The organism is Diaphorobacter sp. B2A2W2 (assembly GCF_056730635.1).
Genome location: NZ_JBWZOR010000015.1, coordinates 1 through 55490 on the forward strand (window position 1 = coordinate 1; position 55490 = coordinate 55490).

Consider the following 55490-nt stretch of genomic DNA (forward strand, 5'->3'; position numbering starts at 1 on the left):
TTGGCATATCCAGTCGGCCAAGAGGCCGGTCGTAGAATCCGCTCGTGGCTATTCATGCATAGGTCACTCTGACATTCAAAGCAGGAACAACCAGTAATGCTGACAAAGACAGCCGTCTCCAACACTGCTCCCGTACCGCCGCTCCCCGTCGACGGCCAGCAGCTCTACCAACTGCTGCTTGACCGCGCAGTAGACCCCGCAAAGCAGCGCGTGGTGCTATATCGGCACAAAGACCAGAAATACCCGCTAGTCAAGCACATCGGAACACCTGCGCTTGCGCTTTACCAGGCTAACCAGAAGAACCCGGAGAAGGTCGGCACGCTGGTGATAAGCTTCTTTGGGCATCGCGACCACTACGGCCTGCTGCTCGGTGCCTGGCAGGTCACTGGCGTGATGCCAACGAGCAAGGCTCTCAGCATGGGCCTTCTAAATGGCACCTTCGAGAAGCTAGGGTATGAGCCGAGCTACTTCCACACACTGCAGGAAGTCGATCTTCTACAGGACGAAAGACTCAAGCTCGAGGTCTACATCGGTCCTCCCGCAATCGTTTGGCGCCGCGTCCTCAAGCTGAGCGACTCTTATCCGGTGCGACTTCTGCCGGATTGCCCTGTTCCATTTCCAGGGCTGGACAACGTCAGTGTGGTGATGAGCGAGTTGCGCATTGCGCTGCCCGATCCAGTATGGCAGCGCGAGCTATCGGCAATCTCCGCAATTTACCTTATCACCGACGAGCAGAGTGGCCGGCAGTACGTTGGCTCCGCATACGGCGGCCTCGGTCTGTGGCAGCGATGGGGTGACTACGTGCGTACCGGCCACGGGAACAACGTTGAGTTGATCCAGGTTTTGATGGAGACACCTGGCCGGGAAAATGAGTTCCGCTTCACTCTATTGGAGACCCTGCCTGCCTCAACAGAGCCAGCTGCGGTGATCGCTCGCGAAAGCCACTGGAAGGTCGCATTGGGTTCCCGGACGCACGGTCTGAACAGGAACTGACAGAGTCAACAAAGAAGGCGACGCTTCACATGAGCCCGTGGCCTGCTACGTCGCCGTGCGAAGCCTCATTTGCACTGTAACGACTGCTTCCAGCCTAAAGGAGTCCATAGAGGCGTGCGACGCGCACCGAAGTGCGCCGATCAGGCGCCCCCAACTTGGCATTGAGCCGCTGGAAGCGGCAGTCGATGGTTTTGGCTTCCAGATTCATGGCCGCGCCTATGACCTTGCTGCTATGACCGGCGGCCTCGTGGTGCAGGAGTTGCAGGTCGGCGTCTGTGAGGCGCACCCCTTGAAGCAGTTCTTCGCGCATAGATTTCGCGATCCAATGATGCAATTCCATGGCGAGCGCGCTTGCCAGCACGCGCATCATGGAGAAATTTTCGCCGTCAAACCTACTGGGGTCCGCTGATCCCAGGCACAGGACGCCCACCCGGGAGAGGCCAACGGGGCTGGGAGCAGGTGCAATCAGGGCTGAGGTGAAGCCATGCTGTGCCGCTGCGTGGGCGAAATTGACTTCCTCATTCGATGAGCAGGCCAATTCGCTGGAACGGATGGGTTCCGCATTGCTCGATGCATACCGTAACCAGGGGTCGTGTTCGAACCAACGGTTCGACGCGTATTCCGCCGCCCATGCCGGGTCGCACGCCCACATAGACCGAAAGGAGGTTCGGGTTGCATCATCCCGGAGGCAGCTCAAGAAGACGCCCTCGTCGGCACCCAGGCCGGCAACAACCTCGTGAAAGAGCAATAGCACTTCGCCAGAAGAGCTGACGTCTGCGATCAGAGGTAGCAGCTGTAAAACGCGCACATCGTCCATGCTGTCGCACCTTTGCGAAGCGTGCCTGTTGGATTCAGCACCTGGCAGTAAATGCTTCATGGCCTTCGCGCACCAGCTTGCTGAACAGCAGCCCTCATCATCGGGGCTGCGCTTGCCTCACGGGACCAGGGCATCGTCGAGACCATGGTGTCGGTCAACATCATTTACCTGGCCAGCGTCGGCGTCTGCTTCATTGCCCTGCTGTCAGGCATCAGTCTGACCCCTCAACGTGCCAGGGCCACCATGGTCACGGGGCTTGTCGTGTCTGGATGCGTTTATGTGGCCAGTTGGTTTGGCCTTTTTGCACCGCAGGCTGACGCCTCCTCGCTGGTTGCCGGCCTTGCTGCATCACTGAGTGTTGCAGTCGGCTTTGGCATTGTGGGCGGTCACCACAGGGTTGACGTGACGAAGTCTTGATGCTGAGTCGCCCGGCCCAGCTTTCACCACTGGCGTCTCGACTTCGCTTGTAACCAGTTCTCGGTGAGCCACCTTGACGATCAACGCAGTGACGTCGTGGGCCAATGGCGGTTCGAGCTCCCAGTGGTGCCAGTACAGATCGACCATGACGCTGTGGTTGGGACACAGATCTAGGAGCCGTCCGCTTTCGACCAGAGGTTGGGCCTGAGTGCTTGGGATCAGTCCATAACCTGCCCCAATCGCCACACCCTCCAGCAAGGCCACAGGGGAAGGCAAAAAGTGTTTTGCGTACCGGTCAATCGAAAAACCGAACCGGCTTTTCAGGAAGTCGTCATGCAGGGAGTCTTTTCGATTGAAGAGGACTGCGGGTGCGGCGAGAACCGCAGGCACGGTCAATCCGTCTGGGAAGGCTCGTGCCGCGAATTCAGGCGTCGCGTAGCAGCGGTACTCCATGGCACCCAGACATTCGGCAGCGAAACCGTCTGCCGCTTTCGCACTTGTGGAGATGCACCCGATGACTTCGCCACGGGATAGCAGCTGTGATGTGTGATCCTGGTCATCAGCAACCACCTCCAACGCAACCAACTGGCTCAACAGCAGTTCTTTTAAAACCTCCGGAAACCAAGTGGCCAAGGAGTCTGCATTCACTGCAATGGACAGCGGAACAGGGGCGTGGAGTTTTGGCTGAGGCGCCAGAGCCTGCAGGGCAGACCCTTCCATGACTCTTAGTGCCTTCACGTGCCGCAGCAGAACTTCACCCGCAGGAGTCGGTGATACGGGCCGTTCACGAAGCACGAGTACCGTGGACAACGATTCTTCCAACGCCTTGATGCGCTGAGATACGGCACCCCGCGTGATGCTCAATGCAGTTGCTGCCTTTTCAAAGCTCTGCTGCTCAATCACCACCGCAAAAGTTTCCAACTGATCACGATCCAGCATGGGTATCTCCCGATGTCTGGCTGACGCGGTTGCCAACCTGCGCTATTTAATTGGTCAAGCGAAAAATGTGTCGATAGTTTTCGGGTGTCAATCGCTTCCGAGGAGTTACAGGCGGTATCGATAATTTGCAATTCAAGGAGGTGAGACAGATTTCTGCAAGACAGAAATTACACATGGTTGCCGTGCGGACTGAATCGCTTGGAGGAATGTGGCACCCTCGAAATGGCAAAAAACGGAGATGACCTATGTGGCTGCTGGTTGCTCACGAACCTAGACAAGATGCCCCCCAATGGTCGGGCAGGAGGAGTCTTGCTGCTTTGGACGCTCTGGCCTGGCCCGTGGCCGCCGTTCTCCTGATTTCCCTTTCGAACCTGCAACTTGGGATCGTCGGCCCAGTGTTGATAGCGGCAGTTCTTTTGCTGTCAGTTTTCCGGCTTCGTCGAGCCATCTGGCTGAACCACCGTTACCGCTTCAGCACCTGGCGATGGGGTGGGGTAGTTCTCGGACTGATGATGTTGGGGGCGGTATTGAAAATGCTCGCTTGAAGACATAGCCAGACGTGGAACGATGATCCCAAAACGCGCAGGATCGTGAAGCCACTCCAATGTGTTGCGCCAGATCTTCCGGCGCCAAGGTCTGGGCTGTGCCCAAGGGAATGCGTATCGGGTGCGAAAGATGCCAGTGGCATCGCGCTCCAGAATGATCATGAGCATGTCGGCGCGCTTGGCGTCGGAATCGTGGATGACCAGATCACCTGGCCTCCACTGTGTAGTGTTCGGCTCGTGAATCAGGCCCATGTCTTGATCCCATTTCGAATTGGTCAATGGGGCACGGTGGGCCGAGTCTGACTCCAAGAATCAATATCAGTGCTTCGCCACGCAATGGCGCGCGCAGCAAGCCGCACCGGACTGGGAAACTCATGGCTCGCCATCAAGCGATAGATCGTTGAGCGACCAAGACCCGTGATCTTCATCACCGTGCGCATGCGCAGGAGCACGGCTGCTGGTGTGTCGATATGATCTGCAGAGTGATGGAAGTGGCGGAGCTGCACGACGTGTCTCCCGGTTGAAGTAACGCCTTCACTGTGAGACCAATAGGCTTCAGTCGCCTTGCTGGATTCAGTCCTAAATCGTGCATCGGTATCCACCTGTCAGTGCGAGCCGAGCGAGTCCGGGGCAAGGAAGGTTGTGATACCGTCAATCCACTCTGGGGTACCGTCTTCTCCTTTCGCAAAGAGCACCTGATACCGTCATCGCGCTACAGAAAATGCCACTTTCGTATTCAAATCGCTGCGGCGCACCGTCAATGACTGAGATCGACAGCAATGAGCTTTGTGAAGGACTCTCGAAGACGACGGTAGATTTGTCGGTATCGAGCGTTTTCTCGGCCATCACGCAACGCGCTTTTCCTCTGAGGCGCGACCGGCTATTGACAATAGAGTGGGAGTGACGCTTACCGGCGTCTAGGAGGCAGTAGGTGCTACTCCTGTAACCCCGTCAACTTTCGCACAACGCCCGGTCTGAACACCGGGCTTTTTTTGCTCTAAAAATAGGAGCTGCTGGCGCTTTCTAGGTAGGGGTTGCAGCCTTTTTATGTGAATATTGATTGCATTGGGGAAGAGGGCGTGGATTGCGCCGAACGGGGCGCACACGGGGCTGCCTATGAACGTGTGGCTTAGTGCTGGTGCCTGCCAGGCTGCCTGAACAAGCAGAGCGAGCCGCTGGTTCTTGCGCGGGCAGCGCAGTTGTCGGTGCAGGGCGATGCACCGGGGGCGCGGCGATGGGGATGCGGCAGCGTCCGCACATCAGGCCGACGGCAAGAAGCTTCCGCACATAGTCCGACGCCCCAGGATGATCGGAGATTCCACCACGATAGAAGCAACCGCTGTCCTACATCTGCGTCCCTGCGCCATGGTAGCGTTTGCACATGCGATCTAAGCAACCGACCGCGAGCGACGCTCTGCCATCTAACGCGAAGCAGGGGCAGGGCAAGGCCCCCACCTCGACACGCACCCTCTGGAAGGGGGCGATCAGCTTTGGCCTCGTCCATATTCCCGTGGGCTTGTACTCGGCGACCGTCAGCTCGGGCATCGACTTTGACTGGCTGGACCGCCGGTCGATGGAGCCGGTGGGGTACAAGCGTGTGAACAAAATCACGGGCAAGGAAATCGCCACGGCCGATATCGTCAAGGGTGTGGAGTATGAAGAAGGCCGCTACGTCATTCTGACGCCCGAGGAAATCGCGGCCGCCTTTCCCAAGGTCACGCAGACGATCGAGATCGAGGCGTTTCTTGACGCCGACGAGATCCCCTTTGTCTACCTGGAGCGCCCCTATTACACGGCGCCCCTCAAGCGTGGCGAAAAGGTGTACGCACTGCTGCGCGAGGCCCTGCGCCAGAGCAACCGCGTGGGCGTGGCCAAAGTGGTGATCCAGTCCAAGCAGCACCTGGCCGTGCTCATTCCGTGCGGCCGAGCGCTGATCCTCAACCTGCTGCGCTGGGGAGGGGAGATCCGCTCGTTCGAGCAACTGGCCCTGCCGCCGCTGGATGCGAAAGCTGCGGGTATCAAGGACGCGGAGCTGGCCATGGCCATGCAGCTCATCGAGGACATGACGCAGGAGTGGAACGCGGACCGCTTCCGCAATTCTTTCTCTGAGGAGATCCACAGGCTGGTCGAGGCCAAGGCCTCTGCGGGAGAGATTGCCCATGTCGCTCAGCCGGATGAAGGACCGGCGGTGGCTGCGGGGGCGGAGGTGCTGGACCTCACCGCCTTGCTCAAGCGCAGCCTGGAGGGCGCCTCGGCCACCCCGCCGCGCAAGGACAAACCTGCCTCCGTGACCCGCCTTGCACCGGCGGGCAAGGCAGCGGTCAAATCGACCGCCGCCAAAAAGTCACCGGCCCGCAAGACGGCGGCCAAGGCGGCGCCTGCCAAGCCCACTGCGGCCAAGAAACCTCGCCGCGCACACGGATAGCGGTGCCGGACAAGGCGACGGACCATGCCCCGCAAAGACCCGCTGGCGGCGTACAAGCAAAAGCGCAACTTTGCCGTGACGCCAGAGCCCGCGGACGGCGGAGCGCAGTCGCAGGCGCTGCAGTACGTGATCCAGAAGCACTGGGCCAGCCGCCTGCACTATGACCTGCGCCTGGAGCTGGACGGCACCATGAAGAGCTGGGCCGTACCCAAGGGCCCCAGTTACGACCCGGCGGACAAACGCATGGCCGTGCAGGTGGAAGACCACCCAATTTCCTACAACCAATTCGAAGGGCAGATCCCGCCGGGCCAATACGGTGCGGGGCGGGTCATCATCTGGGACCGCGGCTATTGGGTGCCGCAGGGCAATCCGCGCGAAGACTACCGCAAGGGGAAGCTCAAGTTCGAGATCCACGGCCACAAATTGCACGGCCACTGGACCCTGGTGCGTATGCATGGCCGGGACGACGATAAGCAGCCCCCCTGGCTGCTGATCAAGGAGCGCGACGGGCTGGAGCGTGCGGCCGAGGAATTCAACGTGGTGGACGAAATGCCCGACAGCGTGGCAGACCAGCCGCCGGTTGCGCCACCAGCGCGCGCATTCGCTCAGAGGGCCGGGCCCGCGCAGATTCAGCCTCCCACGGCAGCGGCGGTGCCGTGGACATCCGCGCCCACGGCACCGCTGCCTGACCAGCTATCCCCGCAACTCGCCACGCTGGTGGACGGACCGCCGGCCGACCTTTCGCAGTGGCTGTGGGAGCTCAAGTTCGACGGCTATCGCATGCTGGCGCGGGTTCAGCGCGGCAAGGCACGGCTGTACACCCGTAACGGCAACGACTGGACCTCGAGGATGCCCGCCCTGGCGCAAGCGCTGGCCGCCTTGCCGCTGTCCTCTGCATGGATCGACGGCGAGGTGCTGGTGCTGGACGCCCAGGGTGTCCCCGACTTCCAGGCGCTGCAGAACGCGTTTGACGGGCGATCGACCGACGCGCTGGTCTTTTACGCCTTCGACTTGCCTTTTGCGCACGGGCGCGATCTGAGGCAACTGCCCCTCGCTGAACGGCGTGCGCTGCTGCGCAGCGTGCTGCAGCCAGCCTCCTCAGACCGGGTGCGGTTCAGCGAAGATTTCGAAGCACGGCCGGCGGACCTGGTGGCCTCGGCCTGCCGGCTGGGATTTGAAGGGGTGATCGGTAAGCGCAAGGACAGCGTGTATGCCTCCCGCCGCAGCACGGATTGGATCAAGCTCAAGTGCAGCCATCGACAAGAGTTCGTCATCGGCGGATACACCGACCCGCAGGGCTCACGCACAGGGATCGGTTCACTGCTGCTGGGCGTGCATGACGAGGGCGGCGCCCTGCGCTATGCCGGCAATGTGGGCACGGGTTTCAGCGAGCGCGTCCTCTCGGACCTGGCCCGGCGGCTGGGCGCTTTGCGCACCCAGGACAGCCCGTTTGCCCAGCCGCGCTCCATCCCCCGCAAGGTGCATTGGGTGAGGCCCACGCTGGTGGCGGAGGTTTCCTTCGCCGAATGGACGAAGGAGGGCAAGGTGCGCCACGCCGTATTCCGCGGGTTGCGCGACGACAAGCCCGCCGCCGCCATCGTCCACGAGGAGCCTGCGCACCTGCAGGGGGCTGCGCCCAGCCGCACCGCGCGCGTGGGGGGGCTGCAGGTGACAAGTCCGGCGCGCGTGGTGGATCCCTCCACCGGGTTCACCAAGCTTGATCTGGTGCGGTACTACGCCACGGTAGCGCCCCTCATGGTGCCCCACCTGCAGGGGCGGCCGGTATCCCTGCTGCGGGCGCCGCAAGGTCTGGAGGGCGAGCTCTTCTTTCAAAAGCACCTGGACACGGGGGCATTGGACGGGGTGAGTGCGCTGTCACCCGACCTGGATCCTGGCCACCCGCCGCTGCTGGAAGTGGCCACGGCGCAGGGCCTGCTGTCGGCCGCGCAAATGAACACCGTGGAGTTTCACACATGGAATGCTCGCAAGGACCGGATCGAGCGGCCCAACCGCATCACCTTCGACTTGGATCCGGGCGAGGGCGTGCCGTGGGCGCACGTGCAAGAGGGCGCAGCGCTCGTGCGCTTGATGCTCACCGAGCTGGGCCTGCCATCGTTCCTTAAGACCAGCGGCGGCAAGGGGCTGCATGTGGTGGTGCCCATCAAGCGACTGCACGGCTGGGATGCCGTGAAAGACTTCAGCCAAGCCGTGGTGCAGCATCTGGCGCGCACCCTGCCGCAGCGCTTCGTGGCCAAGAGCGGGCCCCGCAACCGCGTGGGAAAGATCTTTGTGGACTACCTGCGCAATGGCTTTGGCGCCACTACGGCCTGTGCGTGGACGGCGCGCGCGCGGCCGGGCATGGGCGTGTCCGTGCCCGTCGCCTGGCAGGAACTGGACGCGCTCACGGGTGGCGCCCACTGGACGGTGCAGACCGTGGACCGGCGCTTGAAGACGGGCAATGGCCCCTGGTCGGGCTATGACGAGGCTGCCGTGTCCATCGGGCCGGCGATCAAGGCGCTTGGGGAAAAACGTCACCCATAGCCCTGGTGGCCTTGCATGCAATCATGGTGGGGCGAAGGCATACAAGCGGTCTAGGCAGCCGCTGATTGAACCTGGTTGCTTACTGTATCCTTTGAATCGCCCCGGTCATCGGCCGGGGCCATTTCTTTTCGCTGCGCGTGTGTCCGGCCACCGGTGGCCGCGGGCCTGCGTGTCTGGTGGCAATCCTTCGTTCAAAGACTTCAACATGTTCCTTGATTTCCACGGCCGTGTGGCCATCGTGACGGGTGCGGGTGGCGGCCTGGGCCGTCAGCATGCTTTGGCGCTGGCAGCGCGTGGCGCCAAGGTGCTGGTCAATGATCTGGGCGGTGCCGTGGACGGCAGCGGCGGCTCGGTGTCCGCCGCGCAGGCCGTGGTGGACGAGATCCGCGCCGCAGGCGGCGAGGCGCTGGCCAACGGTGCGTCGGTGACCGATTTCGCGGCCGTGCAGGCCATGGTGCAGCAGGCCATGGACGCGTGGGGTCGCGTGGACATCCTGGTGAACAACGCCGGCATCCTGCGCGACAAGTCGTTTGCCAAGATGGACATGGCGGACTTTGCCCTCGTGGTCCAGGTCCACCTCATGGGCGCGGCCCATTGCTGCAAGGCGGTGTGGCCGCACATGCAGGCGCAGAACTATGGGCGCATCGTGATGACGACGTCCTCCACGGGCCTGTACGGCAACTTCGGCCAGGCCAACTACGGCGCGGCCAAGCTGGCGCAGGTGGGGTTGATGCAGACGCTGGCGATCGAAGGGGCCAAGTACGGTATCCATGTGAACGCCTTGGCACCCACGGCCGCCACCCGCATGACCGAGGGCCTGATGCCCGAGGACGTGCTGGCTGCCCTCCAGCCCGATGCGGTGGTGCCCGCCATGCTGGTGTTGGCGCATGAGAGCGCGCCCACGCGCACCATCCTGTGTGCAGGCGCGGGCACATTCGAGGCCGCGCACATCACGCTCACCCAGGGCATCCACCTGGGGCAAGGTGCCGATGTGCCGGAGCAATTGGCCGCGCGCCTGGCCGAGGTGACGGCCCGCGGAGCGGGTGAGCAGGTACCGCAAAGCGGCGCCGCGCAGGGGACGAACGAGGTGGCGCAGGCCCTGGCTGCGCACCGCTGACACGGCCTGTCCGGGGCGGTGCTGCCCCGCTGCTACCGTACCAAAAGCGACCGTGCTGAGGGCGGTGGCAGTTCCCCGGTGTCAGGCCGGCGCTTGACGTGGGCGCGGGCAGGCCGCAGCGCGGCGTGCTAAGTTCCGGCCCCACCTCAAAAAAGATGGAACAACCACCACCATGAGCACACTCCCACAGCGAATCGCAGCCCTGTCCGCCGACCGGCTGGCAGGCATGCGCCGCGGCATCGAGAAGGAGGGGCTGCGCGTGCTGCCCACGGGTGCCCTGGCGCTCACACCCCATCCGGTGGCGCTGGGCTCGGCCCTCACGCACCCCTGCATCACCACGGACTACAGCGAATCGCAGATCGAGCTCATCACCGGTGCCCACCGCACGGTGCAGGAATGCCAGGATGAACTGACCGAGATCCACCAGTTCGTGCACCGCGTGCTGCAGCAGCAGCCGGGCGGCGAGATGCTCTGGGTGTCCAGCATGCCCTGCATGTTGCCTACGGACGAGACCATTCCGTTGGCGCGCTACGGCTCGTCCAACCCGGGGCGTGCCAAGAGCGTGTACCGCATGGGCCTGGGCCACCGCTACGGCCGGCGCATGCAGACCATCTCGGGCATTCATTACAACTGGTCGCTGCCCGGCGTAGGCAGCGACGAGTACTTTGCGCTGATCCGCAACTTCCGTCGGCACGCGTTCGTGCTCCTGTACCTGTTTGGTGCATCGCCTGCGCTGTGCCCGTGCTTCGTCGAAGGGCGGCAACACAGCCTGCAGCCGCTGGGCGACGGCAAGCGCGCGCTGTACCTGCCGCATGCCACTTCGCTGCGCATGGGGCGCCTGGGCTACCAGAGCGACGCCCAGGCCACGCTGGCCGTCAGCTACAACGGCCTGCAGGGCTATGCCGATTCGCTGCACGAGGCGCTCACGCGGCCTTATCCGGCCTACGAGGCGATTGGCGTGCGCAACCCCGGCGGCGACTACAACCAGATGGGCACCAGCCTGCTGCAGATCGAGAACGAGTTCTACGGCACCATCCGGCCCAAGCGCACCGTCCACAGCGGCGAGCGCCCGCTGCACGCGCTGCGCGAGCGCGGCGTGGAGTATGTCGAGGTGCGCCTGATGGACCTGGACCCGTTCGTGCCCGTGGGCATCACCGCCGACACCATGCGCCTGCTGGACGTATTCCTGCTGCACTGCCTGCTGTCGGACAGCCCGCCCGACACGCCGGCCGAGATCGCCGAACTCAAGAACAACCAGCACCTGGCGGCCGAGCGCGGGCGCGAGGCCGGCCTGCAGCTCATGCGCCGCGGCCAGCGTGTGCTGCTGACCGATTGGGCCGCCGAGGTGCTGGCCGAATGCACGCCCATCGCCGCCACGCTGGATGCCGCCCACGGCGGCGAGGCTTATGCGCACGCGCTCACGGCGGCCCAGGCGACACTGGCGGCCCCGCACTCCACACCGTCCGCGCGCGTGCTGGCCGAGCTGCAACAGCAGCATGACAACGACTTCACCGCCTTCGCACTTGCGCATTCCCAGTCGGCGCGGGACATCCTGCTGGGGCAGCCCTGGAGCGAGTCGCAGCAGGCGCGCTACCAGGCGCTGGCCGAGCGGTCGCTGGAGGAGCAGCGGGCCATTGAAGTGGCAGATGACCTGCCGTTCGAGGCGTGGCGCGAGCGGTTCATGGCGGTCGAGCAGTTGGGGTAGTTTTTTGAGGGCGGCGCTTATGGTGTAAGCGCCGCCAGCTATTCTTTTTGATGTTGCTGCGCGGGGGCGCATAACCCGGTCGGCACCCAAGCATTCGGCAGCAAAAACTCAAAAACGATAGCTGTCCGCGCTTGCCCCACAAGCGCAGAGCCCCATTTAGCCCTTCAGATCACCCCTTGCGCGCCATTGCCGCCGACCGGATGCCATCCAGCGTTCCCGTGGGTGTGATCGCCTGCGGATCGATCAGGCAGTGCAGCACGCTCGGCAGCCCGCTCGCCCGTGCGCGTGCCAGTGCCGGGGCGAAGTCTTCGGTGCGCTCCACGCGCTCGCCGTGCCCGCCGAAGGCCTGGGCATAGGCCTTGAAATCGGGGTTCTTGAGCTGTGTGGCGCTGATGCGCCCGGGGTACTCGCGCTCCTGGTGCATGCGGATGGTGCCGTACATGGCGTTGTCCAACAGCACCACTATCAGCGGCAGGCCGTACTGCACGGCGGTGGCGAACTCCTGGCCATGCATCAGAAAGTCGCCGTCGCCCGCAAACACCACCACCTCGCGCTCGCGCCACAGGCGCTTGGCGCCCACGCCGGCCGGCAGGCCGTAGCCCATCGAGCCGCTGGTGGGGGCCAGTTGGCTCGCATAGGTGGTGAACGGCCAGAAGCGGTGCACCCAGGTGGCGAAGTTGCCCGCACCGTTGCAGAAGATGGTGTCGGCGGGCAGCACTTCGCGCAGGTGCTGCATCACCTCGCCCATCTGCAGCTTGCCGGGGATGCGGATGGGCGCCGGGTCGCTCCAGGCCAGGTACTCGGCGCGCGCAGCCTCGGTGTGCGCGGTCCAGCGCGGCTCGGCCGCGGGGCGCAGGCTGGCCAGGGCGGCGGCCATGGCCTGCGGCGTGGCGTGGATGGCCTGCACCGGGCGGTAGAGCCGGCCGAGCTCGTCGGCGTCGGCATGCACATGCACCAGCGGCTGCGCCGGCACGGGAATGTCGAACAGCTCGTAGCCCTGCGAGGGGATCTCCGACAGCCGCCCGCCCAGCACCAGCACCAGGTCGCTCGCGCGGATGCGCGCCAGCAGCTGGGGATTGACGCCCAGGCCCAGGTCGCCCGCGTAGCTGGCGTGGCTGGCCGGGAATAGCATCTGCCGGCGGAACGAGCAATACACCGGCAGCCGCCAGGCGCTGGCAAAGGCCTGCATGTCGCGCACCGCCTGGTCGGACCAGCGGCTGCCGCCCACGATGACCACCGGCCGCTCGGCCGCCTGCAGCCGCGCCGCCAGTGCCTGCAGTGCGGGCGCGCCGGGGTAGGTCTCGGGCACGGAGTAGGGCAGGGCATCGGCCACCTGCACGGCATCGGTCAGCATGTCCTCGGGCAGGGCCACCACCACGGGGCCGGGGCGGCCCGAGGTGGCGACGTGGAATGCGCGCGAGACCAGCTCCGGCACGCGCCGCGCATCGTCGATCTGCACCACCCACTTGGCCATGGTGCCGAACACGGCGCCGTAGTCCAGCTCCTGGAACGCCTCGCGCCCCAGCGCACCGCGCGCCACCTGGCCTACGAAGACGATCAACGGCGTCGAATCCTGGTGCGCGATGTGGATGCCCGCCGATGCGTTGGTAACCCCCGGCCCGCGCGTCACGAAGCAGATGCCCGGGCGGCCGGTCAGCTTGCCCTGCGCCTCGGCCATCATGGCCGCGCCGCCCTCCTGGCGGCACACGGTGACGGCGATGTTGGCGTCGTGCAGGGCGTCCAGCACGGCCAGGTAGCTCTCGCCCGGCACGCAAAAGAGCTGCTGCACGCCGTGCACGATGAGCTGCTGGACGAGGATCTGCCCGCCCGTGCGGGATGCGGCGGTGGAGGTAGCGGTGTGCGGCATGGAGGTCCAAGAGAAGGCGAAGTTGCAAATATCGCCCAGCCATGCGCGCTTGCATAGCAAAAAAGCGGAACGACTTGTTGCTTAAACCGCATCAAGTGGCAATATCCCGTCTCAGCCCTGCCTGCCGCCAGCGCTTATGGATCAAGCGCTGGCGCCTTATGCGTTACCACAAGCCTTGGTAGGGTTCATTCTCTGATTGCATGAATTAACGCCATGTTTCGCAAACTCTTCCTGCCGCCCGTGGCCGACCTGCTCGCCTTTGAGGCCGCCGCGCGCCACGCCAGCATCTCACGTGCGGCGGAGGAGCTGCACCTCACGCAAAGCGCCGTCTCGCGCCAGGTGCGCCAACTGGAGGCACAACTCGGTCAGGCCCTGTTCACCCGGGTGCGCCAGCGCGTGGTGTTGACGGATGCGGGGCGCCTGTACGCCGCCGACGTACGCGCCGTGCTGCAGCAGCTCGGTGCCGCCACGCAGAAGGCCATGGCCCTGGCCGATGGCGGCGGACTCCTGCACCTGGCGGTGCTGCCCACGTTGGGCGCACGCTGGCTGGTGCCGCGCCTGCCTGCGTTCGCCGCGCTGCACCCGGAGCTGACAGTGAATCTTTCTGCCCGTGGCGAGCCTTTTGACTTCGCCCAGGAACCGTTCGACGCCGCTATCCACTACGGTGCGCCCCACTGGGCCGGCGCCGTGTGCGACTACCTGATGCACGAAGAAGTGGTGCCGGTGTGCAGCCCCGCGCTGCGCACCCGCCACCGCATCGAGACCCCTGCCGGCGTGGCCGGCCTGACCCTGCTGCACCAGACCACGCGCCCCATGCTGTGGGCCGACTGGTTCGAGCAGGAGGGCGTGCCCGCGCCCCAGGCCCTGCGCGGCCCGCGCTTCGAGCAGTTCGCCATGATCGCCCAGGCCGCCATCTCCGGCCTGGGCGTGGCCCTGCTGCCGCGGTTTCTGATGGAGGAGGAATTGGCGAGCGGCGCGCTGGTGGAGCTGCCCGGTGGCGTGCTGACCAGCAGCGATGCGTACTACCTCGTGGTGCCACTGGCGCGTGCAGAGTCGGCGGGGGTGAAGGCCTTCAGGGCGTGGCTGCGGGAGGTGGCGGGCCAGCGGGAGCTGGGCCGCGTTGGTGGATGAGCGCATGGTGCGCATTGCGGGCGGACACCCTCCCTGGCAATAGTGGTCAAGCGTCGCCGGACCGGTTCATGCCTGCGGCCAGGGCGGCCAGTGCCAAAAACGCCAGGACCGCCAGTGTGGCGGAGAGCCAGAGCGCCGCGCCGCCCCAGCGCTCCACGGCCAGCCCGAACAGGAACGGCGCCCCGGCCTGCACGATGCGCGCGGGCACCATCAGGAACCCCTGCCGCTGCCCATAGCCTTGTGCGCCGAAGATCAGCAACGGCAGGGTGCCGATGGCAATGGTCAGGATGCCGTTGCCGAGCCCGTGCAGCACGGCGAACGCGGGCGCCGCGTGGCTGCCCAGCAGCATCAGCAGTACGACGCCCAGCGGATGTGCCAGCGTGGCCAGCCGCGCCGACAACAGCGGATGCGACCGCTTGAGCACGGTGAATTCGACCAATCGCCCCGCGACCTGGGCCGGCCCCACCAGCGCCGCAATGCCGATCGCGCCAGCCAAGGCCACACCCGAAGCCTGCAGGACCTGCGGCAGATGCGCCGCCATCGCGGTGCTGTTGAACCACGCAATGGCAAACACGCAGGCCATGAGCACGGCCGCACGCCGCCGGGCCGGTGCCACGCTTGCCGCTGGCTGTGGATGAGGGCTCCCTGCCGCAGCGGCCTGCGCATCGGCCGAAGCGGCCGGCGCGGCCGTGGGCAGCATCGCGTTCAGCGGCAGGCCGATGAGCAGATGCAGCGCCGCCCATGTCAGGCAGGCCTGCCGCCAGCCGAACGCCGACTCCAGGGAGGCCGTCAATGGCCAGCCGATCGTGCTTGCAAAGCCTGCCAGCAAGGTGATGCCGGTGATCGCCCGCCGGGCGTCCTGGCCATGCAGGCGGACCACGGTGGCGAACGCGGCTTCGTAGAGGCCGCTGCCCATGGCCAGGCCCATCAGGGCCCAGGCAGCAAAGACATGGGCGGGCTGTGAGGCCAGGCTGAGCGCCGCGAGCCCTGCGGCAAACACCAGGTTGCTGACGACCAGTACCGGCCGCCCACCAGCCCGGTCAATGGCGCGCCCCGCCCAGGGGCCGGTTGCTGCGGCAAACAGCAGCGCCATCGAGAACGCCCCAAACACCGCCGACGAGGACATGCCGACGTCTCGCCCCATCGGCGCGGCCACCACGGCCGGCAGGTAGTACGACGACGCCCACGCCAGTGTCTGGGCTACGCCCAGCATCAGCGTGGTGGTGGTTCTACGCTGCACGCTTTGCACCCGCGTCGTACCAGCCCTTGGATGAATTAACGACTTTGACGACCAGCAGCATCACCGGCACTTCGATGAGCACGCCCACCACCGTGGCCAGTGCCGCGCCCGACTCGAAGCCAAACAGGCTGATGGCGGTGGCCACGGCCAGTTCAAAGAAGTTGGATGCGCCAATCAGGGCGGATGGGCAGGCGACCGCGTGCTTTTCACCCGCCGCGCGGTTGAGCCAGTAGGCCAGCGCCGAGTTGAAGAACACCTGGATCAGGATGGGCACGGCCAGCAGTGCGATGACCAGGGGCTGGCGCAGGATGGCCTCGCCCTGGAAGGCGAACAGCAGCACCAGCGTGAGCAGCAGCGCCGCAATGGACCACGGCCCGATGCGCTGGAGTGCCGCATCGAACGCGGCCTGCCCCCGTGCCAGCAAGGCGCGCCGCCACCACTGGGCCAGCACCACCGGAATGACGATGTACAGCACCACCGAGGTGAGCAGGGTGTCCCATGGCACCGTGATGGCCGACAGGCCGAGCAGGAAGGCCACCAGCGGCGCGAACGCCACGATCATGATGCTGTCGTTCAACGCGACCTGGGACAGCGTGAACAGGGGGTCGCCGCCGGTCAGGCGGCTCCATACGAACACCATGGCCGTGCAGGGGGCAGCGGCCAGCAGGATCAGGCCGGCGATGTAGCTGTCCAGTTGGTCCGCTGGCAGGTAGGGGGCAAACCACTGGCGGATGAACAGCCAGCCGAGAAAGGCCATGGAAAACGGCTTGACCAACCAGTTCACGAACAGCGTGACCCCGATGCCGCGCACGTGGTGCCGCACCTCGCCCAGGGCGGAGAAGTCCACCTTGAGCAGCATCGGGATGATCATCACCCAGATGAGCAGCCCCACCGGCAGGTTCACGCGGGCCACTTCCCACGACCCAATGGTCCGCGCTGCACCGGGAAACGCCTGGCCCAGCCCGATGCCCACCACGATGCACAGCAGCACCCACACGGTGAGATAGCGCTCGAACACGCTCATGGGAGCGCCTGCCGCGCGTTGGGCGGTGGTTTCGCACTGGGCACTCATGTCATTTCCCTGCGAGTTCGCGGGCGCTGGTCTGCAATACCGCTTTCTCCAGCTTGTCGGCGGGCAGGTTGATCAGCAGGTCCAGGCGGCGCTTGATCAGGTGCAGCGTCTGGCGGAAGGCTTCCAGCTTTTCTGAATCAGGCGCGTCGCCTTCTGAAGGGTCGGCAAAGCCCCAGTGCGCCGTTGCGGGGTGCCCCGGCCAGATCGGGCAGACCTCTCCCGCGGCGTTGTCGCACACGGTGATGATCAGATCCATCGTGGGCGCGCCTGCGGCGGCAAACTCATCCCAGCTCTTGCTGCGCAAGCCCTCAGTGGAGACGCCTGCTTTTTGCAGGACCTGCAGACCCAGGGGATGCGGCTGCTGGTTGTCGCGCGGGCTGCTGCCGGCAGACCAGGCCTTGAAGCGCCCGCCCGCCATGGCGTTGAGCAAGGCCTCGGCCAGGATGCTGCGCGCGGAGTTGTGCGTGCAGAGAAAAAGAACGTGCAAGGGCGTCGTCATGAAGGACCTTCAGCGGATCAGCAGCAGGTGGATGAGGAAATGGCGGGCCCGCAGCAGGGCGCCTTGGATGCCGTGGCCGCAGGCGCCTTTGGCGCGCAGCACGCGCCGGCGGCAGCCGTTGGGCTGGACTCGTTGAACATGGGAATGTCGCCGAGCGTGTGAAAGTGCTCCCACGCGATGCCCTGCGGGTCGGTAACCCAGTGCTTCTCGCTGCGCGCATAGCAGCAGGTGGTGGCGCCTTCGTCGAGCAGGGCCATGTCGGCCGATGCGGCCCTGGCCTTCAGTTCTGACAGTTCGGCCGCGTCGTCCACCTGAAAGCCCAGGTGATCCAAGCCTGGGGAGGTGCCCCGCGTGGAGATCGCGAAGTTGACCCGCGGATCGTCGAGCATCCACTTCGCGTAATCGGCCTCCACGCGAGCGGGCTCGGCCGCGAAGAGCTGGGAGTAAAAACGGATGCTCTGGGCCAGGTCTTCCACATGCAGGTGGACATGGAATCGCTTCATGGGGTTCTCCTTCAAAAGTGGGTCAGCAGTCGCAGCTCTTTGCCGTCTCCGCCAGGCAGGACGCGCCCTGGCAGCAGTTCTCCGTGAGGTAGCCGAGCAGATCGTCCATCGTGTCGAAGGAGGCCCGGTAGATCAGGTTGCGCCCCTGACGCTCCTGGCTGACGAGGCCGGAGTGCACGAGCTCCTTGAGGTGAAAGGACAAGGTGTTGGGTGCTACCGCCAGTTGCTCGCACAACGAGCCTGGCGTGAGTCCCTCTGCGCCAGCCACGACCAGTGCGCGAAACACCCGCAGGCGTACTTCTTGGGCCAACGCTGCGAGGGAGCGGATGACATCGATTTCTTGCATAAGACGACTATACAACGATAATGGAAATATTGTAAATTCCTTTGGCGCAACATTACGCATGCCTGAGGCACCCTCTTATCCCCGCCCATTCGGTGCATTGACCACGAACGCTTATGCCATCTCACTTCACCCTTCTGGACGCGCCCACCAGGTACCTGTTCTTCACCGGCAAGGGTGGTGTCGGCAAGACCTCGGTATCCACAGCGGTTTCCATCGCCTTGGCAGACGCGGGTAAGAAGGTTCTATTGGTCAGTACCGATGCGGCATCGAACCTCGATGAAATGCTCGGCATTGCGCTGCGCAACTATCCGGTTCCTGTGCCAGGGGTTCCGGGCCTGATGGTCCTGAACATCGATCCGGAAGCCGCGTCGCAGAACTACCGTGCCCGTGTCATTGAACAGATGGGCACGCAGGCTACGGCTGAGGAGGTGGACCTCGTGCGCGAGCAACTCTCGGGTGCCTGCACCACCGAGATCGCCACCTTCGATGAGTTCTCTCAACTTCTGTCGGAAGGAGGGCGGGATTTCGACCATGTCGTGTTCGATACCGCCCCCACGGGCCATACCTTGAGGCTTCTCAGCCTGCCCAAGGCATGGAGCGGGTTCCTCAAGGGCAATGACCGCGGAGCATCCTGCCTGGGGCCGCATTCGGGGTTGAAGATGCAGGAGCAGCTTTTCAACCGGGCGCTGGCATCCCTGAACGACGCTTCGCTCACCACCATTGTTCTGGTGGCGAGGCCTGAGGCGGGAGCGCTCAACGAAGCCGCCAGGTCTTCAGACGAACTGCGTGAGTTGGGCCTTTCCCACCAGCGCCTGGTGATCAACGCGGTTTTCAAGGCGCAAGACCCTCGCGATGCCGTCGCCCTGGCCATCGAGGCTCTGGGACAGGAGGCCATGCGGGAGATGCCGCAGGCGCTGAAACGTCTGGCGGCCGACGTGATTCCCATGCGGCCCGTCGATTCCGTGGGGCTGCAGGCGCTGCGGGCGCTGCTGTCGCCATCACCGACCGAGGTGCCTGTGGCCGCCCTGGAAGCACCCGACTTCGCGCACCAGAAACTGTCCGCGCTGGTGGCGGAGCTGGCGCGGGGCGAGCGTGGATTGATCATGGTGATGGGCAAGGGTGGCGTGGGCAAGACCACCATTGCCGCGGCGATCGCCCTGGGACTGGTCAAGCTCGGCAAGTCCGTGCACCTGAGCACCACGGACCCCGCCGCCCACTTGGCGGTGACGCTCGACGGCGAGATCCCGGGCCTGACCGTCGGGCGCATTGACCCCAAAGCAGAGACCCAGAAATACGTGGACAAGGTCGTTGCCGCCAAGTCGGCCGGCATGACCCCGGCGGAGAAGGACCTGTTGATGGAAGATCTGCGTTCTCCATGCACGGAGGAAGTGGCGATCTTCCATGCGTTCTCGCATGTGGTGTCTCAGGCCCGCAGTGCGTTCGTGGTGCTCGACACCGCGCCCACGGGCCACTCGCTGCTGCTCATGGATGCCACGGGTGCCTACCACCGCCAGATGGTGCGGGAGTTTGAAGGCAAGGCGTCGGGGCGCATCACCACGCCCCTGATGCGGCTGCAGGACCCTGACTACACCAAGATCATTCTGGTGACGTTGCCCGAGGCCACTCCGGTGTCGCAGGCCGCCGCGCTGAAGGAGGACCTGCAGCGGGCCCGGATCGGCACCTTCGCCTGGGTGGTCAACAAGTCACTGTTGGCCAGCAACACCCGCGATCCCCTTCTTCAGGCCCGGTTGAATAGCGAGAGGCGGCAGATGGAGCGGGTTCAAGCATTGGCGCAAGGCCGGTTCTATCTGATTCCATGGGCGGCGACCCCGCCCGTGGGCGCAAAGGCGCTGGGGGATCTGCTGGAGCCTTGACCTGCAGAGGCCTCCCTTCCTGGCATGCAAGAGCCTCGCGGGCCGCTGCACACATTCAGCCCCGGTGCAGCGTCAGGAGGAGCCCCCGCCAGGCTGCGCCAGCGCGCCCTGCGCATCTTCGCACCACCACTGCGCCGCCGCATAAAAGCCCTCCCACACGCACCCGTTGCACCCGCGTCCGCAGCAGGTGGTGGGCTCAGGCGGCGGTGGGCGCAGCGCTACACCGGCGTGGGCGGCCTGCGCCTGCAGGGCGGCGAAGCGCTGGCGGGTGGCTTCCAGCATGAAGGTGACGGGGCCTTACCGGCGCCCGCGCCAACGGATCAGGCCGTAGCGCGCCAGGAAGGCGCAGCCCAGCACCAGCGCGAACCACCCCATGACGTGGCCCTGGGCCATCATCTCGCGCACGTCGGGCGAGCGGGCTATGTAGGGGGCCAGCAGGATGATCACGCCAATGAGCGCGCACACCGCGCCCTTGAGCAGCAGCTCGGAATCTTGTTTGCGCTGGGAGAAAGAGGGCATGGCGGCGATTATCCTTGGCGGCTTCGCAAGCCCCATTCGTGAAAGTACACAGTCCATGGCCATCCAGTGGTTTCCCGGTCACATGCACCTGACGCGCAAAGCGATCGGCGAGCGCATCAAGGACATCGACGTGGTGATCGAGCTGCTGGACGCGCGCTTGCCCGGCTCCAGCAGCAATCCGCTGCTGGCCGAGCTGACGGGCCATAAGCCTGCGCTGAAGGTGCTCAACAAGCAGGACGTGGCCGACCCGGCGCGCACGCCCGCGTGGCTGGCCTGGTACAACGCGCGGCCCGGCACGAGCGCGATCGCGCTGGATGCGTCCGACGCCGCGCCCGCGCGTCGGCTCATCGACGCGTGCCGGCAGCTTGCGCCCAACCGGCGCGGCCTCTCCAAGCCCATGCGGGTACTGATCTGCGGCATTCCCAATGTGGGCAAGTCCACGCTGATCAACACCCTGTCCGCCAAGCGCGAAGCCAAGACGGGCGACGAGGCCGGCGTGACCAAGCAGGAGCAGCGCATCGTGCTGGACGATGACTTTTACCTGTGGGACACGCCTGGCATGCTGTGGCCGCGCATCACCGTGCCCGAAAGCGGCTACAAGCTCGCCGCCAGCGGCGCCGTGGGCCGCAATGCGTACGACGAGGAAGAAGTGGCGCTGGAACTGTTGGCCTACCTCAAGCAGCACTACGCACCGCTGCTGGACGCGCGCTACAAGCTGGGGCTGGACGCGGCGGCCATCGCCGCCAAGCACGATGATGAGCTGCTGGAGCTGATTGCCAGGAAGCGCGGCGCGGTGATGAGCGGCGGGCGCCTCAACCTGCAAAAGGCCGCCGAGATCGTGCTCACCGACCTGCGCAGCGCAGCGCTGGGCCGTGTGACGCTGGAGACGCCGGCCGAGTTCGAGGCCTGGCTGGCCGCCGCCGAGGTGCAGGAAAAGGAACGCGCCGCGCGCAAGGCCGAGCAGCTGCGCCGCAACGAGCGCCGCGCGCGCAACGCCCCGCGGGACGAGGACTGATCAGGGCCAGGTCCGCTCGCAGGATCTGCGCAGTTCACAGGCCCTAGGCCAGCACCGGATCGCAGCGCACCTCGGTGGTGACCGAGTTGGCGATGAAGCACTGTTCATGCGCCTCATGGTGCAGGGCGTGCAACTGTTCGTGCGTGGGCTGCGGGTTGCCGCCAAAGCGCACCGCCGGGCGCAGCGTGACCACGGTCATGGCCATGCGGCCTTGGGCGTTGCGGGCCATCACACCCTCGGCCGCGTCGCAGTAGTCGTCCACGCATAAACCCTGCCGCGCGGCGATGGAGAGGAACCACAGCATGTGGCAGCTCGACAGTGCGGCGACGAAGGCTTCCTCCGGGTCCACGGCGGCCGCGTCGGACCAGGGCAGCGGCACGACGTGGGGCGACGAGGAGCCGGCCAACTGCGCGCCACCGTCAAAGCGCAGCAGGTGGCGGCGGCTGTAGCGGTTCTTGAGGAAGTCTTGCGGCGTGGCGTCGCGCGTCCAGGTGATTTCGGCGTGGTAAGTGGCCATGGTGGTGTTTGAATGAAAAATGCCTCTAGCGCCCGCCTGTCAAGCGCGAGCAGCTATGGATATTGAAGCAACGCACGCGCTGCCCCTACCAGGCCAGCGGGCTGGATGCATCCGCCCAGAAGATGAAGCGCCGCAGCTCCGCATAGCGCGACGTGCTGAGCAGGGCCGGGTCGGTGCCGCTGCCCTTGCGCAGCAGCACCAGGTAGCCGCTGGCGCTGCCCACGGCCAGGGTGTGGCCGTCGGGCGCTGCGGCGATCGCCAGGATGGCGCCGCCGATGTGGTGGCGCCAGAGGGCCGTGCCGTCCTCGGCCAGGCCGTGCAGATCGCCCTGTGCGTCGCCCTCCACACGCAGGCCATGGACGGTGGCGGCGGGGCACGATGCAGGCAGGTTTGCCGGTGCGGCCGTGGGGCTCAGCGCCCACGCATCGGCACTGACCCGCCACCACGCGGGTGCTTGCGTGGGATGCACGGGCTCCGTGCGGGCCAGCAGACGGCCATCTTCCAGCCACTGCAGGGCGTCCACGGCGTGGCCGGTGCGTGCGGCGTGGTGGGCATAGACATGGGGCGCGAAGGCAAAGCGCCGGTGAAAGCGTGCGGACAGGTCGCCGTCGGCCAGCGCGTGTACAGCGCGTGCCAGTTGCAGCACGGCGCCAGCCTGGGGGCCGCGCGGGTCGGTGGGCTGCGCAGGCATGAAGTGCACAGGGGCGGGCGGCGGTACGGTCACCGGGGGCGTGCCGGCTGCCGCGGCACCGGGCGCCACACCATGGGCGGGTACAGCATCGCCTACCGCAGCGGCCGCCACGGCAGCGGCCGCCGCCTCAGCGGATGACGCCGCGGGTTCCGTGCCGTGCTCCAGGGCCGCCGCGGCCTCAGCGGCGTCGGCCTGCTTCAGCCAGTGCTCCCGCACGCGGGCGGCGTGGGCCCGGCCGTGGGCCTGCCAGTCGTGCGACAGCGCCATGAGGACGGGCCCGAACACCTCGGCGTCGGCCTCGTGCGGCGCGAAGGGCGGCAGGCGGGGCAGGGGCGGGGCATCGCCGGACAAGCCGCTGGTGTGCAGCGCCTGTTGCTCTTGTGCATGGGCGGCGTGCAGGCGCTGCTCCAGCGTGGTGAACAGCTCCAGCAGGTGCTGCATGTGCTGCACGGCGTGGTTGGGCAGCGGCGTGCGCGGATCGCTCTGGCGCTGGCTGTAGCTGATGCGCAGGCCGTTCGGGTGTGCCGTGCCCTCCGGCAGGGCATCGCTGGGCGTCAGGTCGATCTGGTAGCAGGCATGTGCGTCGTCCTCGGGGTCGCCAGCGCGCTCGCTGCCGTTGCGCCAGCTGAACTTGAGCGCCCGGCCCCATGAATGGCCCCCCTGCTGGCCGGGCTGGCGCGCGCCGATCCACACGTCGCCCTCCCACCAGCCGTTGCGCTCGGGGTCGCTCCATGTGTTGTAGCGGGTGGTGAATACGGGCAGCAGCGTCAGCGCCTCGATGCGTGCGGGGGTGAGCGTGGCATGCAGCCGCTCGCGCGCCGGCCGGCCGGCGCGGCGCTGGCCCTCGGCCAGGCGCCAGTAGGCCAGCACCTCGCGCCAGCCCTCTCCGCAGGCGACCAGCGCGCCGGCTGCCGCGTCGCCCGCCCCGGCCTGTGCGGGGAGCGGTTGCCATGCGCCGGGCTGGCCGGCGCTGTCGTAGGCGCGGTATTGGCGCACCAGGCCGTCCGCGCCGGGGGGCGGAGGCGGGATGCCAGAGCGCAACCGCGCCCAGGCCTGCGCCAGCGCGTGGGTAGGTGCGCTCTCGGCCGGGGGCAGGGCGAGCCAGAAGTCCCAGCGCTTCCAGAGAGTGATGAACAGGGCGTCGTGGTAGGCGTCCTGGTCTTCATCCACGTGGCTGCGCGTGAGCAGAAAGTCCGTCTGCCCGAACCAGCCGGCTGCCTTGTGCTGGCTCTTGTCGGGCAGGGCGGCCTGGAGCAGCCGCCGCAGTTGCGCCGCGTCCATTGCATCGCCTGCGCACAATCCGTCGTCCACCGGCAGCCCGGGCTCTTCGGACAGAGCCGGCTTGACCGCGCTGGCAGGCGGAGGCACGAATGAAGAGGGGCTGGACATGGCAAAGGCGCACGGTTGTGTGGCGCATGGTAGCGCCGACACCGCTGCGCCATCAATGTGCGGCCCGTGGGCCCCCACGGGCCATGGGTAGCGGGGCGTCGGCCATGGCTGGGCCTGGGTTCTGCCGTTGTGGCGGGCAGCGCGGGGCCTTGCCGAGCGGGGCCCGCACGCGGGAGGGACTACAGCACGATCTTGCCGTCGGCGACATACAGCTCGTACTGGTCGCGCGGCAGGGCGGTGAGGCCTGCGGTGTTGTTGTCGTCGCGCCAGCTCAGCGTGACGCTGTCGGTGGCGAAGGTGAGTTCCACAGGTCCTTCCGGAATGGCAATGGGCATGCCGTCTCCTTCCCGGTAGGTGACGTGGCCTTGGATGGTGGCTTGCTGGGGCATGTGCGTGCTCCTGGGTCGTTGCGGTCAAAAGGGGGACGGGTGCCCCCTACCGCATTACAGGCCATCCTGCGGGGTGTCGGTTGTCAGACCACCGCGCGTTTTGCGCCGCGGGCGTTTGCGTCGAGCCGCGGGCTGGCCCGGGTCCGTCGGGGCGGCGCGCTGTACCAGCGGAATCACCCACAGCACCACCACTGCCAGCAGCGTGCCCAGGATGGCCGTGCTCTCACGCCCCAGGCCCGCGGCCACGCCGATGGCGGCCGTGAGCCAGATGCCGGCTGCGGTGGTCAGGCCCTTGACCTGACTTTCCGCGTCGCCCTTCAGGATGGTGCCCGCACCCAGGAAGCCGATGCCGGCGATCACCCCTTGCAGCACACGGCTGTTGTCCGCCGGGGCAATGCCCGCCTGCTGCGCGACGAGCACGAACAACGCGGCGCCCATGGCCACCAGCATGTGGGTGCGCATGCCCGCGGCCTTGCCGGCCTGCTCGCGCTCCCACCCCAGCAGGCCGCCCAGCAGCGCGGCCACGCCCATGCGCAAGACCACCCGCGTGGTTTGCTGGGGGTCGCCAATGTCCGAGAACTCGTGGGCGGCCACGGCCAGGGCGTCAGCCCACCAGCCGGTCATGGCGTGCCACGCCTGAAGACCAGGCGAGAAAGGGGCAAAGCGGGGAGGAAAGCGTGGGGCGCTGCACGGTGCATGGCCGCCAGTGTGAAGCGCGCAGACCGGGGTGGGCAGCGGCGGCCGCCGCTCCTGTGGGTAGGACACGGCCGGGTGGCGGGATGCTCCGAAAAGCTGCAGGGCGTTAGATAAAAATTGGCCGGTAGCGCTTGCTGGGTAAGCGCTATAAGCTACTCTTTTGGTAGCGAATCTTCGATGTCCTGCTGCCAGGGCAGGGTCCAGATGTGTTGCTGCCAATCCGGCGCTGCGTCCGCGTTTGGCTGCGGGGGTGCGCTGTCGGTGGTGGATGTTCTGGCAGCGGGCCACTGCAATCCACTGTGCAGCGTGACCAGGCGGCCGTCTGCGGGGTGGGGCAGGCTGAGCTGCCACGCATGCAGCCACAAGCGGTGCAGGCCCAGGCGCTGTGCCCACCAACGGTTGAGCGGCCCTTTGCCGTGGGTGGCGTCACCCAGGATGGGGTGGGCCAGATGCTTGAGGTGGCGACGGATCTGGTGGCGGCGCCCCGTGGTCGGCTCGGCCAGCACCAGCGATGCGCGCGTCGTGGCAAAGCGGGGGTCGCTGGACTCGGGCAGCTCCATCCGCGCCAGGCGCGTGAGGCGCGTATGGGCAGGTTGGGTGGGGGCGTCGGGCGGCGCGTCGTCGGGGCGCAGCGGGTGGTCCACTTCGGCCTGCGCCGGCGCCCAGCCGCGTACCAACGCCAGGTATTGCTTGCGCACGGCATGCCGGGCGAAGGCATCGGCCAGGGCCCGCGCGGCGGCGGGATGCAGGGCCATGACGAGCACGCCGCAGGTGCCCTTGTCCAGCCGGTGCACCGGGTAGACGTGCTGGCCGATCTGGTTGCGCAGCGCCTGCATCACGAAGCGCGTTTCGCCCGCGTCCAGACCTGTGCGGTGCACCAGCCAGCCCGCCGGCTTGAAAACGGCCACCATGTGCGCGTCCTGCCACAGCAGGCGCAGCGGAGGGTGCGCGGGCGTCAGGGGTTGCGTCCCGGGGTGAGCTGGATGGTACTCAGGCCCGAATGGGGCGGGTCCTGCTGCGAGGTGAGCCAATACACCCACAGGCCGCGCAGCCACGCGCCCATGTAGACGATGGACACGGTAAAGATGCCCCACTGCTCGGCCTTCCACGAGGCGTAGAACCAGAACGGCTGCCCCAGCAGCCCGAAGATGCAGGCCCAGCGGCGCAGCGCCGTTCTGCGCGCCTGCGACAGCCAGGCGGCGGTGGCACCCAGCAGGGCGATGGCGATCTGGTCAAGTCCCATGGTGATGTGGCCGTTGCGTGGCGATAGGGTGTTAACTGGATGTTTGTACAGCCATGATAACAGTGGCGGGGGCTGCAGCGGCCAGGCCCCCTGGAGGCGACGCGGGCGCGCTACGCCTTGGCGGTGGAGAGGGGGGAGCCGGGGAGCCGGTCGCGCCGGGCGATGAATTCGCGGGCCGCCTGGGCGCGTAGGGTGGCCCGGCCCAGCCCGGTGATGGTGATGACGCGTGCCGAACGCACGGATTCGCCTTCGCCGGGCAGTTCAGCCTGCACCATGCCCGCGGCGCGCAGAACACGCAGCTTGTCCACCTCTGCTTCATCGACGACGGGGGCGGGAAACTGGTCCCGCTGCGCAAGTTGACGGAGAAGTTCCATGGGCATGTGACTGGCTCCCGGTGGTGCGCCGCGCAAACGGTGCGGCGGACGGGGTTATTGTGGCCCCTGGGGCGAGGCCGGTACAACAAAGGCCCCGTTCTCAAGTAGGCAGTTCGGTGCCGTGCGCTGACCGACAATCCCGCCATGACTGTGTCTTCGCGCTCCACCTTCCTGCCCCTGTCGCTGCTGGCCGCGCCGCAGCGGGACGACCCGCACCCGCTGGTGCTGTACCACGGCCGCTGCGCCGACGGTTTTGCCGCCGCGCTGGCCGCCTGGCGCTTTTATGGCGGTCAGGTCGAATGCCTGGGGCTGACCCACGGGCAGGTGGACACCGTGGACGACCTGCCGTCGCTGCAGGGGCGGGCCGTGTACGTGCTGGACTTTGCGTTTGCGCCCGACCTGCTCGCCGCCATCGACGCGCGTGCCGCCCGGCTGGTACTGCTGGACCACCACAAGAGCGCGGCCGAGCAGTTGGAGGGCTTTGCCTGCCGCTGCGGGGGCCTGCACTTCGACATGGGCAAGTCTGGCGCGCGCCTGGCGTGGGAGTTTTTCCACCGTGACGCACCACTGCCCGCCCTGGTGCGCCACGTGGAAGACCGCGACCTGTGGGCCTGGCAGTACCCCGACACCGCGGGCTATGTGGCGGCGCTGGACATGGAGCCGTTCGACTTCGCCCGTTGGCAGCAGATCGCCGACTTCACGCCCGCCGAGACGGCGGCCTTCGTCGCACGCGGGCAAGCCATGGACGAGAAGTTCCGCCATTTGGCGCAGGACGTGGCGGGCGGCGCACAGCCGCTGGTGTTCAACGGCGAGGCCGGACTGATGGTGAATGCGCCCGGCGCCTTCCACAGCCTGGTGGGCGAGTTGCTGTCGCGCCAGAGCGGCACCTTCGCGCTGATGTGGGTGGTGGGCAAGGACGGGCAGGTCAAGGTGGGCCTGCGCTCGCAGCGCGGCTATGACTGCTCGCCCCTGGCCGTGAGCATGGGCGGTGGCGGCCATGCCCAGGCCTGCGGCTTTCGCCTGCCTGGCGAGCGGCTGGCGCAGTTGCTGTCAGGTGTGTTCCAGGCCGACGAAACGGGTGCGAGTTCCTAGCCAAAATGGCCAGTAGCGCTTGATGGATAAGCGCGAACAGCTATTGAAATGATAGTTGCCTACCGCTGCCGGCGCCGGTAGTCCCAGGGCGCCTGCGGGCGCGGCTGCGACCACAGCCCGGTCTGGCTGGCGCGTGCCTGGCGCTGCAGCGCCACCAGGTGCGGATAGCGCTTGGCCTGCGGTGCATAAACCCAGGCCAGGCCGGCGCGCACCTGGGCCGTGCCCACGTCCTGCCCCTGGCAGCGCACATGCGCCAGCGTGCGGCCGTAGTCGTCGTGGCCCAGCGTGCGCAGGGCGGCCTGCTGGCGAAAGCACAGGCGCGCCAGGTTCTGGCGCGCGCGCTGGCCGAAGGCCTGGCGGCTCTCGGGCGCGTCGATCGCTACCACGCGCACGCGCTGCGGGCGCCAGGTCCCCGGCGTGCCGCAACGCACGGTGAGCGTGTCGCCATCGCTGATGGCAATCACAAGGCAGAGGAGGGCGGCAGCAGACACGGGTGGGGCAGAGGTGAAGAGCGGATAAAAGCGCGGCGCGGTGGCGGTGGCGGTGGCGGTGGCGCGTCGGCATGCGGCCGCTGCGGCCGCGCCGCTGTCGCATGGTGACGCCGCAAGGGCGCGCACTATAACCGCGTGGGATGCGCGCTTGCAGGTCCGCGCGGCGTCGCGGCTTTGCCTGTACCGGTTGCCTAAAAAATGAGCGATGCGCTGCAACCCAATGCCGGCGCGGCCTGCGCGGGGTTGTCCCGGCGGTTGTCCACAGGGCCGCCCACAGGCGGTGGGCATAAGTGGTGCGGCGGCGGGGCATGCGCCAATGGCCGACAATCGCGGGTCGCACGCGGGCGAAGGCCTGCCCTTTCCTCGTTCGGGCGCCTGCCTGCTGTCCTCGTCCGGATGCGTGCCTGTCGTGTCTTGCCCGTGGCGGCGACGCCGTGTTGTCGCCGGGTTTCCCGCATCGTTTCTTGTCCACCTGCTGCCGTTGTGATCCAAGGTCTTGTTGCGTCCCTCGTCGCGTCCGTTCTGTTCGGCGCCATGTATTACCTGGCACCGGCGCTGGCGCCGCTGGATGGCGAGCAGATCTTCGGCTGGCGCGTGCTGTGCACGCTGCCGTTCACCACGGCGCTGCTGCTGGCGCGCGGGCAGTGGCCGCGCGTGCGCCTGCTGGCTGCGCGCGCGTGGCGGCAGCCGCTGCTGGCGCTGGGGCTGCTGGCCAGCGCCGCCATGCTGGGCGTGCAGCTGTGGCTGTTTTTATGGGCGCCGCTGCACGGGCGGGCGCTGCCGGTGTCGCTGGGCTACTTCCTGCTGCCGTTGGTGATGGTGCTGGCCGGGCGGGTGCTGTACCGCGAGCAGCTGTCGCACCTGCAGGGGCTGGCCACGGCACTGGCGGGCGCGGGTGTGCTGCACGAGGTGCTGCGCGCCGGCGGCATGTCGTGGGAGACCTGGCTGGTCGCACTGGGCTACACCGCGTATTTCGTGCTGCGCCGGCGCTTGGCCACCGACCACCTGGGCGGCCATTGGCTGGACATGCTGCTGCTGGTGCCCGCGGCGCTGTGGTTCGTGGTGCGCGCGCCGTCGTCCCTGCCGCTGGTGCTGGAGCATGCGCACCTGTGGGCGATGGTGCCCGTCCTGGGCGTGGTCAGCGCCGTGGCGCTGGCGCTGTACATGGCCGCCAGCCGCCTGCTGCCGCTGGGATTGTTTGGTCTCTTGAGCTATGTGGAGCCGGTGCTGCTGGCGCTTGTGGCGCTGGCGCTGGGCGAGAGCATCGGCGCGGCGCAGTGGCCTACCTATGGCCCCATCTTCGCCGCCGTGGCGCTGCTGGTGCTGGACGGCGCACTGCGCCTGCGCCGCCCGGCCGTGCAGGTTCAAGACAAAAAGCCGCTCTAGCGCCCATCCATCAAGCGCTGGCAGCTATTAAAATCGATGCAAACGGTGCCATTCGCAGCACCGCACAGCCACCCGAGGGAGCCCCCACATGCACGCCACCGTGTCCCGTCCGCGCCAGCGTTTGCGCGTCTTTTCTGCGGCGGGCGTGTGCTTCGCCCTGGCCACCGCTGGCCTGCTGGCGCTGCCCGCCGCGCCTGCGGGCGCGCGCGACGCGTCCACCGCCTGGGGCAAGCGCCTGGTGGAGTCGTTCGAATTGACGCCCGAAGACCTGGCACGGCTGGCGCGCCACCAGGACAAGACGGCCGGCAGCAAGCCCGCGGGCTTTTTCTCCGAAACGGTGGCCTGGAAGGCGCCGCGCGCGCTGGACCTGCCCGCCAGCGGCAACCCCTACACGCTGGTGGTGCACGTGGCCGGCGTGGCCCAGGCCGACGGCGAGGGTCTCACGCGCTGGATGGCCGGCTGGGACACGGACAACGGCACGCGCCTGTCGATGGTGCAGGGCGCTGCGTTCGGAACGGGCACGCGCGCGGGACAGGTGCTGCAGCTGGCGGGCACGGCCGGGCCGGTGAGCTTCAAGGAGGACCGCAAGGTGGCCCCGGCGCTGGAGTTCGCAGGCGCGAGCAACCTGCGGCTGGACGGCGTGCGCGTGGAGGTGTGGTCCGGCATGCGGCGCAGCTCGTTCGTCGAGCTGCTCATGTCCGCCGTGCCGCTACTCACGGGTGTGGTGTTCCTCGCGCTGGTCGTCTGGTGGCGCAAGCGCTAGCGCCGCGCGGCGCACTGCACACCGTGCAGGCCGCCCGTGGCGCTGGCGGGCGCGTGCCGCGCTAGAAGCCCAGCGGCTGGCCGGGCTTCCAGGCGTCGGCCAGGCGCTCGGCCTCGGCAATGTCGCTGGGATGCAGCTTGTCCTTGAGGCGGACCAGGCCTGCACGCGCGCTGGACGGGTAGTGCTGCTCGGTCAGCAGCGCGTCGCGCACCGGCGCGGCGCGCGAGGCGCGTTCGGCCAGCGTGAGCAGCATCCACGCGGGGACGGGGCGTTGGCTTACGGGATCGGCGCCCCGCGCGTAGAGCATGCCCAGGCTGTACAGGCCCGCGCCGTCGCCCTGGCGCGCGGCACGCAGGTACCAGTTCTCGGCCAGTGAGGGCTGGCGCGGCACATGTTCACCGCGCTCATACAGACCCCCCAGGCGCACGGCGGCGGTGGCATCGCCCGCGCGGGCGGCGCGCTCCAGCCATTGCAGCGCCTCGGCCGGGTCCAGCGGCTGGCCGATGGCGTTGCGGTAGCTGCTGCCACCCAGCAGCATGGAGCCCAGCAGCACCATGGCCCGCGGCTCGCCCTCGTCGGCCAGCGCGCGCACGGCAGGCAGTGCCTGGGCGCCTTCGCCCATGCGCCACTGGTGTTCCAGTGCATCGATGCGCGCCCGCCCGTCCTGCACGGCGCGGGCCTGGCTGACATCGGCGGCGCGGCTGTCGCTGGCGGCGCGTTGCACCTGTTGGGCGCTGCGCTGGCGCTCGCCGTTCCACTTCCAGCCCAGCAGCGCGGCCCCGGCCAGCACGGCGCTGCCCAGGGCGATCCAGGCCCAGGGCAGACCCGCGCTGGCCCGGGCGCGGCGCGGGTCCAGCGGGACGGGCTGGGTATCGTCCTCTTCATCGTGGCCCGCGCGTGCGCGTGGGCGCGGCGTGGCCTTGTCGTAGACCACCGCGCAGCGCGGGCATTGCCAGGCGGGGGCGGTGTCGCTGGCCTGGCGCGTGTAGTGGCAGCGTGGGCAGGTGCGTGCGACGTGCGATGAGGCCGCAGCAGGCGCGGGTTGCGTGGGCGCGGGGTCGAGCGGGGCGAGGGACAGGCCGTCGCCAGGGTTCGTGGTCATGGTGTTCAGTTCCTCCCGCCGCGATTGTCGCTGCTGGGTGGAGGGTGCTGAGCGTAAGTGAAGAATCCGGCGCAAAGCCAATGCAGGAAAGCGCCAGCAGCTCTACTTTTTGCGGTGGTGCGGCACTGGCGAGGGCGGGCTGGCGGGCTGCCAGCAGCCCGGCTCCAGCCCGTCCAGGGCGTAGGGGCCGATGGCCGCGCGCACCAACCGCAGCGTGGGGTGGCCCACGGCGGCGGTCATGCGGCGCACCTGGCGGTTGCGGCCTTCGCGGATGATGAGTTCGATCCAGCAGTCGGGAATGTTCTGGCGCACGCGGATGGGCGGATCGCGCTCCCAGAGGGCGGGGGGCGGCTCCAGCCGGCGCACGCGTGCGGGCAGGGTGGGGCCGTCGCCGAGCTGCACGCCCTGGCGCAGGGCCTGCAGCGCGGCCTCGTCAGGAATGCCCTCCACCTGCACCCAGTAGGTCTTCTCCATCTTGTGGCGCGGATCGCTGATGCGTGCCTGCAGCGCTCCGTCGTCGGTGAGCAGCAGCAGTCCCTCGCTGTCGGCATCGAGCCGCCCCGCCACATAGACGCCGGGCACGTCGATGAAGTCCTGGAGCCCGCGCCAGCGCCCCTCGGGCGTGAATTGGCTCAGCACGCCATAGGGCTTGTTGAAGCGCAGCAGCCGCGCCGCGCGCTGGGGGGCGGGCGCCAGCGCGGCCGCGGCCGCGGCCGCGGGGCGGCGCAGCGCCAGGCGCGGGCGTGGGGCGGGGGGCGTGCTCATGCGGGCAGGAACAGGGCCGGGTCTACCATGGTGCGGTTGAGCATCACGCCCCAGTGCAGGTGCGGGCCGGTCACGCGGCCGGTGGCCCCTACCCTGCAGAACGCATCGCCCGTGCGCAGTACGTCACCCACCTGGCAGTCCATGCGGCTGAGGTGGCAGTACATGCTGAGCAGGCCGCCGCCATGGTCCAGCCACACGGTGCCGCCGTTGAAGAAATAGTCGCCCACATCGATCACCCGGCCCGCCAGCGGCGCGGCGACAGGGGTGCCCGTGGCGGCGGCAATGTCCATGCCGCTGTGCGGATTGCGCGCCTGGCCGTTGAACACGCGCCGCAGACCGAAGCTGCTGGAGCGCCGTCCCGGCACGGGCTGGCGCATCTGCAGCCCCTCTGGCAGGGGCGTTGAAAAGGTGGCCATGACGTGCTGCTGGTGCGCGCGCTCACGCTCATGGCGGGCCAGGTCTTCGGGTGCCAGGTCCACCGTGCGCGGTGCCACGGTCAGGCGCTGCTCGCGGTACTGCTTGGCTGCCACGCGGTAAGCCACGCGCCGCGCCGGTGCGGTCGGCGTGGCCTGTACCGTCACCTCGGCCTCGCCCGTAGGCGCGGCCAGCGGAATGCCGACGATGGCCGTCCACTCGATCGCATCGCCCAGCACCAGCACCGGGACGTCGCCCGCGTGTACCACCGGCCGATCGGCCGCGGGGCCCAGCGACAGCCGGGCCACGCCCCCGGGCACAGCCAGGGCCTGCGGCCATTGCTGGGCGGTGCCCGCCCGGACCGGCGCGGGCACGCCGGGCGCCAGGGCGAGGCCCAGCGCCTGCAGCAGCGTGCGGCGCCGTGCGCCTGAGGGGGAAAGGGGCGGAAAAGTGGGGTCGCAAGGAAATGGCACGGCTGCAGTGTAGAGCGCTCATGGCCGGCGCCTGCCCGCCGCGTGGGCATGGTTATGCGCAAAGCTAAGGTTCTCATGCGCGTGCGAGGCAGTGGGTCATAATCCCTACCCAATGCCCTGGGCGCCATGGTGCCCGGGGCATTGCCACGTCTGGCCCGGCACTTGCGCCCACAAGGTGCGCGCCCGGCTCCAGGGCGCTCCACGGCTGCACCCACAAAGCACCGCCTGCACCTCAGGCGGTGTTTTCACTTGGGGCCTGGCTTTGTTCCCCTTTTGTTTATTCCATTTCGCTAGAAAGCAGATCGACCATGCGTCAAGAACATGACTTCATCGGTATCAAGACCATTCCCCCGGACGCGTATTGGGGCGTCCACACCGCTCGTGCCGTAGAAAACTTTCCCATCACCGGCCACACCGTGGCCCACATGCCCGAGTTGATCCGGGCCTTTGCCTTCGTCAAGAAGGCCGCCGCCCACGCCAATCTGCAGCTGGGCGCGATCAACGCAACCCAAGCCCGCGCCATTGCCCAAGCCTGCGACGACCTGATCGCCGGACAGTTGCACGACCAGTTCGTCGTGGACGTGATCCAGGGCGGTGCCGGCACCTCCACGAACATGAATGCCAATGAGGTGATCGCCAACCGTGCCCTGGAGCACCTGGGATTGCCCAAGGGCCGCTATGACACGATCCACCCGAACGATCACGTCAACGCATCGCAAAGCACTAACGATGCCTACCCCACGGCGCTGAAGATCGCCACCTATTTCGGTATCGAGACGCTGCTCAAGGCCCTGTCGGCCCTGCGCGGCGCGTTCGAGGCCAAGGCTGAGGAATTCAAGGGCATCCTGAAGATCGGCCGCACCCAGTTGCAGGATGCCGTGCCCATGACGCTGGGCCAGGAGTTTGCCGCCTTCGCCGCCATGATTGCCGACGATGAGCGCCGCCTGCGCGAGTCCGCTTACCTGATGACCGAGGTGAACATGGGCGGCACCGCCATCGGCACCGGCATCAACGCGCCCGTCGGCTACGTGGACGTGGTCATCCCTGAGCTGGCGCGGCTGTCGGGCGTGCCGGTCAAGGCTGCGGCCAACCTGATCGCCGCCACGTCGGACACGGGGGCCTTCGTTGACATCTCGGGCGTGCTCAAGCGCATCGCCGCCAAGCTCTCCAAGATCAGCAACGACCTGCGCCTGCTGTCCTCGGGACCGCAGGCCGGCGTGGGCGATATCCAGCTGCCCGCGCGCCAAGCAGGTTCGTCCATCATGCCCGGCAAGGTCAACCCCGTGATCCCCGAGGTGATGAACCAGGTGTGCTTCGAAGTGATCGGCAACGACGCCGCCATCACCATGGCTGCCGAAGCGGGCCAACTGCAGCTCAACGCCTTTGAGCCGCTGATGGGCTGGGCGCTGCACAAGAGCCTGCACCACCTGACCAGGGCCTGCCACACCCTGCAGGTGAACTGCGTGGAGGGCATCGCGGCCAACCAGGGGCTGCTGACGGAACGCATCGCCGCGTCGGTGACGCTGGTGACCGCGCTCAACCCGCTGATCGGCTACGAGAAGGCGGCCGCCATCGCCAAGTCGGCCATTGCCACGGGCAAGCCGATTGCCGTGGTGGCCGAGGACCTGGGCATCATGACCCAGGCCGAGATGCACAAGCTGCTGGTGGCCGAGCGCCTCACGCAGGCGGGCGCCATCCAGGCCGCTGATTGACGGGCGCTGCCGGGGCCTCGGCCGCTGCCGAAGGCGCCGGTAGGCCGCGGTGGCCATCCGCCCAAAAAAAAGCCCAGTCAGGGACTGGGCTTGAAGGGATCCAGGAAACCAGAGTTTCGAGAGGATCCAAGGAGACAACTGGAGGGCCCTGCGACGTTCATTCCCATCGCCGGGCCAGTGAGTGAATTATAGGGGTAAACCCTGAAATCTGCCAGCGACGTGGCAGCGATCCACTCAACGCTTGCGGGGAGCCGCGGTTGCGGCGGTCGCCGTCTTGGCGGCGGTGGCGGCAGAGCTGGCCACGGCGTTGAAGTTGGCTTCGGCCACATCGCTGGCCTGCTTCACGGCCTTTTGCACCGACTCGAAGGCGTTGTTGGCGGCAGACACAGCGCTCTTGAAGACGGCGACGGTGGTCTCGGAACCAGCGGGGGCGTTCTTGGCGGCGCTGTCCACCAGGTTGGTGAAGTTGCGCTGCACTTCTGCGGCCTGTGCTTCGAAGGTCTTGCCGAATTCGGCGCCCGTGCCGGAAGCGATGTCGTACAGGTGGCGGCTGTAAGCCACGGCCTTTTCCGCCAGGGGTTGGAACAGGCTGGCTTGCAGTGCGAGCAGCTCTTGTGCGTCCTTGGTGGACAGCACGGCCTGGGTGTGGCTGGCGGCTTCGGCCAGGGCGGCGCGCGAAGCGGTCACATTCAGTTCGACGAGCTTCTCCACGCCCTCGAAGGCCTTGTTCGTCAGGCCGAACAGGGTCTCCAGGTTGGCCTTGTGGGAAGCGAGGATTTGCTCAGGGGTCAGCGACATGTCATATCTCCATTGAATGCCCGGGATGGGCGGGTTGAGACATCTGCCCTGACTGACCTGTGCGTCATGTTGCAGTGCAGCATGAACCGAATTTTAGGGATCCTGTCGATAGGCGCAAGCATTTTTGTTGCAATGCAGCATTTTTAGGGGCAACTCCCAAAGTTCTGTTGGTTACATCTGGACCGGCGGTGGACTGCGCGCTGCCTATTACGAAGACAGGGGACAAGGGGAGGCCGCCGCTGGCCGCTGGCAGAATCAGCGCCTCATGAACACGTCCCTCTCTCCCTCAGGTGCGGCAGGCGCTGCAGGCACGGCCCCGCAGCCCCGGCCGCAGCCGCAGCCGCGCGAGGCCTACGCGGTGTTTCGCTCCATCGGTACGCGCTGGATGGACAACGACGTCTATGGCCATGTGAACAACGTCGTGTACTACAGCTGGTTCGACACCGCGGTGAACGCCTACCTGATCGAGCAGGGCGCGCTGGACATCCATCACGGCGACACCATTGGGCTGGTCATCGAGACGCAGTGCAACTATTTCGCGTCGCTGGCGTTCCCGCAAACCATCGACGCCGGCATCCGTGTGGCGCGGCTGGGTGACACGAGCGTGCGCTACGAGGTCGGCCTGTTCGCCCAGGGAGAGGCCATGAGTGCGGCTTGCGGCCACTTCGTGCATGTGTACGTGGGACGGGACGACCGCCGTCCGCGTGCGCTGCCCGATCGGCTGCGCCAGGCACTGCAGCCCTTGTGCGTGGCGCGTTGATCGCGGGCGCGGCGCGCCGGCTTTCCCTGAGGGCTGCCGGGGCTGCGCGCCGGTTCGCGGCGGCCCGGGTGGGTTGATGCCAGAATCAGGGGCTCGCCGGCCCGGCCACGCGTGTGTGGCGGCGCGGCGGATCCCCATCGCCATGTCCAGTAGCGGGACAGTCTGCCCCGCGCGCATCCATGATCATCACCAGCCTGCTCGACACCGACCTGTACAAGTTCACCATGATGCAGGTGGTGCTGCACCAGTTTCCGGGCGCGCAGGTGGAGTACCGCTTCAAGTGCCGCAACCCGGGTGTGGAGCTGGCGCCCTTCGTCAGCGAGATCCGCGACGAGATCCGCGCTTTGTGCAGCCTGCAGTTCCAGGACGCGGAGCTGGCCTACCTGCGCTCGCTGCGCTTCATCAAGAGCGACTTCGTCGACTTCCTGGGGCTGTTTCGCCTCAACGAGAAGTACATCCGCGTGAGCGCGCTGCCCTCGGGCGAGATCGACATCACCATCACCGGGCCCTGGCTGCACACCATCCTGTTCGAGATCCCGGTGCTGGCGATCGTGAACGAGGTGTACTTCCGCAACACGCAGAAGGTGCCCGACTTTCCCGAGGGGCGCCGCCGGCTCGAAGCCAAGATCGGCCAGCTGCAGCAGCCGGGGCTGGACAGCCTCAAGATTGCCGACTACGGCACGCGTCGGCGCTTTTCGCGCGCCTGGCACGAAGAGGTGCTGCGCGTGCTGTGCGTGCGCCTGGGCTCTGACGACCGGCGCGGCGCGCCGGGGCAGTTTGCGGGCACGAGCAACGTGTTGTACGCAATGAAGCTGGGCGTGACGCCGCTGGGCACCATGGCGCACGAATACCTGCAGGCCTGCCAGTCCCTCGGCCCGCGGCTGCGCGACAGCCAGGTGTTCGGCTTCGAGATGTGGGCCAAGGAATACCGCGGCGACCTGGGGATCGCGCTGTCCGACGTGTACGGCATGAGCGCCTTCCTGCGCGACTTCGACCTGTACTTCTGCAAGCTGTTCGATGGCGCGCGCCACGACAGCGGCGATCCCTTCGCATGGGGCGAGCGGCTGCTGCAGCACTACCGCGACAACCGCGTGGACCCATTGACCAAGACGCTGATCTTCAGCGACGCGCTGACCGTGCCGCGCATCATCGAGCTGTACCAGCGCTTCAACGGCCGCTGCCAGTTGGCGTTCGGCATCGGCACCAACCTGACCAACGACCTGGGCTACGAGCCACTGCAGATCGTGATCAAGATGACGCGCTGCAACGGCCAGCCCGTGGCCAAGCTGTCGGACGCACCCGGCAAGAACATGTGCAACGACGAGAAATACCTGGCTTACCTGCGCCAGGTGTTCGAGATTCCCTCGCCGCAGTGAGCGCGCGCCTGGCGCCGCCGGCGGCATTTCAACTTTCCCAAGAACGACCCGAGGAGACCTGTCCATGAACCCCATCCGCACCCTGGCCCTTGGGCTGCTGTGCCTGGCACCCGCGCTGGCGGGGGCGGCGGAGATCGACGGCAGCCAGCTGTCGGTGCTGTGGGGTGTCCCGTTTGCCGGCGTGCTGTTGAGCATTGCGCTGCTGCCGTTGCTGGCGCCGCTGTTTTGGCACCACCACTTCGGCAAGGTCACCGCCGCGTGGGCGCTGGCGTTTCTGGTGCCGTTTGCCGTGGTCTTTGGCCCCGGCGTGGCGGCGGCGGGCTTCGCGCATGCGCTGGTCGCGGAATACCTGCCCTTCGTGATCCTGCTCACGGCGCTGTTCACCGTGGCCGGTGGTATCTATATCCGTGGCAATCTGCACGGCAGCCCGGCCCTGAATGCCGGCTTTCTCGCCGTGGGCGCGGTGCTGGCCAGCTTCATGGGCACCACGGGCGCGTCCATGCTGCTGATCCGTCCGCTGATCCGTGCCAACGACAACCGCAAGCATGTGGCGCACGTGGTGGTGTTCTTCATCTTCATCGTCTCCAACGCCGGCGGCTCGCTCACGCCGCTGGGCGATCCGCCGCTGTTCCTGGGCTTCCTCAAGGGCGTGGATTTCTTCTGGACGGCGCGGCACGTGTTTCCGGAAACGCTGTTCCTGATTGGCGTGCTGCTGGTGCTGTTCTATGTAATGGACAGCTGGTACTACCGCCAGGCGGGTGAAGTCAGCCGCACCGACCCCACCCCCGATTCGGCACCGGCCGCGCTGGGTTTTGACGGCAAGATCAATTTCGTGCTGCTGCTGGCCGTGGTGGGGCTGGTGCTGCTCAGCGGCATCTGGAAGTCGCCCGTGGAATGGGTGATAGCCGGCACGCCGCTGGGCCTGCCCGGCCTGGTGCGCGATGCGGGGCTGATCGCGGTGACCGTGGCATCGCTGGCGCTGACGCCGCGGCAAGTGCATGCAGACAACCAGTTCGGCTGGGGCCCGATGCAGGAGGTGGCCAAGCTGTTCGCGGGCATCTTCCTGACCATCATTCCCGTCATTGCCATGCTCAAGGCCGGCGTGAACGGGCCTTTCGGAGCCATCGTCTCCGCCGTCACGCGGCCCGACGGCTCGCCCGATCCGGCGATGTATTTCTGGGCCACCGGCCTGCTCAGCTCCTTCCTGGACAACGCGCCCACCTACCTGGTGTTCTTCAACACGGCCGGCGGCGATGCGGCCACGCTGATGACCACGCATGCCGCCACGCTGGCCGCCATCTCGGCGGGCGCCGTGTTCATGGGCGCCAACACCTACATCGGCAACGCGCCCAACCTCATGGTCAAGGCGATTGCGGAGGACCGCGGCGTGAAGATGCCCAGCTTCTTCGGCTACATGCTGTGGTCGTGCGGCATCCTGTTGCCGCTGTTCGTCGTGATGACCTTCATCTGGTTGCAATGAGCCCGGGCCTGAACCGCGGGGTGCCTCGGCACGGCCCCGCGTTCAGGCTGCCGACACCTGACCGAAAGGAGCACTTCCCATGTCCAAGCCCCACATCCTCGTCGCGCGCAAGATCTTTCCCGAGGTCATTGAGCGCCTGACGCAGCATTTCGAGGTGTATGCCAACCAGGACGACAACCTGTGGACGCAGGCCGAGCTCATCGAGCGGCTGCAGGGCAAGGACGGCGCATTGCTCACCGGCACCCAGCCGGTGAACGCCGAGCTGCTGGCCGCCTGCCCGCAGCTGCGCATCGCGGCCAACATGACGGTGGGCTACAACAACTTCGACATCGCCGCGATGACCGCCGCCGGCGTGCAGGGCACCAACACGCCCGACGTGCTGACCGAGACCACGGCCGATTTCGGCTTTGCGCTGCTCATGGCCACGGCGCGGCGCATCACGGAGAGCGAGCATTACCTGCGCGCCGGCCAGTGGACGCGCTGGAGCTACGACATGTTCGCCGGCTGCGAGGTACATGGCAGCACGCTGGGCATCCTGGGCATGGGCCGCATCGGGCAGGGCATTGCCAAGCGTGGGGCGCATGGCTTTGGCATGAACGTGATCTACCACAACCGCTCGCGCCTGTCGCCCGCGCTGGAGGCCGAATGCAAGGCGCGTTACGTGGGCAAGGACGAGCTGCTGGCCCAGGCCGACCACCTGGTGCTGGTGCTGCCCTACACGCCCGAGTCGCACCACGCCATCGGCGCGGCCGAGATCGCGCGCATGAAGCCCACGGCCACGCTGATCAACATCGCGCGCGGCGGCATCGTGGATGACGCGGCGCTGGCTCAGGCGCTCAAGGAGCGCCGCATCGCTGCCGCGGGGCTGGACGTGTTCGAAGGCGAGCCCGCGGTGCACCCCGCGTTGCTGGAGGTGCCCAACGTGGTGCTCACCCCGCACATCGCCAGCGCCACCGTGCCCACGCGGCTCGCCATGGCGCAACTGGCGGCGGACAACCTGGTGGCGTTCTTCGACGGGCGCGGTGCCCTCACTCCCGTGAACACGCCCGCCAAGGTGTGAATGAAATTGGCCTCTGGCGCTTGATGGACAAGCGCTAACAGCTATTGTTTTGATAGTTCAAGAATGACATTCGAAATGACCGCCGCACTGGCGTTGCTGGTGCTCACCGTGGCGTTGCTGGCGGTGCTGCTGTTGCGCCGCCCGCGCGTGGACCTGCCGCTCGAATGGCTGGCGCGCCTGCAGACACTGGAATCTGCGGTGCAGGCCACGCAGCTGGCCGTGGCCAAGAATGACGGAGCGCTGGATGCCATGGCCCAGCAACTGCGCGGGTTCACCCAGACCACGCAGGCCCTGCTGGACGAGCGGCTGGCGCTGGCCGCGCAGGAGTCGCGCACCAGCCGCGGCGAGCTACAGGCGTCGTTTGCCGCGCTGCAGTCGCGTCTGGAGCAACACCTGGCGCAGGGGCGCGCCGATGCGGCCGTAGCCCGCAAGGAGCAGGCGGATGCGCTGGCCGCCTTTCGTGCCGAGCTGAGCCAGACAGCGCAGGCGCTGGCGGCCGACAGCCTGAAGTCGCGCGACGCCATGGCCGAGAGCACGCAGCTCTTCGGCCAGCGCATCCAGGAGCGCTTCGAGGCGCTGAGCGGCACGACGCGCGGCACGCTGGACTCGCTCAAGGGCGACATCCAGGGCCAGTTGGGCACCATGTCGGGTGCGCTGCGCGACCAGCTGGAAGGCACCACGCAGCAGCTGCGCAGCCAGTTCTCGGCCCTGCAGGAGTCCATGGGGCAACAGCTGTCCGGCCTGGTCGCCAGCAGCCAGAACAATGCCGAGGCGCTGCGCGGCGCGCTCAACGAGCGCCTGGCCGCCATCCAGGGCGACAACGCGGCCAAGCTGGAGGAGATGCGCCGCACCGTGGACGAAAAGCTGCACGCCACGCTGGAGCAGCGCCTGGGCGAGTCCTTCAAGTTGGTGAGCGACCGGCTGGAGCAGGTGCACAAGGGCCTGGGCGAGATGCAGACGCTGGCCGGCAGCGTCGGCGACTTGAAGCGCGTGATGACCAACGTGAAGACGCGCGGCACCTGGGGCGAAATGCAGCTGGGCGCGATCATCGACAACGTGCTCACGCCCGAGCAGTTCGCCCGCAACGTCAAGACCATGCCGGGCAGCGACGATCTGGTGGAATTTGCCATCCGCCTGCCGGGCAAGAGCGACGAGCAGCCCGTGTGGCTGCCCATCGACTCCAAGTACCCCGTGGAGCACTACCAGCGCCTGCTGGATGCGCAGGACACGGCGGACAAGCTCGCGATCACGGCCGCGGGCAACGCCTTCGAGTCGTCCATCCGCCTGGAGGCCAAGAAGATCTTCAGCAAATATGTGGCACCGCCATACACCACCGACTTCGCGGTGCTCTACCTGCCCACCGAAGGGCTGTTTGCCGAAGTCATGCGCCGCCCCGGGCTGGTCGAGGCGGTGCAGAACGACTGCCGCGTGATGATCACCGGGCCTGCCAATCTGGCGGCCATGCTCAGCAGCCTGCAGATGGGCTTCAAGACGCTGGCCATCGAGAAGCGCTCGTCCGAGGTGTGGAGCGTGCTGGGCCAGGTGAAGACCGAGTTCGCCAAGTTCGGCGACGTGGTGGAGGCTACGCGCAAGTCCATCGACGCGGCGGCCAAGAAGTTCGAGCAGGTGGATGTGCGCACACGTGCCATCCAGCGCAAGCTGCGCGGCGTGCAGGAGCTGCCCGCGCCGGAGCCGGCGGCGGGGCAGGGCGATGCAGCGGGCGCAACCTTGCCGGACCTGCTGATCGAAGACGAAGGCGAGTGACTTGAACCTGGCGCTCGCGCGGCTGATCGCCGGCCAGATCTGCATCCACGCCAGCATGGCGGGCATGCGCATGGCCGCGCCGCTGCTGGCGCTGCGCGAGGGCTACAGCGCGGCGGCCGTGGGCGTGCTGCTGGCGCTGTTCGCGCTCACGCAGGTGTTCCTGGCGCTGCCGGCGGGACGCTATGCCGACCGCCATGGGCTCAAGCGCCCGGTGCGCCACGCGGTCGTCGCGGCCGTCCTGGGTGCCGGCGCGGCGCTGGTGTGGCCGACGTTTGCGGTGCTGTGCGCTGCGGCACTGCTCACCGGTGGCGCCACGGGGGCTGCCACGATCGCCTTGCAACGCCACGTGGGTCGCGCCGCGCACGGCGGCACGCAGCTGCGCCAGGTCTTCAGCTGGCTGGCCATCGGGCCGGCGGTGTCCAACTTCGTGGGCCCGTTCTGCGCGGGGCTGCTGATCGATCACGCGGGTGCGCAGGCGGGCGCGACCACGGGCTTTCGCGCGGCCTTCGCGCTCATGGCCGTATTGCCGTTGGCCACCTGGTTCTGGGTGCGCGGCACGCAGGAGATGCCGCCAGTGGTGGCCGCGGAGGACGGCACGCGCGCGCGGGCCTGGGACCTGCTGGCCGAGCCCGGCTTTCGGCGGCTGCTCATCGTGAACTGGCTGCTGTCGTCGTGCTGGGACGTGCACACCTTCGTGGTGCCGCTGCTGGGGCATGAGCGGGGGCTGTCGGCCTCGGTGATCGGCTCCATCCTCGGCGCGTTCGCGATTGCCGCGGCGGTGATCCGCGTGCTCATGCCGCTGGTGGCCGACCGGCTGCGCGAATCCACCGTGGTCACCGGCGCCATGGTGGCGACGGCACTGCTGTTCGCGGTCTATCCGCTGCTGCCGACGGCCGTGGCTCTGGGAGCGTGCTCGGTGCTGCTGGGGTTCGCGCTGGGCTCGGTGCAGCCCATGATCATGAGCATGCTGCACCAACTCACGCCCGCGCACCGCCATGGCGAGGCGCTGGGTCTGCGGCTGATGGCGATCAACGGCTCCAGCGTGGTGATGCCGCTGCTGTTTGGCACCGCGAGCGCGCTGGTAGGGCTGAGTGGCCTGTTCTGGGCCGTGGGCGCCACTGTGGGGCTGGGTGCGCGCGTGGCCTGGCGGCTGCGCGGCGAGGCGCCAGCCCCTCCGCCGCATCCCTGACAGGCCTGGACTGTCAAGGCGGTCCGCACGGGGCGCCGCGCCGCTGGTGCGCGGTCAGAGTTCGTAGAACGTGCGGATGATGCTCCAGGCCTCGGCTGGGTCGTCGGTGTAGTGGAACAGCTGGAGGTCCTCGGGCGAGATCGTGCCTTGCTCCACGAGCGCCTCGAAGTTGATCAGCTTCTTCCAGAAGGCCACGCCGAACAACACGATGGGCACGGGCTTGGCCTTGCCCGTCTGCACCAGCGTGAGCACCTCGAACAGTTCGTCCAGCGTGCCGAAGCCGCCAGGGAACAGCACCAGGGCCTTGGCGCGCATCATGAAGTGCATTTTGCGCAGCGCGAAATAGTGGAACTTGAACGACAGCGAGGGCGAGATGAAGCGGTTGCCGCTTTGCTCGTGCGGCAGCGAGATGTTGAGGCCCACGTTGAGCGCCCCTGCGTCGTGCGCGCCACGGTTGGCCGCCTCCATGATGCCCGGCCCGCCGCCGGTGCAGATGTACAGGCGCTCGGCGGGCGGACGGCTCTCGCTGTACTCGGCCACCAGGCGCGCGAACTGGCGGGCCTGTTCGTAGTAATACGCGTTCTTTACCGCACGCTCGGCGCGCGCAATGCGCTCGGTATCGCCGCTGGCGCGTGCATCGGCCAGTTGCTGCTCGGCCGCTTCGGGCGAGATGAAGCGTGCGCTGCCGTACACCACGACGGTGTGCTCGATGCCCTGCGCCGTCTGGCCCAGGTCGGGCTTCAGCAGCTCCAGTTGAAAACGGATGCCGCGCGTCTCGCGGCGCAACATGAACTCGGGGTCGGCGAAGGCGAGGCGGTAGGCGTCGGCGTGCAGCGGATTGCCGGCAACGGCGTAGTTGTGCAGCTCGGCCCAGGCATGCGCCAGGCGGCTGTCTTGAAGGTCGGTATTGGCTTGCATGGATGATTTTTCAGTGGAGGCGGCTGTCTGTGGGGCAGTCGCCGGGGTGCGCAGTGTAGCGAGGGGATTTTAATGAAAATGGCCTGTAGCGCTTATGTATCAAGCGCTAGCAGCTATTAAATTAATAGTGATCAAACGCCTTGCCGCGCGCCCGCCCACAGCCAGGGCAGGCTGTGCAGCCCGGCCCAGGTCATGCACAGCGAGCCGGCCACATGCAGCGCACACAAGCCCAGGGCCTGCGCCAGGCGCTGCTGCTGCAGCAGCCCGACCACTTCGGCCGAGAAGGTGGAGAAGGTGGTCAGCGCCCCCAAAAAGCCCGTGATGAGCAGCGCGCGCCAGACCGGGTCCAACTGCGGCAGTGCCTGGAACAGCGCCAGGCACAGGCCGATGAGGTAGCCGCCGATGAGGTTGGCCGCTAGCGTGCCCCAGGGCAGCAGCGCGCCCTGCGTGTTGAGCCACAGGCCCAGCCGCCAGCGCGCGAGCGCGCCGGCGCAGGCACCGGCGCAGATGGCAAGAACGTGGAACATCGGCGCATTGTAGGGAGGCGCTGCCGAGCGGCGGCGGCCTGGTCAACGCGCCGTCATTTGCTGCGGGAGCCAGGTCACGATGCCCGGAAACACATAGATCAGCGTGACGGCCGCGCACATCAGCAGGAACATGGGAGCGGTCACGCGGGCGATCCACGGCAGCTGCTTGCCCGTCATGCCCTGCAGCACGAACAGGTTGAAGCCCACCGGCGGGGTAATCTGCGCCATCTCCACCACCAGCACGATGAAGACGCCGAACCAGATCGGGTCGATGCCCGCTGCGCTCACCGTGGGCATCAGCACGCCCATGGTCAGCACCACCATGGAGATGCCGTCCAGGAAGCAGCCCAGCACGATGTAGAACACGGCCAGCGCCACCACCAGTTGCGCCTGGCTCAGCCCCAGCGAAGAGATCCATTCCGCCAGGTGCCGCGGCAGGCCGATGTAGCCCATGGCCAGCGTGAGGAAGGCCGCGCCCGCGAGGATCAGCGCGATCATGCAGTACAGCCGCGTGGCGCCCATGAGCGCGTCGCGAAAGCTCGCCCAGTTCAGCGACCCCTGCGCCGCGGACAGCACCAGCGAGCCCACCACGCCCACGGCCGCGGCTTCGGTGGCGGTGGCGATGCCCGTGTAGATGGAGCCCAGCACCGCGGCGATGAGCAGCACCACGGGAATCAGCGCGCGCGATTCGCGCAGCTTGTCCAGCAGGCCCATCTGCCGATCTGCCGCTGGGACCTGGTCGGGGTGGCGCAATGCCCAGAACATGATGTAGCCCGAGAACAGCGCGGCCAGCAGCACCCCGGGCAGCATGCCGGCAATGAACAGCTTGGAGATCGATACCTCGGCCGTCACACCGTAGACGATCATGATGATCGAGGGCGGGATCAGCAGGCCCAGCGTGCTGGCGCCGGCCAGCGTGCCGATGACCATCTTCTCGGGGTAGCCGCGGCGCGTGAGCTCGGGCAGCGTCATCTTGCCGATGGTGGCGCAGGTGGCGGCGCTGGACCCCGACACGGCGGCAAAGATGGTGCAGCCCACCACGTTGGTGTGCAGTAGCCGCCCGGGCAGGCCCTGCACCCACGGGGCCAGGCCCTTGAACATGTCTTGCGACAGCCGCGTGCGAAACAGGATCTCGCCCATCCAGATGAAGAGGGGCAGGGCGGTGAGCGTCCAGCTCGACGATGAGCCCCAGATGGTCACCGCCATGGCGTCGCCCGCGGGGCGCGAGGAAAACAATTGCATGCCGATCCAGGCCACGCCCGAGAGCGTGAGCCCGATCCATACGCCGCTGCCCAGGATCAGGAACAGCGACAGGATCAACAGGCCGGTGATGGCAAGGTCACTCATGAAGGCGTCTTCCGGTCATTCGTTGCGCAGGGCTTCGCCCGGCGTGGCGCCCGCGCGCCGGCCCAGGAGCTGCAGCACCAGTTCGTCCGCGAAGGCAATCGCCATCACCATCGCGCCTACGCCCATGGACAGCTGCGGCAGCCACAGCGGCGTGGCGTCGCTGCTGGTGGAGATGTCGTTGAACGCATGCGACTGCCAGGCCAGCCGCACGCTGTAGTACGCGAACAGCACGGCCAGCAGCGTGCCCAGGGCCAGCGCGAACAGCTCCAGCGCCTGGTGCGCGCGCCCCTTGAGGGCGCTCAGCACCAGCGTCACGCGGATGTGCTCGCCGCGCTTGAGGGTATGCGCCAGCGCCAGAAAGCCCGCAGCCGCCATGAGGTAGCCCGCATAGGCGTCGATGCCCGGCACATGGAAGCTGAGCTGCCGGCTCACGATGGACAGCAGCACGGCGCACAGAAGCGCCACCATGCACAGCGCCGCCAGCGCGGCGGCGCCGTCATAGAGGAAGTTCAACAGGCGTCGCATCGTGGTCTGGCGCGTGGAGGCTCTCTGGGCGGGGGGGTGTTACTTGCGGTAGGCGTCGATCAGCGCCTTGCCGTCGGGCCCGGCCTTGTCCAGCCATTCCTTGAGCATGGTGTCGCCCACCTTGGCCATGTCGGCCTTCAGCTGGCTGCTGGGCGGCACTACCTGCATGCCCTCGGCCTTGAGCTTGGCCAGCGTGTCCTCGTTCACGCGGCGGCTGGCGGCCCAGCCGCGGGTCTCCGCGTCGGCGGCGGCCTTGAGCACGGCTTCCTGCACGGGCTTGTCCAGCGCATCGAACGCCTTCTTGTTCATGATGAGCGCGTTCTTAGGTAGCCAGGCCTGGGTGTCGTAGTAATACTTGAGGTGCTCGTAGAGCTTGCTGTCCACGCCCGTCGCGCCCGAGGTCATGGTGGACTCCACCACGCCGGTGGCGAGCGCTTGCGAGAACTCGGCGGCCTGCACCGTCACCGGCTGCGCGCCCACCAGCTCGGCGATGCGCGCGGTGGCGGGGCTGTAGGCGCGCCACTTGATGCCCTTCAGGTCGGCGGCGTTGTTCACGGGCTTCTTGGTGTAGATGCCCTGCGGCGGCCAGGCCACGGCGTACAGCAGCACCATGCCTTGCTCGGCCAGCTTCTTCTCCAGGAAGGGCTTTTGCGCCTTGTACAGCTTCATCGACGCGTCGTAGCTGTCGGCCAGGAAGGGCAGGCCGTCCACGCCGAAGATCTGCCATTCGTTCTGGAAGTTGGCGAGCAGGATCTCGCCGAGCTGCGCCTGCGCGCCCTGCACGGCGCGCTTGATCTCGGGCGCCTTGAACAGTGCGGCGTTGGCATGCAGCGTGATCTTGAGCTTGCCTCCTGACCCCTTGTCCACGTCGCTGATGAACTGCGCCAGGTTCTCCGTGTGGAAATTGGTGGCCGGGTAGGCGGCGGCCAGGTCCCACTTGGTCTGGGCATGCAGGGCGGGGGCGCACAGGCCGGTGAGGGCAGCCAGTGCAACGGCGGCAAGGTTTCGACGCTTCATCTCGGGGGTCTCCGCAAGGGTTGAGAAGAGAGGGGGCTCAGCGCGTTCACTGTAGCGGGGGCCACAGGGAAACGGCCTAGGTGATTCACCTGAATGTCGATAAATTGCCGGCAAATCATCGGGCTGCTCCCTACAATCAATCGACATGCACATCCCATGCCAATGCCATCTGTCGCTTTTGGCGCAGTCCTCGGAGTGAAACCATGACCGCAGCCGCCAGACCCAAGTCCCCGGCTCCCGCTGCCACTGCCAAGGTGGGCAAGGCCGCCAAGGCGCGCGGGCCCATCGTGTCGTCCGCGCATCTGGTGTCGGACCGCAGTGCGGAGATGAGCGAGTTCGAGTTCGGCCTCATCGTCGCGGGCAATGCGTTCCACCGCTGGGTGGTGCACTGCATGGCCGCGGCCGGTCTGCGCGACCTCACGCCGCTGGACGTGGTGGTGCTGCACCATGTGACGCACCGCGCACGCGACAAGCGGCTGGCCGACATCTGCTTCATCATGAACGTGGAAGACACGCACGTGGTGAACTACTCGCTCAAGAAGCTGCTGGCGCTGGGCGTGGTGGCCTCCAGCAAGAACGGCAAGGACGTGACCTACGCCGCCACCGAGGCGGGGCGCGCCCATGTGCAGCGCTACCGTGAGATCCGCGAGAGCTGCCTGATCGATGCGCTGAATGCCGACGACGGCCTGAACCGCGACATTGGCGAGCTGGCGCGCCTGCTGCGCGTGCTGTCCGGCATGTACGACCAGGCGGCCCGTGCCGCGGCGTCCATGTGAAAAATGCTATTTATTTGATAGCTGTTAGCGCTTGTCGGTAAAGCGCTAGAGACCTGTTTGGCTTGAAGTGCCGACGGGCGATGGCAGATGCGTGGCAATGTCCTGCCAGGCCTGCACGCCGGCCAGGGCGGTGTGCATCTGCACCGTGTGCGCAAAGCGGAAGGCGTCGCCGTGCACCGTCTCGTCGGGGAACTCGGTGATCAGCGTCACCGGCGCATCGTGCGACGTCTGCGACTGCATGCAGGCGATGCCCTCCAGCACCTCGAAGGGCAGCGGGCCTGCGTGGTGCTCGTAGAGGGCCCGCTGGCGTGCGTTGAAATCTGCCAGCCCCGGCACTTGCCGCAGGCGCGCGCACACGGCCTCCAGCAGCGCACGCGCGGGCAACTGCCAGCCGGCGTGGTAGCGCAGGATGAGGAAGAATCCCTTGGGCAGCATCCACTGCTCGAATCCACGCGGCACATAGCCCGACAGCGGTCGCGTCCACTCATGCGCGGGGTAGCCATGCAGGTTCACATGCAGTTGCGCGCCCGACAGCGCCAGCGCGGTCTGGCGGGCCTCGCGCTCGTAGAGCGGCGCGTGGTCGCGGTATTCCACATCGTCGCCCAGCGCGGTGTAGCGCGCGGCATGGTGCATGTGGCCCGGGTGGCGGGCGCACAGCGCGCGGTGCAGAGCGTAGCCGTCGGGGTTCTCCAGCGCGATCAGCGCGAAGTGCGCGCCGGGTTGCGCCTGCAGCACTTCGGCGGCGCGCAGCGCGCCCACGATGCCCGATGTCTCGTTGGCATGCTGGCCCGCACTGATGAACACCGGTGCCTGCGTGCCCGCGTGGTACTGCCCCCATACGGTGCGTCCCTGGCGTGACCGGGCACTGAAACGTTGCGCGGGCCAGGCGTGCAGGGTCTGGGTGATGCGATCAGGGGCAGGGGACTCGGCCAGCGTCGCCAAACTGTCCGGGGCGTGGGCCGTTGGGTGGGCTGGCAGGTCGTCGGCGCACGCCGCGAAGGGCAGCAGGTCCACCTGTACGTGCGGAGCGCCGTCGCCCGCGCGCACGTCGGGCACGATCTGCCCGGGCTGCAACCGGCGGTCGCCCACGGGGCGGCCGCTGTGCTGTTGGAAGAACTCCAGCAGCGTGAAGTACAGGTCCTCGTGCAGCGCCTCCAGGGTGCTTATGGTCTCGCCGGTGGCGCCCACGGGCTGCTCGTAGCCCGGCAGGTCCACGCGCAGCAGCAGGCGGTCGAAGTACGGCTCATGGTCCGGCCACGCGTGACTGCGCACCGCCTGCACCGCCGCGGCGAAGGCCTGCTCGTAGTCGGTGCATACGGCGGTGTCGATCAGGTCGGCAGCGCCTTCCTGTGTGCCCACGCGCAGCCAGCCGGTGGGCGAGAGCACCGTGGCGCCCGTCATGTCGGTGTGTACGCGGTTGGGTGCGTGCACGTGCTGCACGGTGCGGGTGCCGTCGCGCGGTTCCAGTTCCACGTGGTAGCCGCCACTGGCGTCGTCGTGGGGCTCCATGTGCAAGATGCCGCCCCCCAGCAGGGCGGCGAGCGGATAGGCCTCCAACCGAAAGCGCTGTGCAGGCCCGTGCGCCGCCAGCGGGTAGCGCACGCGGGCCTGCACCACCTGGGTGCAATCCACGTGGTCCATGAAATGCTGTACCAGCGGCTTGTAGGCACTGTGAAAGCGGGCATGCACGCCTGCGGCTGCCAGCTGCTGCGCCGCAGCAAGGCGCGCGGCCTGGCTTTCGAACACCCAGCCTTCCACGTGGCAGCCGCGCCAGCGCGGCTCGCCAAAGCGCTGTACCCAGGTGTGCAGCGTGCGCTCCAGTGGCAGGTCAAGCAGCCGGGAACCTGTGGCGGCGGGCGGTTGGGTCATATGCGTGGGCGGGGTGGTGAATATCCGGTATGGATCATGCAGGCTTGCAGATAAATTATCGGTAAATTGTGGGTTCTTTCTCCGCAATGTTTCACACGCGGCACACAAAGGAAACGGGTATGGCAAAGAAACTCTGGCAGTTCTGGGTGGATCGGGGGGGTACGTTCACCGATATCGTGGGCCGGCGCCCCGACGGCAGCCTGGTGACGCACAAGCTGCTCTCCGAGAACCCCGAGCAGTACCGCGATGCGGCGGTGGCGGGCATCCGCCACCTGCTGGGGCTGGCGCCGGGCGAGGCCGTGACGCCTGAATTGGTGGAGTGCGTGAAGATGGGCACCACTGTGGCCACTAACGCGCTGTTGGAGCGCAAGGGGGAGCCCACGCTGCTGGTTACTACGCGTGGCTTCAAAGACGCGCTGCGCATCGCCTACCAGAACCGTCCGCGCATCTTCGATCGGCACATCTTGCTGCCGCAACTGCTGTACAGCCGCGTCATCGAGGCGCAGGAGCGCATGGGCGCGCACGGCGAGGTGGTACAGCCGCTGGAGGAGGACCACCTGAAGGAGCGTTTGTGGGCCGCTTATGACGCCGGCTTGCGCAGCGTGGCCATCGTGTTCATGCACGGCTACCGCTATCCCGCGCATGAGGAAGCAGCCGCCCGCCTGGCGCTGGCTGCCGGGTTCACGCAGGTCAGCACTTCGCACGGCACCAGCCCGCTGATGAAGTTCGTGAGCCGGGGCGACACCACCGTGGTGGACGCGTATCTGTCGCCCATCCTGCGGCGCTACGTGCAGCAGGTGGAGGCCGAGATGCCGGGCGTGCCGCTGTATTTCATGCAGTCCTCGGGCGGGCTCACGGATGCGCACCGCTTCCAGGGCAAGGACGCGATCCTCTCCGGGCCGGCCGGCGGCATCGTGGGCATGGCGCGCACGGCGCAGATTGCGGCGCAGGCAGAGGCAGCGCCAGGGGCCGGTGCGGCCGCCACGCAGCCGCCGGTGCGCGTGATCGGTTTCGACATGGGCGGCACGTCCACCGACGTGAGCCATTTTGCGGGTGAGTTCGAGCGCGAGTTCGAGACCCAGGTGGCGGGCGTGCGCATGCGTGCGCCCATGATGAGCATTCACACGGTGGCCGCGGGCGGCGGTTCCATCCTGGAGTTCGACGGCGCCCGTTTCCGCGTAGGTCCCCAAAGCGCCGGCGCCAACCCCGGTCCCGCCAGTTACCGCCGCGGCGGCCCGCTGGCCGTGACCGATGCCAACGTGATGGTGGGCAAGATCCAGCCCGCGTACTTCCCGCGTGTGTTCGGCCATGGCGCCGACGAGCCGCTGGACGCGGTCGTGGTGCGCGAGCGTTTTGCGGCGCTGGCGGGCCAGACCGCAGGAGCGGCAGATGGCGCAGCTGCGCTGACGCCCGAGGCTTGCGCGCATGGCTTCATCCAGATCGCGGTGCAGCAGATGGCCAACGCCATCAAGAAGATCTCCGTGGCGCGCGGCTACGACGTCACGCACTACACGCTGCAGTGCTTTGGCGGCGCGGGCGGCCAGCACGCCTGCCTGGTGGCCGATGCATTGGGCATGCAGCAGGTGCTGGTGCATCCGCTGGCGGGCGTGCTGTCGGCCTACGGCATGGGGCTGGCCGACCAGAACGTGATGCGTGAGAAGGCGGTGGAGGCACGCCTCACACCCGAGGCGCTGCCCGGCATCACGGCCACGCTGGATGCACTGGCCGAGGCCGCCGAGGCCGAGATGGCGCAAGAGCGCCTCTCAGGCGGCGACATCGTGGTGCGTCGGCGAGTGCATGTGCGTTACGAGGGCACCGATTCGGCGCTGGCCGTGCCCTTTGGCGACCTCCAGGCCATCACGCGGGGCTTCGAGGCCGCGTACCGCCAGCGGTTTGCCTTCCTCATGCAGGGCAAGGCACTGATGGTGGAGGCGGTGTCGGTGGAAGCCGTGGTGGCGGGCGATGCGCCGGTCGAGCATGCGCAGGATCTGCAGCCCGAGCGCGAAGTGCCGCGGCGCGACACCGTGCGCATGTTCACCGTGGGCACGGACGGTACACCGGCCTGGCACGACGCCGCGCTGGTGGTGCGCGAAGACATGCGCCCCGGCGACCTGCTGCAGGGCCCGGCCATCATTGCCGAGAAGAACGCTACCACGGTGGTAGAGCCGGGCTGGCAGGCACGGCTCACGTCCCTGGACCATCTGGTGTTGCATCGCCACCTGCCGCGCGCCCAGCGCCATGCCGCGGGCACGCAGGTGGACCCGGTGCTGCTGGAGGTGTTCAACAACCTGTTCATGAACATTGCCGAGCAGATGGGGCTGCAGCTGCAGAACACCGCGTACTCGGTGAACATCAAGGAGCGGCTGGACTTCAGCTGCGCGCTGTTCGACGCCGAGGGCCAACTGATTGCCAACGCGCCCCACATGCCGGTGCACCTGGGATCCATGGGCGAGAGCATCCGCACCGTGATCGCACGCAACCGCGGCCACATGCGGCGCGGCGACGTGTTCGTGCTGAACGACCCCTACCATGGCGGCACGCACCTGCCGGACATCACCGTGATCACGCCGGTCTATATCGGTGACGACGACGAGGCGACCGAGCCCACCTTCTATGTCGGCAGCCGCGGACACCATGCGGACGTGGGGGGCACCACGCCGGGGTCGATGCCGCCGTTTTCCACGCGCATCGAGGAAGAGGGCGTGCAGATCGACAACGTGAAGCTGGTGGATGCCGGCGTGCTGCGCGAAGCGGAGATGATTGCGCTGCTGGAGAGTGGCGAGTACCCCAGCCGCAACCCGCAGCAGAACCTGGCCGACCTGAAGGCGCAGATCGCCGCCAACGAGAAGGGCGTGCAGGAGCTGCGCCGCATGGTGGAGCACTTCGGCCTGAGCGTGGTGCAGGCCTATATGCAGCATGTGCAGGACAACGCCGAGGAGTCCGTGCGCCGCGCCATCACGCGGTTGGCCGCGCGCGTGCAGGACGGGCATTTCACCCTGCCGCTGGACAACGGCGCGCAGATCACCGTGGCCGTGCGCATTGACGCGGCCACGCGCAGTGCGGTGATCGACTTCACCGGCACCAGCGCGCAGCAGTCCAATAACTTCAATGCGCCCACGGCGGTGTGCATGGCCGCGGTGCTCTACGTCTTCCGCTCGCTGGTGGAGGACGACATTCCGCTCAACGCCGGGTGTCTCAAGCCCCTGCAGGTCATCATTCCGCCGGGCTCCATGCTCAACCCCAACCCGCCGGCATCGGTGGTGGCGGGCAACGTGGAGACCTCCAGCTGCATCACCAACGCGCTGCTGGGCGCCTTGGGCGTGTCGGCGGCCAGCCAGTGCACGATGAACAACTTCACCTTCGGCAACGCGCGCTACCAGTATTACGAGACCATCTCGGGCGGCAGCGGGGCGGGCGGCCAGTTCGACGAGGCGGGTGCGCTGGTGGGGGGCTTTGATGGCACGAGCGTGGTGCAGACGCACATGACCAATTCACGCCTGACCGATCCGGAGGTGCTGGAGTTCCGCTTCCCCGTGCGGCTGGAGAGTTACGCCATCCGCGCCGGTTCGGGCGGCGGCGGCCGCTGGAAGGGCGGCGATGGCGGCGTGCGCCGCATCCGCTTCCTGGAGCCCATGACCGCGAGCATTCTGTCCAACGGCCGGGTGCACGGCGCCTTCGGCATGGCGGGTGGGCAGCCGGGCATGCCCGGCGTCAACCGCGTCGTGCGTGCGGACGGCCGGGCAGAGCCGCTGCAGCACATCGGGCAGGCGCAAATGGAAGCGGGGGATGTGTTCGAGATCCACACGCCGGGCGGTGGTGGCTTTGGTGGCCGCTGAGTGCGTTTGAATGAAACAAGGCTCTAGCGCTTGATGGTCAAGCGCTAGTAGCTATATTTTCAATAGCAAATCACGAGTCGAGCGTGCTGCTGTCCGCCACGCGGCTGAGGCTGGGCGGCACCTTCTCGCCCGCGCGGCGCGCGCGAAACAGCGCGGCGCGCATCAGGAAGATGTTGGTCACGGGAACGGTGATGGCGATGAACAGGGCAATCAGCAGCGCATGCAGCGCCAGGCCGTTGCCCGTCACGGAGAAGTACACCAGCGTGGCGTGCATGATGCACCAGCAGCCCATCGTGGCGATGATGGAGGGTGCGTGCACGCGCTCGAAGTAGGTGGCCAGGCGCAGCAGCCCCAGTGACCCCATGAACGCGATGGCCGCGCCGCACAGCACCAGCGCGGACAGCACGATGTCCAGCCATAGCGGCAGTGCGTCGCTCATTCGATCACCTCGCCGCGCAAGAGGAACTTGGCCATGGCCGTGGAGCTGACGAAGCCCAGCAGCGCGATCAGCATGGCGGCCTCGAAGTAGTTGGTGCTGCCGTAGTAGATGCCCAGTACCAGCATGAGCAGCATGCCGTTGAGGTACATGCAGTCCAGCGCCAGCACGCGGTCCTGCGCGGCGGGGCCCTTGAGCAGGCGCACCAAGCACAGCACCATGGCCGCGGCCAGCAGGAACATGGCGATGGGCAGCGCCCAGGACAGTACGGAACCGGTCATTCGAAAATCTCCATCAGCGGGCGCTCGTAGCTCGCCTTGACGTGGTCGATGATGGCCTGCGCATCGTCCACCTCCAGCACATGCAGCATCAGCAGGCTGCGGTCCAGCGACAGCTCGGCCCAGGAGGTGCCAGGGGTGATGCACACGATCATGGCCAGTACGGCGAGGGCGTTGGGGTCGCGCAGCTCCAGCGGAATCTTGACGAAGTCCGGCGGGTGGCGGCGCTGCGACGGCAGCAGCAGAAAGCGCAGCACGGCAAGGTTGGACCGCGTGGTGTCCACCATCACCGTGAAGCACAGCCGGATGATCGTGCCGAGGTGGCGCACGCGCACCTTCTGCGGGCGCAATTCGCTGAACAGCACCGGCAGGCCCCATGCGAGTACCAGTGCCAGCAGGACGTGGCCGATGCTGGTGGTGTGGTTGAGCAGCAGCCACATCACGAATAAACCCAGGGAGACCAGCGGGGCGG

General features: G+C 67.3%; 53 protein-coding genes (1 of these 53 running past the window's edge). 20 read left to right on the forward strand and 33 right to left on the reverse strand.

Translation table 11 applies throughout. The features are described 5' to 3' along the window. The first annotated feature begins 96 nt into the window (after positions 1-96). Positions 97-993, forward strand: coding sequence for a GIY-YIG nuclease family protein (locus AC1PPL_RS18225; protein ID WP_479973867.1), 897 nt, complete (start codon positions 97-99; stop codon positions 991-993). Between the two features lie 94 nt (positions 994-1087). Here the strand turns inward: AC1PPL_RS18225 and AC1PPL_RS18230 are convergent, their stop codons facing one another. From AC1PPL_RS18230 to AC1PPL_RS18245, 4 genes are all read right to left on the reverse strand, one after another. After that, a complete protein-coding gene (locus AC1PPL_RS18230) occupies positions 1088-1810 on the reverse strand; it encodes a helix-turn-helix transcriptional regulator (protein WP_479973868.1) in 723 nt (240 codons plus the stop codon). Positions 1811-2158: 348 nt separating this feature from the next. Next, a complete protein-coding gene (locus AC1PPL_RS18235) occupies positions 2159-3166 on the reverse strand; it encodes an HTH-type transcriptional regulator ArgP (RefSeq protein ID WP_479973869.1) in 1008 nt (335 codons plus the stop codon). Positions 3167-3588: 422 nt separating this feature from the next. Continuing rightward, the gene (locus AC1PPL_RS18240; protein ID WP_234265020.1) at positions 3589-3963 is read right to left on the reverse strand and encodes a hypothetical protein; all 375 of its coding nucleotides are present in this window, start codon (positions 3961-3963) and stop codon (positions 3589-3591) included. 23 nt (positions 3964-3986) lie between these two features. Beyond that, a complete protein-coding gene (locus AC1PPL_RS18245; RefSeq protein ID WP_479973870.1) occupies positions 3987-4217 on the reverse strand; it encodes an AlpA family phage regulatory protein in 231 nt (76 codons plus the stop codon). 875 nt (positions 4218-5092) lie between these two features. Between AC1PPL_RS18245 and ku the strand changes: the two genes are divergently transcribed. From ku to gshA, 4 genes are all read left to right on the forward strand, one after another. After that, positions 5093-6136 (forward strand): non-homologous end joining protein Ku, encoded by a 1044-nt coding sequence (ku, locus tag AC1PPL_RS18250; protein WP_479973871.1) that lies wholly within the window; start codon positions 5093-5095, stop codon positions 6134-6136. A gap of 24 nt (positions 6137-6160) precedes the next feature. Continuing rightward, positions 6161-8677: a DNA ligase D gene (gene ligD / locus AC1PPL_RS18255; protein WP_479973872.1), complete on the forward strand. Its 2517-nt coding sequence runs from the start codon at positions 6161-6163 to the stop codon at positions 8675-8677. A gap of 205 nt (positions 8678-8882) precedes the next feature. Next, the gene (locus AC1PPL_RS18260) at positions 8883-9794 is read left to right on the forward strand and encodes an SDR family NAD(P)-dependent oxidoreductase (RefSeq protein WP_479973873.1); all 912 of its coding nucleotides are present in this window, start codon (positions 8883-8885) and stop codon (positions 9792-9794) included. A gap of 172 nt (positions 9795-9966) precedes the next feature. Continuing rightward, positions 9967-11499, forward strand: coding sequence for a glutamate--cysteine ligase (gene gshA, locus AC1PPL_RS18265; protein ID WP_479973874.1), 1533 nt, complete (start codon positions 9967-9969; stop codon positions 11497-11499). Between the two features lie 169 nt (positions 11500-11668). Here gshA and AC1PPL_RS18270 read toward each other — a convergent pair whose 3' ends face one another. Then, positions 11669-13366 (reverse strand): thiamine pyrophosphate-binding protein, encoded by a 1698-nt coding sequence (locus tag AC1PPL_RS18270; protein WP_088887052.1) that lies wholly within the window; start codon positions 13364-13366, stop codon positions 11669-11671. 213 nt (positions 13367-13579) lie between these two features. Between AC1PPL_RS18270 and AC1PPL_RS18275 the strand changes: the two genes are divergently transcribed. After that, positions 13580-14497: a LysR family transcriptional regulator gene (locus AC1PPL_RS18275; RefSeq protein ID WP_479973875.1), complete on the forward strand. Its 918-nt coding sequence runs from the start codon at positions 13580-13582 to the stop codon at positions 14495-14497. Between the two features lie 46 nt (positions 14498-14543). On the opposite strand, the gene AC1PPL_RS18280 is transcribed toward AC1PPL_RS18275, so the two are convergent. From AC1PPL_RS18280 to AC1PPL_RS18300, 5 genes are read right to left on the reverse strand one after another with little or no spacing between them, the layout of a single operon-like run. Further along, positions 14544-15710, reverse strand: coding sequence for an MFS transporter (locus tag AC1PPL_RS18280; protein ID WP_312791666.1), 1167 nt, complete (start codon positions 15708-15710; stop codon positions 14544-14546). A gap of 16 nt (positions 15711-15726) precedes the next feature. Continuing rightward, positions 15727-16809, reverse strand: coding sequence for an ACR3 family arsenite efflux transporter (gene arsB / locus AC1PPL_RS18285; RefSeq protein ID WP_088887050.1), 1083 nt, complete (start codon positions 16807-16809; stop codon positions 15727-15729). Between the two features lies 1 nt (position 16810). Further along, the gene (locus AC1PPL_RS18290; protein ID WP_479973876.1) at positions 16811-17308 is read right to left on the reverse strand and encodes an arsenate reductase ArsC; all 498 of its coding nucleotides are present in this window, start codon (positions 17306-17308) and stop codon (positions 16811-16813) included. A 17-nt stretch (positions 17309-17325) separates the two neighbouring features. Next, complete coding sequence (locus AC1PPL_RS18295) at positions 17326-17811, reverse strand: ArsI/CadI family heavy metal resistance metalloenzyme (protein WP_479973877.1); 486 nt, start codon at positions 17809-17811, stop codon at positions 17326-17328. A 22-nt stretch (positions 17812-17833) separates the two neighbouring features. Further along, a complete protein-coding gene (locus AC1PPL_RS18300) occupies positions 17834-18157 on the reverse strand; it encodes an ArsR/SmtB family transcription factor (protein ID WP_015912969.1) in 324 nt (107 codons plus the stop codon). 113 nt (positions 18158-18270) lie between these two features. Here AC1PPL_RS18300 and arsA point away from each other — a divergent pair, with 113 nt between their 5' ends. Continuing rightward, positions 18271-20031 carry an arsenical pump-driving ATPase gene (gene arsA, locus AC1PPL_RS18305; protein WP_479973878.1) on the forward strand — a complete coding sequence of 587 codons (1761 nt, stop codon included), beginning with the start codon at positions 18271-18273 and terminating at the stop codon, positions 20029-20031. Positions 20032-20103: 72 nt separating this feature from the next. On the opposite strand, the gene AC1PPL_RS18310 is transcribed toward arsA, so the two are convergent. Beyond that, on the reverse strand, positions 20104-20313 hold the full coding sequence (locus AC1PPL_RS18310; protein ID WP_312131784.1) for an oxidoreductase-like domain-containing protein: 210 nt from the start codon (positions 20311-20313) through the stop codon (positions 20104-20106). Between the two features lie 15 nt (positions 20314-20328). Next, on the reverse strand, positions 20329-20550 hold the full coding sequence (locus AC1PPL_RS18315; protein ID WP_252101020.1) for a hypothetical protein: 222 nt from the start codon (positions 20548-20550) through the stop codon (positions 20329-20331). A 55-nt stretch (positions 20551-20605) separates the two neighbouring features. Between AC1PPL_RS18315 and ylqF the strand changes: the two genes are divergently transcribed. Continuing rightward, entirely contained in the window at positions 20606-21565 is a 960-nt protein-coding gene (gene ylqF, locus AC1PPL_RS18320) for a ribosome biogenesis GTPase YlqF (protein WP_011805709.1), read from the forward strand. A 43-nt stretch (positions 21566-21608) separates the two neighbouring features. On the opposite strand, the gene AC1PPL_RS18325 is transcribed toward ylqF, so the two are convergent. From AC1PPL_RS18325 to AC1PPL_RS18355, 7 genes are all read right to left on the reverse strand, one after another. Continuing rightward, positions 21609-22082, reverse strand: a complete 474-nt coding sequence (locus tag AC1PPL_RS18325) for an OsmC family protein (RefSeq protein ID WP_479973879.1) — start codon at positions 22080-22082, stop codon at positions 21609-21611. Positions 22083-22167: 85 nt separating this feature from the next. Beyond that, complete coding sequence (locus AC1PPL_RS18330) at positions 22168-24162, reverse strand: hypothetical protein (protein WP_479973880.1); 1995 nt, start codon at positions 24160-24162, stop codon at positions 22168-22170. Between the two features lie 179 nt (positions 24163-24341). Beyond that, a complete protein-coding gene (locus AC1PPL_RS18335) occupies positions 24342-24551 on the reverse strand; it encodes a hypothetical protein (protein ID WP_011805706.1) in 210 nt (69 codons plus the stop codon). Between the two features lie 54 nt (positions 24552-24605). Next, positions 24606-25175 (reverse strand): MgtC/SapB family protein, encoded by a 570-nt coding sequence (locus AC1PPL_RS18340; protein ID WP_479973881.1) that lies wholly within the window; start codon positions 25173-25175, stop codon positions 24606-24608. 224 nt (positions 25176-25399) lie between these two features. Then, entirely contained in the window at positions 25400-26206 is an 807-nt protein-coding gene (locus AC1PPL_RS18345; RefSeq protein WP_479973902.1) for a pseudouridine synthase, read from the reverse strand. Continuing rightward, entirely contained in the window at positions 26203-26490 is a 288-nt protein-coding gene (locus tag AC1PPL_RS18350; RefSeq protein ID WP_479973882.1) for a hypothetical protein, read from the reverse strand. The genes AC1PPL_RS18345 and AC1PPL_RS18350 overlap by 4 nt, the downstream gene beginning before the upstream one ends. A gap of 110 nt (positions 26491-26600) precedes the next feature. Then, positions 26601-26864: a hypothetical protein gene (locus AC1PPL_RS18355; RefSeq protein WP_312793627.1), complete on the reverse strand. Its 264-nt coding sequence runs from the start codon at positions 26862-26864 to the stop codon at positions 26601-26603. Between the two features lie 144 nt (positions 26865-27008). On the opposite strand from AC1PPL_RS18355, the gene AC1PPL_RS18360 reads away from it, so the two are divergent. Continuing rightward, entirely contained in the window at positions 27009-27956 is a 948-nt protein-coding gene (locus AC1PPL_RS18360; RefSeq protein WP_287966219.1) for a DHH family phosphoesterase, read from the forward strand. Between the two features lie 59 nt (positions 27957-28015). Here AC1PPL_RS18360 and AC1PPL_RS18365 read toward each other — a convergent pair whose 3' ends face one another. Continuing rightward, positions 28016-28447, reverse strand: a complete 432-nt coding sequence (locus tag AC1PPL_RS18365; RefSeq protein WP_479973883.1) for a thermonuclease family protein — start codon at positions 28445-28447, stop codon at positions 28016-28018. Positions 28448-28930: 483 nt separating this feature from the next. Here AC1PPL_RS18365 and rarD point away from each other — a divergent pair, with 483 nt between their 5' ends. Continuing rightward, positions 28931-29833: an EamA family transporter RarD gene (gene rarD, locus AC1PPL_RS18370; RefSeq protein ID WP_479973884.1), complete on the forward strand. Its 903-nt coding sequence runs from the start codon at positions 28931-28933 to the stop codon at positions 29831-29833. Positions 29834-29921: 88 nt separating this feature from the next. Further along, positions 29922-30596 (forward strand): hypothetical protein, encoded by a 675-nt coding sequence (locus AC1PPL_RS18375; protein WP_479973885.1) that lies wholly within the window; start codon positions 29922-29924, stop codon positions 30594-30596. Positions 30597-30657: 61 nt separating this feature from the next. Here the strand turns inward: AC1PPL_RS18375 and AC1PPL_RS18380 are convergent, their stop codons facing one another. From AC1PPL_RS18380 to AC1PPL_RS18390, 3 genes are all read right to left on the reverse strand, one after another. Continuing rightward, on the reverse strand, positions 30658-31698 hold the full coding sequence (locus AC1PPL_RS18380; protein ID WP_479973886.1) for a tetratricopeptide repeat protein: 1041 nt from the start codon (positions 31696-31698) through the stop codon (positions 30658-30660). A 102-nt stretch (positions 31699-31800) separates the two neighbouring features. Continuing rightward, positions 31801-32463: a pseudouridine synthase gene (locus AC1PPL_RS18385; protein WP_479973887.1), complete on the reverse strand. Its 663-nt coding sequence runs from the start codon at positions 32461-32463 to the stop codon at positions 31801-31803. After that, positions 32460-33350: a peptidoglycan DD-metalloendopeptidase family protein gene (locus AC1PPL_RS18390; RefSeq protein ID WP_479973888.1), complete on the reverse strand. Its 891-nt coding sequence runs from the start codon at positions 33348-33350 to the stop codon at positions 32460-32462. The genes AC1PPL_RS18385 and AC1PPL_RS18390 overlap by 4 nt, the downstream gene beginning before the upstream one ends. A 308-nt stretch (positions 33351-33658) precedes the next feature. Between AC1PPL_RS18390 and AC1PPL_RS18395 the strand changes: the two genes are divergently transcribed. Beyond that, positions 33659-35062, forward strand: coding sequence for an aspartate ammonia-lyase (locus AC1PPL_RS18395; protein WP_479973889.1), 1404 nt, complete (start codon positions 33659-33661; stop codon positions 35060-35062). Positions 35063-35296: 234 nt separating this feature from the next. On the opposite strand, the gene AC1PPL_RS18400 is transcribed toward AC1PPL_RS18395, so the two are convergent. Then, complete coding sequence (locus tag AC1PPL_RS18400) at positions 35297-35860, reverse strand: phasin family protein (protein ID WP_015912985.1); 564 nt, start codon at positions 35858-35860, stop codon at positions 35297-35299. Positions 35861-36125: 265 nt separating this feature from the next. On the opposite strand from AC1PPL_RS18400, the gene AC1PPL_RS18405 reads away from it, so the two are divergent. From AC1PPL_RS18405 to AC1PPL_RS18430, 6 genes are all read left to right on the forward strand, one after another. After that, complete coding sequence (locus AC1PPL_RS18405; protein ID WP_172206649.1) at positions 36126-36620, forward strand: acyl-CoA thioesterase; 495 nt, start codon at positions 36126-36128, stop codon at positions 36618-36620. A 179-nt stretch (positions 36621-36799) separates the two neighbouring features. Beyond that, positions 36800-37996, forward strand: a complete 1197-nt coding sequence (pncB, locus tag AC1PPL_RS18410) for a nicotinate phosphoribosyltransferase (protein WP_011805692.1) — start codon at positions 36800-36802, stop codon at positions 37994-37996. A 64-nt stretch (positions 37997-38060) separates the two neighbouring features. Beyond that, a complete protein-coding gene (locus AC1PPL_RS18415; RefSeq protein ID WP_479973890.1) occupies positions 38061-39476 on the forward strand; it encodes a sodium:proton antiporter in 1416 nt (471 codons plus the stop codon). Positions 39477-39555: 79 nt separating this feature from the next. Continuing rightward, positions 39556-40536: a 2-hydroxyacid dehydrogenase gene (locus tag AC1PPL_RS18420; RefSeq protein WP_011805690.1), complete on the forward strand. Its 981-nt coding sequence runs from the start codon at positions 39556-39558 to the stop codon at positions 40534-40536. A gap of 63 nt (positions 40537-40599) precedes the next feature. Then, on the forward strand, positions 40600-42300 hold the full coding sequence (locus tag AC1PPL_RS18425; protein ID WP_479973891.1) for a DNA recombination protein RmuC: 1701 nt from the start codon (positions 40600-40602) through the stop codon (positions 42298-42300). A gap of 1 nt (position 42301) precedes the next feature. After that, positions 42302-43489, forward strand: a complete 1188-nt coding sequence (locus AC1PPL_RS18430) for an MFS transporter (protein ID WP_479973892.1) — start codon at positions 42302-42304, stop codon at positions 43487-43489. Positions 43490-43543: 54 nt separating this feature from the next. Here the strand turns inward: AC1PPL_RS18430 and AC1PPL_RS18435 are convergent, their stop codons facing one another. The 5 genes from AC1PPL_RS18435 to AC1PPL_RS18455 all read right to left on the reverse strand — a co-directional run bounded on the left by AC1PPL_RS18435 (position 43544) and on the right by AC1PPL_RS18455 (position 47823). Then, positions 43544-44407 carry an LOG family protein gene (locus tag AC1PPL_RS18435; protein ID WP_424296003.1) on the reverse strand — a complete coding sequence of 288 codons (864 nt, stop codon included), beginning with the start codon at positions 44405-44407 and terminating at the stop codon, positions 43544-43546. Between the two features lie 131 nt (positions 44408-44538). After that, positions 44539-44934: a fluoride efflux transporter CrcB gene (gene crcB / locus AC1PPL_RS18440; RefSeq protein ID WP_011805686.1), complete on the reverse strand. Its 396-nt coding sequence runs from the start codon at positions 44932-44934 to the stop codon at positions 44539-44541. A gap of 42 nt (positions 44935-44976) precedes the next feature. Further along, positions 44977-46281, reverse strand: a complete 1305-nt coding sequence (locus AC1PPL_RS18445) for a TRAP transporter large permease (protein ID WP_312129784.1) — start codon at positions 46279-46281, stop codon at positions 44977-44979. 15 nt (positions 46282-46296) lie between these two features. Beyond that, positions 46297-46806 carry a TRAP transporter small permease gene (locus AC1PPL_RS18450; RefSeq protein WP_252101004.1) on the reverse strand — a complete coding sequence of 170 codons (510 nt, stop codon included), beginning with the start codon at positions 46804-46806 and terminating at the stop codon, positions 46297-46299. Between the two features lie 39 nt (positions 46807-46845). Next, complete coding sequence (locus AC1PPL_RS18455) at positions 46846-47823, reverse strand: TRAP transporter substrate-binding protein (RefSeq protein ID WP_015912994.1); 978 nt, start codon at positions 47821-47823, stop codon at positions 46846-46848. 203 nt (positions 47824-48026) lie between these two features. Between AC1PPL_RS18455 and AC1PPL_RS18460 the strand changes: the two genes are divergently transcribed. Beyond that, positions 48027-48599: a winged helix DNA-binding protein gene (locus AC1PPL_RS18460; protein ID WP_015912995.1), complete on the forward strand. Its 573-nt coding sequence runs from the start codon at positions 48027-48029 to the stop codon at positions 48597-48599. Between the two features lie 45 nt (positions 48600-48644). On the opposite strand, the gene AC1PPL_RS18465 is transcribed toward AC1PPL_RS18460, so the two are convergent. Further along, entirely contained in the window at positions 48645-50468 is a 1824-nt protein-coding gene (locus AC1PPL_RS18465; protein WP_479973893.1) for a M14 family metallopeptidase, read from the reverse strand. Between the two features lie 119 nt (positions 50469-50587). Between AC1PPL_RS18465 and AC1PPL_RS18470 the strand changes: the two genes are divergently transcribed. After that, the gene (locus AC1PPL_RS18470; protein WP_479973894.1) at positions 50588-54304 is read left to right on the forward strand and encodes a hydantoinase B/oxoprolinase family protein; all 3717 of its coding nucleotides are present in this window, start codon (positions 50588-50590) and stop codon (positions 54302-54304) included. A gap of 70 nt (positions 54305-54374) precedes the next feature. Here AC1PPL_RS18470 and AC1PPL_RS18475 read toward each other — a convergent pair whose 3' ends face one another. The 3 genes in view from AC1PPL_RS18475 to AC1PPL_RS18485 are tightly spaced (each overlapping or abutting the next) and all read right to left on the reverse strand, a layout consistent with a single transcriptional unit that may run on beyond the window. Then, positions 54375-54743: a monovalent cation/H(+) antiporter subunit G gene (locus tag AC1PPL_RS18475; RefSeq protein WP_011805679.1), complete on the reverse strand. Its 369-nt coding sequence runs from the start codon at positions 54741-54743 to the stop codon at positions 54375-54377. Then, positions 54740-55021: a K+/H+ antiporter subunit F gene (locus AC1PPL_RS18480; protein WP_011805678.1), complete on the reverse strand. Its 282-nt coding sequence runs from the start codon at positions 55019-55021 to the stop codon at positions 54740-54742. Before AC1PPL_RS18480 ends, AC1PPL_RS18475 begins: the two co-directional genes overlap by 4 nt. Next, positions 55018-55490 carry the 3' portion of a Na+/H+ antiporter subunit E gene (locus AC1PPL_RS18485; RefSeq protein ID WP_015912998.1) on the reverse strand. It continues 19 nt past the right edge of the window, so the window shows 473 of its 492 coding nt (coding positions 20-492); its start codon lies beyond the right edge, outside the window — the gene reads right to left on this strand; it ends in the stop codon at positions 55018-55020. Before AC1PPL_RS18485 ends, AC1PPL_RS18480 begins: the two co-directional genes overlap by 4 nt.

Coding starts and splice junctions, on each gene's coding strand:
- AC1PPL_RS18225 (WP_479973867.1), top strand. CDS start 97: ATGCTGACAAAGACAGCCGTCTCCAACACTGCTCCCGTACCGCCGCTC.
- AC1PPL_RS18230 (WP_479973868.1), bottom strand. CDS start 1,810: ATGGACGATGTGCGCGTTTTACAGCTGCTACCTCTGATCGCAGACGTC.
- AC1PPL_RS18235 (WP_479973869.1), bottom strand. CDS start 3,166: ATGCTGGATCGTGATCAGTTGGAAACTTTTGCGGTGGTGATTGAGCAG.
- AC1PPL_RS18240 (WP_234265020.1), bottom strand. CDS start 3,963: ATGGGCCTGATTCACGAGCCGAACACTACACAGTGGAGGCCAGGTGAT.
- ku (WP_479973871.1), top strand. CDS start 5,093: ATGCGATCTAAGCAACCGACCGCGAGCGACGCTCTGCCATCTAACGCG.
- ligD (WP_479973872.1), top strand. CDS start 6,161: ATGCCCCGCAAAGACCCGCTGGCGGCGTACAAGCAAAAGCGCAACTTT.
- AC1PPL_RS18260 (WP_479973873.1), top strand. CDS start 8,883: ATGTTCCTTGATTTCCACGGCCGTGTGGCCATCGTGACGGGTGCGGGT.
- gshA (WP_479973874.1), top strand. CDS start 9,967: ATGAGCACACTCCCACAGCGAATCGCAGCCCTGTCCGCCGACCGGCTG.
- AC1PPL_RS18270 (WP_088887052.1), bottom strand. CDS start 13,366: ATGCCGCACACCGCTACCTCCACCGCCGCATCCCGCACGGGCGGGCAG.
- AC1PPL_RS18275 (WP_479973875.1), top strand. CDS start 13,580: ATGTTTCGCAAACTCTTCCTGCCGCCCGTGGCCGACCTGCTCGCCTTT.
- AC1PPL_RS18280 (WP_312791666.1), bottom strand. CDS start 15,710: ATGCTGGGCGTAGCCCAGACACTGGCGTGGGCGTCGTCGTACTACCTG.
- arsB (WP_088887050.1), bottom strand. CDS start 16,809: ATGAGTGCCCAGTGCGAAACCACCGCCCAACGCGCGGCAGGCGCTCCC.
- AC1PPL_RS18290 (WP_479973876.1), bottom strand. CDS start 17,308: ATGACGACGCCCTTGCACGTTCTTTTTCTCTGCACGCACAACTCCGCG.
- AC1PPL_RS18295 (WP_479973877.1), bottom strand. CDS start 17,811: ATGAAGCGATTCCATGTCCACCTGCATGTGGAAGACCTGGCCCAGAGC.
- AC1PPL_RS18300 (WP_015912969.1), bottom strand. CDS start 18,157: ATGCAAGAAATCGATGTCATCCGCTCCCTCGCAGCGTTGGCCCAAGAA.
- arsA (WP_479973878.1), top strand. CDS start 18,271: ATGCCATCTCACTTCACCCTTCTGGACGCGCCCACCAGGTACCTGTTC.
- AC1PPL_RS18310 (WP_312131784.1), bottom strand. CDS start 20,313: ATGCTGGAAGCCACCCGCCAGCGCTTCGCCGCCCTGCAGGCGCAGGCC.
- AC1PPL_RS18315 (WP_252101020.1), bottom strand. CDS start 20,550: ATGCCCTCTTTCTCCCAGCGCAAACAAGATTCCGAGCTGCTGCTCAAG.
- ylqF (WP_011805709.1), top strand. CDS start 20,606: ATGGCCATCCAGTGGTTTCCCGGTCACATGCACCTGACGCGCAAAGCG.
- AC1PPL_RS18325 (WP_479973879.1), bottom strand. CDS start 22,082: ATGGCCACTTACCACGCCGAAATCACCTGGACGCGCGACGCCACGCCG.
- AC1PPL_RS18330 (WP_479973880.1), bottom strand. CDS start 24,162: ATGTCCAGCCCCTCTTCATTCGTGCCTCCGCCTGCCAGCGCGGTCAAG.
- AC1PPL_RS18335 (WP_011805706.1), bottom strand. CDS start 24,551: ATGCCCCAGCAAGCCACCATCCAAGGCCACGTCACCTACCGGGAAGGA.
- AC1PPL_RS18340 (WP_479973881.1), bottom strand. CDS start 25,175: ATGACCGGCTGGTGGGCTGACGCCCTGGCCGTGGCCGCCCACGAGTTC.
- AC1PPL_RS18350 (WP_479973882.1), bottom strand. CDS start 26,490: ATGGGACTTGACCAGATCGCCATCGCCCTGCTGGGTGCCACCGCCGCC.
- AC1PPL_RS18355 (WP_312793627.1), bottom strand. CDS start 26,864: ATGGAACTTCTCCGTCAACTTGCGCAGCGGGACCAGTTTCCCGCCCCC.
- AC1PPL_RS18360 (WP_287966219.1), top strand. CDS start 27,009: ATGACTGTGTCTTCGCGCTCCACCTTCCTGCCCCTGTCGCTGCTGGCC.
- AC1PPL_RS18375 (WP_479973885.1), top strand. CDS start 29,922: ATGCACGCCACCGTGTCCCGTCCGCGCCAGCGTTTGCGCGTCTTTTCT.
- AC1PPL_RS18380 (WP_479973886.1), bottom strand. CDS start 31,698: ATGACCACGAACCCTGGCGACGGCCTGTCCCTCGCCCCGCTCGACCCC.
- AC1PPL_RS18385 (WP_479973887.1), bottom strand. CDS start 32,463: ATGAGCACGCCCCCCGCCCCACGCCCGCGCCTGGCGCTGCGCCGCCCC.
- AC1PPL_RS18395 (WP_479973889.1), top strand. CDS start 33,659: ATGCGTCAAGAACATGACTTCATCGGTATCAAGACCATTCCCCCGGAC.
- AC1PPL_RS18400 (WP_015912985.1), bottom strand. CDS start 35,860: ATGTCGCTGACCCCTGAGCAAATCCTCGCTTCCCACAAGGCCAACCTG.
- AC1PPL_RS18405 (WP_172206649.1), top strand. CDS start 36,126: ATGAACACGTCCCTCTCTCCCTCAGGTGCGGCAGGCGCTGCAGGCACG.
- pncB (WP_011805692.1), top strand. CDS start 36,800: ATGATCATCACCAGCCTGCTCGACACCGACCTGTACAAGTTCACCATG.
- AC1PPL_RS18415 (WP_479973890.1), top strand. CDS start 38,061: ATGAACCCCATCCGCACCCTGGCCCTTGGGCTGCTGTGCCTGGCACCC.
- AC1PPL_RS18420 (WP_011805690.1), top strand. CDS start 39,556: ATGTCCAAGCCCCACATCCTCGTCGCGCGCAAGATCTTTCCCGAGGTC.
- AC1PPL_RS18425 (WP_479973891.1), top strand. CDS start 40,600: ATGACATTCGAAATGACCGCCGCACTGGCGTTGCTGGTGCTCACCGTG.
- AC1PPL_RS18435 (WP_424296003.1), bottom strand. CDS start 44,407: ATGCAAGCCAATACCGACCTTCAAGACAGCCGCCTGGCGCATGCCTGG.
- crcB (WP_011805686.1), bottom strand. CDS start 44,934: ATGTTCCACGTTCTTGCCATCTGCGCCGGTGCCTGCGCCGGCGCGCTC.
- AC1PPL_RS18445 (WP_312129784.1), bottom strand. CDS start 46,281: ATGAGTGACCTTGCCATCACCGGCCTGTTGATCCTGTCGCTGTTCCTG.
- AC1PPL_RS18450 (WP_252101004.1), bottom strand. CDS start 46,806: ATGCGACGCCTGTTGAACTTCCTCTATGACGGCGCCGCCGCGCTGGCG.
- AC1PPL_RS18455 (WP_015912994.1), bottom strand. CDS start 47,823: ATGAAGCGTCGAAACCTTGCCGCCGTTGCACTGGCTGCCCTCACCGGC.
- AC1PPL_RS18460 (WP_015912995.1), top strand. CDS start 48,027: ATGACCGCAGCCGCCAGACCCAAGTCCCCGGCTCCCGCTGCCACTGCC.
- AC1PPL_RS18465 (WP_479973893.1), bottom strand. CDS start 50,468: ATGACCCAACCGCCCGCCGCCACAGGTTCCCGGCTGCTTGACCTGCCA.
- AC1PPL_RS18470 (WP_479973894.1), top strand. CDS start 50,588: ATGGCAAAGAAACTCTGGCAGTTCTGGGTGGATCGGGGGGGTACGTTC.
- AC1PPL_RS18475 (WP_011805679.1), bottom strand. CDS start 54,743: ATGAGCGACGCACTGCCGCTATGGCTGGACATCGTGCTGTCCGCGCTG.
- AC1PPL_RS18480 (WP_011805678.1), bottom strand. CDS start 55,021: ATGACCGGTTCCGTACTGTCCTGGGCGCTGCCCATCGCCATGTTCCTG.